This window comes from Sphaerospermopsis sp. FACHB-1094, from assembly GCF_014696195.1.
Classification (GTDB): domain Bacteria; phylum Cyanobacteriota; class Cyanobacteriia; order Cyanobacteriales; family Nostocaceae; genus Sphaerospermopsis; species Sphaerospermopsis kisseleviana.
This window is the reverse complement of the sequence record NZ_JACJPT010000032.1, coordinates 1-49,954: the sequence shown is the minus strand read 5'-3', so window position 1 is coordinate 49,954 and position 49,954 is coordinate 1. Positions and strand designations below refer to the sequence as shown.

Below are 49,954 nucleotides of genomic sequence, written 5' to 3'. Positions count from 1 at the left end.
ACTTTTTCCGGTATACCCTTCAAAACCCTTGCACTAATTTCTGTGTTTATCAGCCTCTAACCTTTGATATATCAAGGTTTTAGGTTTATTCAGCAAACCCTAAATAGAACATATTTTGAATATGAACCTCATACAAATAGTAGTCAAAGAATTCAAAGATACACTGGAGCGCCCGCAACGCTTAGGCAAATTATTTGATTATTCATCTCTCAAAAAATGGCTGAGATTTCAAGAGATTAGAGTTATTGCCAGGAATGACTGGAAAAACACGGGAAACATTTCTCAGAGAAATGTACCATCCTATGACCAGTATATCAAGCTTCAAAAATCTAAGCTTGAATACCTAGACCTATCTAGCCATGAAAAAAAATTTAGGACATCTTTAAGGCAAAGATTATCAGAGTTACATTCACAGGATTATATCAAACCCTCAAACCGTACAGCATTGTGTCTTGGTGCAAGATTAGGTGCTGAAGTTGCGGCCTTTCGAGATTTAGGCTATTTTGCCGTTGGCGTTGATTTAAATCCTGGTAACAACAATCCTTATGTCATGTACGGTGATTTCCACAAATTAGAATTTTCCGATAATTCTGTTGATGTAATCTATTCAAACTCCCTTGACCATTGTTATGAGTTGAAATTAATACTTTCAGAAATAAAAAGATTACTTAAAAATGATGGTTACTTGATCATTGAAGCCGACCCTGGGTCAAATGAAGGAATTAGTCCTGACTTGTGGGCAACAATGAGCTATGAGACTGTCGATTCTCTGAAGACTGAAATTGAAACATCAGGATTGATTCTGGTTCAAGCACTACCCTTTGAATACCCTCGCAACGGAACTCAGTTAGTATTTACGCGCTAATTATTGCATCTCTCATGTTTAAAAACAACCCATTGTTATACTATCTTACTTACTTAGTGGCTATTCAGCCAGCCTTGACACAAACAACTTCTTCTGAGTCAAAATGTTTGATTAAGTATGCCAAAAATAAAACTTGCCTGGTAGAAATCGGCATTTGGCATGGAGTTAATACCAGAAAACTTAGAGAAGTCATGAATACCCAGGGAACCATCTATGCAATTGACCCTTTTGAGACGGGTAAGTTGGGAATTTCTTGGCAAAAGCTGATTGCTCATTCTGAAGCATCTAAAACCCAAAATGGCAATATCATGTGGTTAGAAGAGTTTTCCCATAAAGCAATTGAGAAATTTAAGCAGATAGAGACTCAACCTATAGACTTCATGTTTATTGACGGCGATCATAGCTATGAAGGAATAAAAACCGACTGGATACTCTGGTCACCTTTAGTTAGATGTGGAGGAATAATTGCATTGCATGATAGCCGATCTTATGAAGGAAGAAACATCGATCACGTTGGTGCTGCCCAGTATACACAAAACGTTATTCTCAAAGATGAACGATATAGAGAAGTTGATCATTGTGACTCATTAACAGTCGTCCAGCGAGTTTCTTAGGTCAAAACGTTAATCGTTGAAAATCCCAACTATCAGGGTTCCCTGGGTAGGTATATTTGTTTATCCTGGTGTACTATTTGGCGGCGTTGCTTTAGCTTGGCGATATGTTTCCCATGTGATCTGGATATTACCCATAGGTTCCCTGGTGTTTATGGGATTACCATTTGCAGTAGCCTTACTAGGGGGATGGAGTTTAATTCCTCTAAGTATATTCGGTATTAGCGCCACTATCTTTGTTTACATATTATATTGTTCCCAACAAGACCGACCGGTGATGAAAACCCTACAACTGTCAGGGGCGGGAATGATTCTGGTTGTTGGCAATTCGCATCCTGGATTTCTCTTTGTCCAGTGAATCCTATAATTTTTCCCTTCCTGTATTTATAGTCATGATACCAGTAGGGCAAAGATGGTTGTACAAAGCTAGGGAAAGTAATCGCTGGTTGACAGTTGAACCTTTACCCCTAACATTGGCCGTGGTAGCAGTCCTAGCTTGTAGCGCTGCTAAGATTTCTTCAGGGGTGATACTAGCTTTATTTCTCATCCTCTGTGGGTTTATCCCGAAAATGTGGCCTCTAAATCAACAGAAGTGGCGATATCTAGGACTGTTACTAGCTTTAGGTATCGCTTTTTTTGTGGGATGTTTAGCCTTAGCCTTTAACTTTAGTGCTGGAAATCTGACTAACATCTTTTATCCTTTTCACTTTGCACGCACTTACACAAGTCAATTTATTTGGCAAAATATCGTATTTTTAGGGTTAATCATCCCATTCTACTGGTTGCAGAGGAATCAAGAAAAATTCCTGGGGCGATCGCAAGTGATCATCCTCACAGTGCTATTTTTAGCATCTCAACTACCAGGGGTTTTACTGGAAATCGGCGGGGGTTCAGCAAGTTATTTTGTGCAACCAGCGCTGTTAGTCACATTATTATTTACCTTGGCTGCTGTAGCTGACTATTGGTCAGTCAACCGCCAAACTGGTTTTCTGTTCATTGTAGATCCCCTAGACTATGAAACTAAACCTTTGTCACCTGTTATTAGTTGGGGACTGATAGGGTTAGTTTTAATTTTCTCATTGTGGAGTTCAACACCGGAAATTTCTAGCTACAAGGATAGGGGGTTAGGGTTTGCGAGTCAGTTAGTCATCACTCTAGATCAGTTTTCTCCTCAGTCAGATTCATTGACTGATCTAAGAGGATTAAGCAAACGCCAGCGTCAGTCACGGTTGTTACTCTTTCCTCCCAGTGTGAACTGGGAAATACTCAACACCAAAACCGAGTTAGGTTACATCCAAGGGGAACTTGCTAAATTAACTGAATCCAAGAAATTATCAACAGATGACAACTTAGCCATTCATATTTCACATGACTTTTCAGACTTTTGGCAACCCAGAGGCGCAAGAAATTGTTGGGATAAATCTTTTGTCATTCCGGCAATGACTGGATTACCCTTGGTGAATGGAGTCCGAGGTGAGAATAGTGACTGTGATTTAACTAAAAATTATGGTATGGCTGAATATAGTAAAGAGTCTTGGAATCGTCCACTTTCTCAGGAAGATATCTGTACTAAGTCCACTAAATTAGGGTTTAATCAGGTGTTGAATGTTTCTCAGTCACAAATTCAATTATACTCCTGTAATGGGTTCGACCAGAAGTAAATTATCTGTGGGATAGCTCCAGTCTAGAATTGCATTTACTCCAACCATCATCAAATGTCTCATATATCTGTTGTCATCCCTGTATATAAAGCAGAAAAAAGCCTTGATGTTCTCTATGAGAGGCTCAAGGTTTCTTTGTCTGAGATTACACAGGATTTTGAAATCATTTTAGTTGAGGATTGTGGGGGCGATCGCTCTTGGGATATTATTGTGGAGTTAAGTAAGACCGACCCACGGGTGAAAGGAATTCAATTTAGTCGCAATTTTGGCCAACATTATGGCATCACAGCAGGGTTAGATCATTGTGACGCTGACTGGGTAGTTGTTATGGATTGTGATTTGCAAGACAGACCAGAAGAAATTCCCCGACTGTATGCCAAAGCTCAACAGGGTTATGATGTTGTCTTAGCTCGCAGAGGTAAACGTAAAGATCCCCCCCTGAAGCGACTTACTTCATGGTTGTTTTATCAAATCTTCAATTACTTGACCGATTTACAATATGATGGACAAGTAGGTAATTTCCGCATTATCTCTCGTCAAGTTGTCGAGAATTTTTGTTTAATGCGGGAACAACTGAGATTTTTTGGTGGTTTGGTTGATTGGATGGGATTTCCCACCGCTAGTATTAACATTACCCATGACCAGCGTTTTGAGGGCAAAAGCACTTATACTTTCGCTAAACTCTGGAAACTAGCTAGTGAAACAATTATCGCTTATTCAGACAAGCCTCTACGCCTGTCTATTAAGTTAGGTTTTCTGATTTCCACTTTGTCATTTATCTATGGTATTTATATTGCCCTTAGGTTTGTGTTTTATGGTTCGCCTGTAACTGGTTGGAGTAGCCTGATTGTGTCTTTGTATTTTTTAGGTGGGATTATTATTTCTATTCTGGGAATACTAGGTATTTATTTAGGGAAGACTTTTGATCAGACAAAAAGAAGACCTTTGTATTTAGTCAGGAATAAAACTGATAGTGTAGATAAAACTTTAAATATCAGTTATGAACTAAAAAAATGTGATGAATATGTGTGAGGATATTGTATTTACTCCATGGGACTCTCGCGCTTTTGGAATCAAAACATTTGAAATACCCTATATATCTGAAAATGATCTAAGAAATACGCTAGAGAAAATTAAAAAGCAAAAATCTGAGGGACACTATACTATTAAAATTAACCCATTAGCCCCAAAGAAAACATTACATGAATTCGGTTTTTATTATTGTGATACCTTAATTGAACCTTATTGTACTTCTGAGAGGTTATTAACATATCAAAGAGAGGGTATAGACATTTGTGAACCATTAAATATAGAAGATATCAGTGAGATTGTTTATGGTGCATTTACTTATGATCGCTTTCATAGAGATTTCAATATCAATCAAAATCTTGCCGATCTAAGATATGATTTGTGGTTAAGAGACCTTTGGCAGTCCAAAAAAGTTTTTAGTTTAATGTTTTATGGTTCTGTAGTAGGTTTTTGGGCATATTCAGATAATAAAATTTTACTCCATGCTTTAAGTAAAGAGTATAGAGGAAAAGGACTATCCAAATATTTTTGGAGTGTTGCTTGTAAAAGATTATTAGAAAAAGGTTATCAAGAATTAACAAGTTCAATATCTATATCTAATGTTGCTGTTCTAAATCTCTATTTATCTTTAGGATTTAAGTTTAGAAACTCGGTAGATATATATCATCTACTTGTAGAATAATCAATTACATACAATTTTAAATAATACTCATGAATCATCTTTACATCCTCTTAAGCATCCTATTTACAGTCTACGGACAAATCATCATTAAATGGCAAGTGCAACTGGCGGGAGCATTTCCCCCAGACAACATAGCCAAACTACAATACATCATTAAACTACTACTCAACCCCTGGGTAATTAGTAGCTTTAACTTGTGCATTCCTAGCAGCAATTAGCTGGATGGCCGCCATGACTAAATTTGACCTCAGCTATGCTTACCCATTCATGAGTTTAGCCTTTGTCCTAGTCCTCTTCCTCAGCGCCATCTTCTTTAAAGAACCCGTGACTATTCCCAAATCCCTGGGGTTGGGATTAATTATCTTAGGTATTATCATTGGTAGCAAAGGGTAGTAAAAAATGGGCGTTGCATAATAGAGGGATGAATTGAGGGTTGATACGGTGCATTGTCCATACTGTGGGTCTACTGAGATTAGAAAAAATGGAAAACGCAGAGGTAAACAAAATCACATTTGCGTCAAATGTGGTCGTCAGTTTATAGATGTTTATAGTCCACCAAGAGGATACTCAAATGAAGTGAAACAAGATTGCTTAAAATCCTACGTCAATGGGATGGGATTTAGAGCCATAGAACGTACTCAAGGTGTTCATCATACAACTGTAATTTCTTGGGTTAAACAAATTGGTGAGAAATTGCCAGATGCACCACCAATTGAGGAAATACCAGAAGTAGGTGAATTAGATGAATTAGAGACTTTTATTGGCTCAAAAAAAACAAAATTTGGTTGTGGACAGCAGTAAATCACTTTAGTCAAGGGATTTTAGCTTGGGTTTTGGGAGACCACAGTGCGGAAACTTTTCAGCCTTTGTGGGATATTGTTAAACTCTGGCAATGCTATTTTTATGTCACTGATGGATGGAAAGTTTATCCTAGTTTCATTCAACCAGAAGACCATATTGTGAGTAAAACATATATGACTAGAGTTGAAGGAGAAAATACACGTTTACGTCATTATCTAGCACGTCTACATAGAAAGACATTATGTTATTCTAAATCCGTAGATATGCTTAAATATTCAGTTAGATTATTACTTCATTATTTGAAATATAATCAAATACCCGTGTTCAACTAATTCATCCCACACTTATGCAACGCCGTGACTGTGATTTAACTAAGGATTTTGGTATGAAGCACTATAGTTCAGAGTCTTGGAATCGTCCAATTTCTCAGGAAGATATCTGTACCAAGTCCACTAAATTAGGCTTTAATCAAGTGTTGAATATTACCCAGTCACAAATTCAACTATACTCTTGTAATGGGTTCGACCAGAACTAAATTCTCTGTGGGATAGCTCAAGTCTAGAATTGCATTTACTTCAACCATCATCAAATGAATCAATCAAATCTGATTAGTATAGTTATACCAGTGTATAAGTCTACGCAGAGCTTATATACCATCAGACAACAAGTAACTGATATTTTTAACAGTCTTAATTATCAGGTAGAAATTGTTTTTGTCAATGATAGTCCTTTTTTTAAACCCACCTGTGAAGTTTTGGAGGAACTCACACAACAATACCCTTCACTAGTTAGGGAAATCAGACTGAGAAAAAATAACGGGCAACAATTTGCTGTTTTAATTGGTATTAAGCAGGCACGGGGCAGGTTTATCATCACCATGGATGATGATCTTCAGCATTCAGTGGCAGAAATACCTAATTTAATATACGCCATGGAAAACAACCCTGATATAGATGCCTTTTTTGCAATCGCCCCTTATTCTAAAAAAAAGCATAGTCTGATCAGAAATTTGGGGAGTTGGATGATTTCCAAAATAGATGATATCACCCTAGACCGTCCCCAAGGACTAAGAAAATCTAGTTTTAGAATTTTAAAAGCAGATATTGTTAATTACATCACAAATTACTATACAGCATCCCCCACTGTTTCCAGATTAGTGATTCAAGCCACTAGGAATATTCAAAATATTCAAGTATCCCACCACAGTAGAAAGTTCGGTCGCAGCCATTACTCCTATGCTAAGTTAGTCGAATTAACTTTTAATGATATCGTTTATCATACTTCCTTACCTCTAGCATTTATTGGTGCAGTGGGTTTAATATCATTTATTTTTTCTGCCTTATTTATTGCTTATACCATAGGTATAAAATTGTTGCATGGGGTTTCTATTCCTGGGTATACCACCCAAGTGGTTTTAATCTCCTTTTTTGGTGGTATGACTTTGTTGGGAATTGGCATTATTGGTGAATATCTAGTTAGAATTACCAAAGAAATGTACAAGCCAAAACTAGAAGATTTAGTGCAAAACCATGATACATTGGATGAAAAGGTTGTTTTACCATCAGAACGTAACTAGAAATAACTTCATCAGTAGATGATACACAATTATTGAACAAGTAAACAGCTAACAAAAATTAAATTATAGGATGTATTAACAGTAATGCGCACAAGAGTACCAGATAATAAATTATCCTTATCTCAGTTTTTACCCAGCCAAAGAATTATTAAAGATGGCGATTTTTCCCACCTTAATAAACCCGATGCTGAAGATCAAGGAGCTTTAGTCTATTGTGAAAATGAAAAGTTTTTTCAGCAAGCCATCGAGAATCCTTGTGTCTCCGCCTTGATTACAACCAGGGTGTTTGCCGAAAAATGTCCTATTGGCTGTGTTGTTAGTGACACTCCCAGGTTAGAATATTATCGTCTTTATAATCATCTCCAAAGCCAAGGGCTGTTGTCGCCGGTGATGGAATTTGGTAGGGGGAATTTATGTCAAATACATCCCACTGCCGTTATTTCCCCTAAGTCATTTATTGATGATGGTGTAGTCATTGAACCCCATGTGATTATCGGTGATCATGTGGTTATTGGGGAAAAAACTTATATTGCAGCTGGTACGGTGATTGGTACAGATGGATTAATGGAACTTTGGGACACTGATGGCACTGCTTTGAGAGTACATCATGCGGGCAGTGTTGTCATTGGTAATCATACAAATATTTTAGCTAACTCAGTAGTTGTCCGTTCCGTGTTTCCAGAACCCACAACTATTGGTAATAATACTCATATAGGCATCATGACAAATATTGGACATGGTGCCTATGTTGGTAATCAATGTTTTATTGCTGGTAATTGTGTCATTGCGGGTGTGGCTCGTATTGAAGACGGAGTAAAAATCTGGGCTTCATCTAGCATTACTCATGGTTGCCATGTGGCTAAAAATGCTCAAATCATGATGGGCAGTGTTGTCATTAGTAATGTGAAGGAGGGAGAGGTTATTTCGGGCAACTTTGCCTACAATCACCGCCAACATACTACTAAATATTTAAAGGAAAGCAAAGGATGATCATTATACCGGATTTTGATATAGAAATTCCCTTCAAAGGCACACGCAATTATTTACATAGTTCAGATGTGTATAATGCTCTATGTAATGGGATTATGGAATTTACTGGTATTACTGATTTTCATCTAATGAGTAAAACTAAACTAGTATTTAGAGATTTTGCTCAACACCCCCTGCGCGCCGTGTTTCAGTCACATCATACTAGTGCCAAAGCGGTATTTAGCTTTGAAATTAATGATGTTAAATATAGATGTGAATTGATAGAAAGGGAAGCAGAAGTACAAAATCGGATTGTGTTTAACGAAGAAGCAATTATCACCGAATGTGTCTTTGATTTAGATCACAAAACAGTTGCTTTTGCTTCTATCCCAGATTTTCCCTACTCTCCCATAGAAATAGTTGTTGCCGCCAATAAAAGCTTACATATGCAGTATTTTTCTCAAAATCCTGGGAAATGGTTATTCACGGAAATTTTTACCGAAAAACCTCTAAAAGATATATATTTTGACACCATGAAAATTATGTTAAAAACCTGTTTAAGTACAAGGTTAACCAAAAGTGCTATCATTTTAGATAATACCGAGTGCGGTTATATTTGTTTTTCCCTTAGACCAAGTAACAGCTGATGCAATTAACAAACCTATGATTGGTATAGAAGAAGTTGCTTATTATATTCCGCCAAATAGATATAATAACTATAATTACCTGGAAAAATTTAGTTTAGATTCCTCTTTTATAGAAAATAAATTAGGAGTGAGACAGGTTGCTGTTGCCTCGCCATCAGAAACCACCTTTGATTTATGTACCCAGGCTTACACAGAGCTTTTAAAAAAAGTTACGATTAATAGTAATGAAATTGACTGCATCAGCGTTGTTACTCAAACTCCCGGAGAAAATATTCCTCATATTGCCGGGAAGATACACGGATATATCAACGCCCCTCCCACTTGTGCTTGCTTTGATATATCCTTGGGGTGTTCGGGTTATGTTTATGGGTTAACTATACTTAAAGCCCTGATGGAATCACAAGGATATAATAGGGGATTACTTTTCACCTGTGATCCTTATTCTAAAATCATTAACCCCGATGATAAAAATACATCTCTACTATTTGGTGATGCGGCTACTGTAACCTTATTATCCCACGAGCCAGTTTTGAGCATAGGAGTCAGTACAAATAACACTTTAGGCAAAGGTGCTCAGGAATTAAAAACTGAGAATGGTAATTTAGTCATGAATGGCAGGGCTGTTTATAATTTTTGTGTGCAAAACATTCCTCAAGATGTTAAAAAAGCATTAAGTTTAAATAGGGTTAACATAGAAGATATTGATATGTTTATTCTACACCAGGGGAGTAAATTTATTGTGGATTCCATCCGCCAGCGGTTAGGGATAGTGCCGGAAAAAGTCCCTTTCTTTGCCCATGAGTATGGGAATACAGTTTCTTCTTCCATACCCATCATCTTATCTGATTTGATCGATAAAAATCATGTGAAAAAAATCTTGATTAGTGGGTTTGGTGTAGGTTTGTCATGGGCTGCTAATGTGCTGATGCGTATATAATCTTAATCAAGTGATGTTTGAGGAGAATTTATGAGTTACTGTACTGCTCAGGATATTATCGAGATTGTTAGAGAGTTGGATTTAAGTACCATTAAACCAGAACAAGAAATCCTTACAGATGTGCCACTAAGTCAACAGGGTGTTGATTCTCTAGATAAGATGAATATCTTTATGTTATTGGAGGAAAAATACGAGATTAAAATACCTGATGAGGACTTTGATGATTTGAACACTTTTACAATGATTTCCGATTATATTAATCAAAAAATCCCCAATTCTTGATAGGTTTAAGGGATGAGCTAGCAATTTATGGTAAAAGTCCGTTAAGGCAGTCCAGGTATGGTATTAAGTCGGTAAATGTCTTGAACCATGATAATCTTAATTGTGAGGGCAAATGGCACCAAAGGTATTAAAGTTAAAGTTTTCAGTTGTTACTTTAGCCATTCTCCTCCAGCTGTCAGGAGCAATTACCGGCAAATATCTAGCTATCAGTTTAGCAAATTTACCTGTAGCTGGTTTTTGGGCTGCATTGTTAATTCTCTCATTTGCGGCTAGAATGAGATATTGGACTTGGGCTGGTAGGATTTATCAACTATCCTTTCTCTATCCTTTCATTAGCCTTTCTTATATTTTCTCTTTGATATTTGGTAAGATTTTGTTTCATGAGGAAATTACATGGAATAAGCTGGTGGGTTCAGTAATTATTGTTGCTGGTGTATTGGTGGTGAGCAAGTCTAAAAATCAAATGGAAATCAAGCCATGATAGTTTATTATGTGCTGGCAATTTGTTCTACTTTAATGGCTGCCGTCGGACAGGTTTATTTAAAACAATACAGCATCTGCGAGAAAGGTAAAGGTTTAAGGAAAATATTTCACTTTTATTTGATTTTAAGTGTAGTCTTCTTTTTATGTAGTACATTTTTATCTATTTATATACTCAAAAAGTTGAGTTTTACCATATTTTACACTCTCACAGCTTTAAATTTTGTTTTTATTGCTTTATTATCGGCTATAGTTTTAAAGGAAAAAGTCGATAAAACAAAAGCTATAGGAATAGTAATTATTGTTTTGGGGCTAGTAATTTTTAACTCATGAACCTATCGTACTAATGCCAGATTTATGATTTATGCTTGACTTTTGTCTGATCTAGTACTTACATTAAACACTACAGATAGTTTATTAGCCAGGCTTTTGTTTTATCTGTCTTGCCAAAAATTGATAATAAAAAAAATTGATAATAAATTAATATGCCCCAAATTACTCACGGAATTCGCTCAATTTTATCGCTCCCCTATTTCTACATATTGTTTAAAACAATAATTGGGTCACATCGATGCTCAACAACTATTGTAAAAAATTATATTAGGCCTAATAGTGGCGATCGCATGCTAGATATTGGTTGTGGGCCTGCTGATCTATTATCCTACTTACCCCAAGTGGAGTATATAGGATTTGATGCCAGTCCAAAGTATATTAGTCATGCCAAAAAGCGTTATGGCAATCGGGGAACCTTTATCTGTGAACTAGTCACATCTGACAAACTCACTCACATATAGGGAATATTTTGATATTGTTGTAGTGTTTGGAGTATTACATCATCTTGACGATATAGAAGCAGAAAAACTGTTTAAATTAGCTCACACTGCCTTGAAACCCGGAGGCCGATTAGTAGCTGTTGAGAACTGCTATACTGATAATCAATCCCCCATTGCCAGATGGATTATATCTAAAGACCGGGGACAAAATGTAAGGGATGAAAAAGGTTACTTAAATCTAGGGTATAATTTATTTCCCCCCCCACATACATCCTGTAACATCCGTCATGACTTATTACGGATACCCTATACTCATATCATTATAGAATCTATAAAACCTGATTAAACGGAAAAATCATATATTATTTTTAATAAACAATAATTTTCGATGAAAATCTGCCCCCAATGTCACCATCATTTTAACCAACCTCACTGGGATTGTCCCGCCTGCGGTTACACACCCCCAATATTAGATGGACACCAGAGCTTTGCACCGCAACTCGCAGCGGCCAGCGAAGGATTTGAGGCCTCAGCCTTCCCCATACTAGCAAAACTAGAAGCCAAAAACTTCTGGTTTCGCGCCCGCAACCGCTTAATCATTTACGCCATTAAACATTACTTCCCCCACGCTCAAACCTTCCTAGAAATTGGCTGCGGAACTGGCTTTGTCCTTCAGGGAATTGAAAAACACCTCCCCCACCTCATCACCTGCGGTAGTGAAATATTTACTACCGGCTTACAATTTGCCACAGACCGCCTGTGTAAAACTACACTTTTTCAAATGGATGCTCGTAATATCCCCTTTGCGGAGGAATTTGATATTATTGGAGCTTTCGACGTTCTGGAACACATCGAACAAGATGAGGATGTACTTACACAAATGTATCGAGCTATTCCAAATAGGGGGGGTATAATACTGACTGTTCCCCAACATCCCTGGTTATGGAGTCAAGCTGATACCTACGCTCACCACGTCCGGCGCTATATCAAACAAGATTTAATCACCAAGTTACAGCAAACAGGATTTAAAGTAGTAAAAGTTACCTCTTTTGTTTCTCTTCTCTTACCCTTAATGCTACTTTCTCGACTCAATCAGCGCTCATCAACAAATTATGACCCCACTAGTGAGTTAAAAATTAGTGGCACCTTAAATTACCTCTTAGAGAAAATTTTAGATGTAGAACGGTGGTTGATTAAACTAGGTTTTTCCTTTCCCTGGGGCGGCTCTTTGTTAGTAATTGCCTACAAACAATAACCCATGAATAAAATACCTTTTAACAAACCTTACATGACCGGTAAAGAGCTATGGTATATCAGCCAAGCTCACCACGCCGGGCAACTCGCCGGGGATGGTAATTATACCAAAAAATGCCATCAATGGCTAGAAAACCATACCCACTCCCATAAAGCCCTCCTGACTCACTCCTGCACCGCTGCCCTAGAAATGTCAGCTATTTTAGCTGATTTGGAACCAGGAGACGAGGTAATTATGCCCAGTTATACCTTCGTTTCCACCGCCAACGCTTTTGTTCTCAGGGGAGCTATTCCCGTATTTGTAGATATCCGCCCCGACACCCTCAATTTAGATGAAAACCTAGTAGAAACAGCTATTACACACCGCACCCGCGCCATTGTCCCCGTCCATTATGCCGGGGTTGGTTGTGAAATGGATACCTTGCAACAAATTGCCACCAAACATCAACTATTGTTAATTGAAGATGCAGCCCAGGGACTGATGTCATCCTATAAAGGAAAACCCCTTGGTAGTTTTGGTGACTTAGCTTGCTTTAGTTTCCATGAAACCAAAAATATTATCGCCGGTGAAGGCGGTGCTTTAATTATCAATAATCCCCAATTCACAGAATCAGCGGAAATCATTCGGGAAAAAGGCACTAACCGTAGTCAATTTTTCCGGGGACAGGTAGATAAGTATACCTGGATAGAAAAAGGCTCTAGTTACTTACCAGGAGAATTAATTGCCGCTTTCCTCTATGCACAACTTGAAGAAGCACAACAAATTATTACCAACCGCCTCAAAGTATGGGATTATTATCATCAACTGCTAGAACCTGTAGAAAAATCCGGTAAATTACGCCGTCCTATCATTCCCCCTGACTGTCAGCACAATGGACATATGTATTATATCCTGCTAGAGGATTTACAAACCCGTACCCAGCTAATTAACTACCTCAAAGAACAAGGTATTAATGCAGTATTTCACTATGTTCCCTTACATAGCTCTCCTGCTGGTAAGCATTATGGACGGGTGAACGGGAAGATGGATCATACTAACCTTCTGTCTGATTGTTTATTACGCTTACCCATGTTCCCAGAGTTGACAACTTCACAGATAGAAATAATTGTCGGGGCTGTTAAGAGTTTTTAAGAAGATGAGTTGATAGTTATCCACACGGGGAAGCCAGGGAATAAATTAAGCGTCTAAAAGCTCAAGTCGGTTGAAAACCGACTAGTACAGCTTGGCGCAAGTAAACCCATCATTAAAGTTGGTGAAAAATCTGTGATTTGAAACACTTGTGAAAGGTAGGCGTATTTATGCCGAGAGGTACTAGGAAGAGGGGTCAGGATTTTCGTTTGATTTGTTAATTTAATTTATTAATTTAATTATGGCTTTATGGCACTTATATAATCATACTCTTTTTCAAGAATCAAATAATAGTCCTATACAGAGTAAACAGCATTCTATCTGGAGTTAAATAAGATGTGGGTCAGTAATAAGATAAGTCAATTGAGGAATAACTTTTGGGTACTTTGGTTTGTAATTTTGGTTATAGTATTCTTGATTCATTGTCTGACTTTAACTGTCTCACCAACTATTTGGCAAGACGAAGTACAAATAATTGACTATGGACGTACTTTTTTAAATTCTAATACAGATTGGGGAATGAATTGGGACGTTGCCAATAATAGGCCATATCTCACTCTATTTTACTTAGGTTGCTTAGTGCAAGAGTTAGCTTTTAAAGCCACCCATTTTTCTATAGTCGGACCTAGAATTGTGAGCTTAATAGGAGCCAGTTTAGCAGCTACAACAACTATGGGGTATTTGTCAAGTCGCCAAGTACCTCTCAAGATTGCGGCTTTACTGGGACTTGCTCTTTTACTAGATCCTTTATTTGTTCAAAGTTATCGTGGAGATAGGATTGACTGCTGGGTAATTGCAATATGTTTTGCAGCTTGTTGGCTACTGAGATTATCTATTGACAGTATCCACAATCACCAATCTAACCTTGTTCCAGTTAGTCTAGCGGGAAGTTTATCCGTCATAGCTGTTTTTATTTGGCCAAGTGCATTAATTCTGTATCCACTTATCCTGGTGGAATTATTATCTTTGTTGTATGTCACCACCAAGGGAACAGATAGTTTAACTAGTGGTGTGCAATTAATTGCAATATTTGCTGGAGCAGTAATTATAACAGGTATATTAATCATAATTCCTATCACAGGACAGTTGGGAATTTTAGTTAGTAATTTTCTTGAATTTACTAGCGAGAGAGTTGGGGGTTTTGGTTTGAGTGCTATTATCAATCTTTTTGTAAGTTTTAAAAATAGCCCTTTTCTTCCCATATTAGCTGTAATTAGCTGTATATCTCGTCGAGATAAAGCATTATTAATTGCGAGTTTATTTGCCCTATCTCTGGTTTTGAATAGTGGGGTTTACGTTCATCGAGTAATTTATATGCTGCCTTATTTTATAACTTTATCGAGTGAATTATATCGCCAAGACAAAAAATCTCCTATTCAAAAATTGATTCCCCACAGCAAAAAATACTTATATTTATTACTAATTTGGGCTATTACCCTCTCCTTATTAATCAGACCAGCAATAGGATTGAGGAATTATGATGGGAGAAATCCTAACCTCTTGGTTAATATCGGTACATCTTACATTGGCAAAAATGAGTATAAAGTTTGGGATTCAACTTGGAATTTTTATCAAACCGCCCGATTACTAGGATGGAAAGTTTATCAGCCATTTTTTGGCATTGGCACTAATGATGCTACCAAGAATTTTATTGATAATCTTGACTACGTAATTTTATCACCTGAATCTTATCTTGAAGAAATCATTCAAAAACAAGGATTGCAGATGAAAGAATCCATTAATGTTGATAAATATATTCAAGATAATCCAGGAATTTTATATAAAGTCACAAGAAACATTGGATCAAAAACTGGTTATTGCCCGTATATCTTATACTCAAAATCATAAATATTAATCAAGGGATCCAGGGAATAAATTAAGAGTCTAAAAGCTCAAGTCGATTGAAAACCGACTAGGAAGAGGATTTCTTCGGGACGGGCGATTTTCAATCCCTAGCATAGCGGTAATCGTGGGGTGATCGCCCACAAAGGTAATTAAGTCGCTTTTAGAACAACCTCCACGTCGAAGGGCGGTGTCGAAGGGCGCAGTCGAAGTAAGTCGAAGTGCGGAGTCGAACTATGTCGAAGTATGCCAGCGCTACAAGGGTTTTATCATTAATATCTGTACCTCATCATAACGGAAACTGCTGTAACTTTTTCAGCAAACCCTAACTAGGGGTTGCTGAGAAAGTCTTTCCGTGAGGGCATAGGAGTCAGGAGTCAGGAGTCAGGAGTCAGGAGGAGATTTGAAAATTTCTTTGCTATCTCTTGAAATCCCAAAAAATGCACACTTTTTCCGGTATACCCTTCAAAACCCTTGCACTAATTTCTGTGTTTATCAGCCTCTAACCTTTGATATATCAAGGTTTTAGGTTTATTCAGCAAACCCTAACTAACCTTTTGACTGGGAAAAAACTAATGAAACTTTCAGTGATCATCCCCACCTATGAGCGGGAAGAAGTGCTGCTTGATACCATTGAGTCCTTACAGCGACTAATGACACCAGAATTTGAACTTTTGGTGATTGACCAGACCTTAAATCATGCTGTAACAATTGAGTCGAGATTAAACAGCTTGGCCGAACAAGGCGCTATTCGTTGGGTTCGCCTACCTCAACCATCTATTCCCATGGCCATGAACCGGGGAATCCTGGAAGCTAAAGGTGAGATAGTCCTTTTCCTCGATGATGATATTATCCCCCATGAGGATTTACTACAGGCTCACCAGCAAGCCCATCAACAAGCTGATCTGGTTGCAGGACAGGTACTACAGCCCGGGGAAAAATCTCTGACATTACAACCAGGGGAGCCATTTCGCTTTACCAGTAACATTCCCCGGCAAATTACGGAGTTTATGGGGGGCAATTTTTCCATTAAGCGCACTGTGGCGATCGCCCTGGGGGGATTTGATGAAAACTTCATAGGGGCTGCATACCGCTATGAGGCGGAATTTGCCCATCGCTACTGTCAAAAATACGGTTTGATTACCTACGAACCGAAAGCCCTGATTCACCACCTACGGGTAGAAAGGGGAGGAACACGCAGCTATGGTCACCACCTGAGAACTGCCCAACCCGCCCATGCTGTGGGAGCTTACTATTACCTGTTAAAGTCAAAACCCAATGGCTGGCTATGGCAAATACTTTGGCGACCATTGCGCTCCATTCGCACAAAACACCATATCACTCATCCTTGGTGGATCTTCCCCACCTTAATTGCAGAAGCCAGAGGGCTGAGTTTAGCCATTCATAAGATTAGTCAAGGACCATCCTATCCAATAGTTTTTCGCTAACTAGGGGTTGCTGAGAAAGTCTTTGCGTGAGGGCATAGGAGTCAGGAGTCAGGAGTCAGGAGTCAGGAGTCAGGAGTCAGGAGGAGATTTGAAAATTTCTTTGCCATCTCTTGAAATCCCCAAAAATGCACACTTTTTCCGGTATACCCTTCAAAACCCTTGCACTAATTTCTGTGTTTATCAGCCTCTAACCTTTGATATATCAAGGTTTTAGGTTTATTCAGCAAACCCTAACTAAGAGGATGTTTGTCAAGTTATGATTAGTGTATCAAATATTGTTTGACCCCGACCCGTTCCCCGTGATCCAGTACGGACTACTGACAAAAAGTCCTGTATAAGACCTTCTTTCGGTGTTCCCTATTCCCTGTTCCCTGCGATGCACTGAGCTTGTCGAAGTGTTCCCTGCCTCTACGAAAAATTCATAAATCAAACCGGATTCCTATATATGAATATTGTCATAGATGCTCTGCCCATTAATCATATGTCAGGTAGACACGTCATTTCTGGGCATTTACGAATGTTGGCCAAGTATCATGGCGATCGCCATCAATTTTTTGTTCTACATCACCACAACAATCGGGATCTTTGTTGCGACCTAGGATCGAGTTTTCACTGGATAGAGTGTCCTAATTTTGGTGAAAACTGGCCGGCTCGACTTTGGTGGCAATTTACTCAGTTAGAGTCCCTCCTGACCCAACTAGAAGCTCAACTAATTATTTCAACCTCCGGCGCTCTGGTTCCCGGAACTAAATTACCCCAAGTGGTTATTGCCCAGAATCCCTGGTGTTATGTTAGGGAATTTCACTACACAATTGGCGATCGCCTGAAGGCCTGGCTGCAAAGACAGGGCTACAAACAAGCCCAAAAAAAAGCACAGGCCATGTTTTTTAATTCCACATATCTGGGAAATTTGTATCTGGAACAAACGGGCATTCAGCCCAACCGGAGCTATATTTTATACAATGGAATAGATGATGATTTTTTTGAAAATGCAACAGAGCAATATTTAGCATTTAAAAACCGCGAGTTAACAATTTTAACGGTTTCAGTCATGACACCGCATAAAAAAATTGAAGAAATTATCAGTATGCTAGATATTGTTATAAAACAAGACTTGTCTGTGCAGTTAATTATCGTCGGTCCATGGAGTAACACATCCTATAAACTGCAAATTAAAAAGTTAATTCAAGATTTCAAGTTGCATAATTATGTCACAATAACGGACAAAGTATCGAGGGAGAAACTGCAGGAATTTTATCAAAAATCTCGAGTTTTCTGCTTGTTTAGTCGCTGTGAATCCTTTGGGATTCCGGCAATTGAAGCCCAAACATACGGCACACCAACAATTGTTGCAGATTTTTGCGCTCCCCCAGAAGTTGCTGGACCTGGTGGTATAATCATCAACTCCCTTAATATCATACAAGAAACTAATAAAATTATCAAATTATTAACAGATTCAGCCGAATGGGAATTATATTCAAGAAATGCTTTTAATAATGCAGATAGATTTCGCTGGAATAAGGTGACATTGCCCCTAATTAATTTTATTAGTGAATTTAGTTCCCATGAAAAGTCTAATGGTTGATTTGCACAATAAATTACTATCCACAATCACAAGAGAAACAAGTGGAAGACAATTTTTTCCCGTAATTGACGGATTGCGTTTTGTTGCTATTTTGGGTGTTGTTCTCTATCATATTCAAGACTATTTTTTTACTAAAACTGGAGAACAAAACACATCATTATTTTTAGTCCCCTTACTAAAAGGAGGTTATCTAGGGGTGCAATTATTTTTTGCCATTAGTGGTTTTATGATATCACTGCCATTTTTACAAGGATATTCCCCAAATTTTTTTCAATATATAAAACGGCGTCTCCTGCGTTTAGGACTTCCATATATTATTAACTTGCTGATCATATACACCTTGTTAGTATTGGTTTTAAAGCAAGATTTTTATGAACTGTTGCCTCATTTTTTCGCCAGTGTTGCCTACATGCACAATATTATATACGGCAGCATGAGCAAAATTAATTTTGTTGCTTGGTCTCTTGAGGTGGAATTTCAGTTTTATTTAATAGCACCGATTTTCTTAATTGCGTTAACAAAAATCAACAATAAAATTCGTAAATTTGTCCTATTATTTTTACTGGTTTTAGGAGGTATTTCTGCGTCAGGATACATCAGTTACCCCTGGATAAAGGGAGCAACAATTATCCATAACTTTGGGTTTTTCATAGCTGGAATACTTGCAGCAAATATTTTTGTGTTTGACTGGAAAACCTCAGTTAAACAAAGTTATTTCTGGGATTTGATCTGCATCATATTAGTGAGTTTTCTATTTTTCCCACTTCATAGCCGAACATTATTGATGGGTTTGGATGAAAAACTGTATTTACCCATTTTGACCTATATTATTTTGATCTCAGTTTTAAAATCAAAGTTGATTAACTCAGCACTCAGTCAGCCCTATATTTATTTAATAGGGGGAATGTGTTACTCGATTTACTTGTATCATTTTTACGTCATCTCTTTAGTTGGTCGAGTGCTACTTCCCTTAGTGGAATCACTACCTGTGTGGTTACAATTTACCATTGTAGTGGTAGTAATGTTGCCAACCATTTTATTAGCTAGTGTACTATTTTTTATTTTTTTTGAAAAGCCATTCATGAAACGAAAGACTAATGTTGCAATAACAAAGGATAGAACAGACGAGAAACCTTGCATCTAATTGACTTAATCCCGCCTCACTTTTTCATCAAACCCTACGTAAATTATGCCTATTAAAGTCGGTATTCTCACCACCCACCCAATTCAATATCAAGTACCCTGGTTTCGCCTATTAGCCCAGAACGCCGACATTGATTTGCACGTCTTTTTCTGTATGATTCCCAATGCTATGCAGCAGGGAGATGGATTTGGGGTGGCTTTTGAGTGGGATGTTCCTTTATTGAATGGCTATGAATATCAAGTTTTAACAAATATTGCCCAAACACCATCTGTAACCAACTTTGGGGGCTGTGATACCCCAGAAATTTTTGCCCTCGTCAAAAACGGCAATTGGGATGTTTTTATCGTCAATGGTTGGGTTGTTAAAAGCTGCCTGCAACTCCTGGTAGCTTGCCGATTGTATAGCATTCCCTGTATTGTCCGGGGGGAATCTAATCATCTTGCCCATAGGGCATGGTGGAAAAAACAACTGCAACGGCTATTAATTAGTCAGTATAGTGCCTGTTTGTATATTGGAAAAGCTAACCAACAGTTTTATCTCAACAATGGTGTAGCACCAGAAAAACTATTTTCTACCCCCTATTGTATAGACAACGAAAGATTTACCGCCGATACCAGTCAGATCCTTAGTGAAAAATCCTCTCTTCTAGAAAAATTCCGCTTAGACCCCCACACCGTCACCTTCCTTTACTGTGCTAAGTTTATTCCTAAAAAACATCCCCTAGATTTACTCCAGGCGATCGCCCTATTACAACAAAACCATCAACCCACAGGGCAACTACTGATGGTGGGAGACGGGGAATTACGCCCTATCTGTGAACAATTTGTCCGCGATCACCAACTACCAGTTAGGTTTGCCGGGTTTCTCAACCAGAGTGAAATCATTGCTGCTTACCTGGTGTCCGACTGTCTCGTCCTCCCCTCTGATGCCGGTGAAACCTGGGGGCTAGTGGTCAATGAAGCCATGGCCTGTGGACTACCAGCGATTGTTTCCGATCAAGTAGGATGCCATTTTGACCTGATTGCACCGGAAACTGGTTGGACTTACCCCATGGGACAAATAGACAAGTTAGGCGATCGCCTAGCCACAGCGATCAAACTAGGTCAAGAAAAGCTGGCTGAGATGGGAAGTAACGCCCAGAGAAAAGTGATGATGGAATATAATTACCAAAAAGTAGTCTGTGGTATTACAGAAGCCATGCGTTATGTGCGGAGTTAACTGTTACCAGCAACAATGGAAAGTGATTTATGGCATCTGGTATAGTATTACTGATTTCAGTTTTAGGGGCGATTCTCGCCCTAGGCAATTGGCGGCGGGGGATATACTGGCTAGTATTTCTAACAGCAGTACAAGACCCCCTGAGAAAAATGATCCCCGATGCCCCCGCTAGTGTCCTGTTAGCAAGTGTGCCAATTATATTGGGTATAATCCTGGGGTTGTCGGGACAAAAAGACTGGTTGCATTCATTCTGGCGAATGTATCCCAATGTGAACCGCAGTTTTAACTGGTTTGCGCTGGCCTGCATCCCCCCAGCCTTGATTTCTCTGACCTATAGTGCCAACTCCTGGCTCATGACAGTCTTTGGCATCTTTAACTATGGCGTTTTCTTGGCGGCGATTTTAGTGGGTTTTCACTTTGCCCAATCTCTGGAAGATATCCAAAGACTATTTAGTTTTTATTGTCTCCTCTCCGTGGTCATGCTGAGTGGCACATTTTTAGAATACTTTAACGTCGTACCTGGATGGACTCTTATAGGTACCAGTGCCTTAGACTTTGATTGGGTGCGATATGGTACTGGCTACGTTGTCAAGCTGATAGCAGGTTTTTACCGTTCCCCAGATGTCATGGGCTGGCACGCTTCAGCAACTTCTATACTCAGTTTTTTTCTGTCCACCACCTCGAAACCGAGACAACGCTACCTCTGGTTAGCTATTTGTGTCATAGCGATCGCTGCCCTGTTTTTCTGTGGTCGTCGCAAGATGTTTTATATGTTACCCGTAGCGGCAATAGTTTTTACTTTGATCTATGCCCAAGCCCGTGGAGGGCGGATCTTTTCCGTTTTGCCCGTTCTACTGATTCCACTGCTAATTATGATATATATTGGCAACAATCTGGGAGAAGATTCCACTTACATCAGATATTACCAAGATCATTTTGCTGTTGCGGGTGAAGACTTTCGACGAAATAATTTTGATGCCTTGATTGAAACAGTGCGTCAGTCGGGATTTTTTGGAGCCGGTCTGGGGTCAGCTTCCCCAGGGAGCCAGCATCTTGCCATTTTCAATGTCCAAAGACCGAGAACTTGGCAAGAAAGTGGCACCAGTAGGATGATGGTCGAATTGGGAGTACCGGGTTTTATAGCCTTAGTCCTGCTGCTGCTCAGTTTAGTCCTTTCAGCATGGGTACAAGTGCAGGCCCTATTCAAGTCGCAAATCTACTTAGGGGTTTACACAGGTGGAATTTTAGCCTTTTTCCTGGCAAACATTGGTAGCTTGATGGTATCTGGGCAAATATTGGCAGACCCATTTATTACTTTTTTTATTGCTTTCTCCCTGGGGTTAGTATTGTCCTTCGCCAAGTATTGGCAAGCTTTTTTTTGGCATCAAACCCAGAATATAACCCAAAATATAACAATAGGAAACTCTGAAATTGACCGATAAATTGACAGATAAATTGACCGATAAATTGACCGAAATATCGGCTGGATTTTTACCTTCCCTTAACGATAATCAAGGTGTGTTAGAAGTAGCATTAATCACCACTTGTTCAACTGAGTCTGTAGGCAGTATGCTGATTTATGTGGAAATGGTGACGGAAACCTTAGATTCTTACTCACAAAAAGTCCGACTGACCAGGATTGACTTACTGAACCTTGTCCCTGATCTGTTTTTTCTCCCGGCTAAACTGAAAAAACGGTTTCAACAACTTTGGTTACTATTGATTTCCCCGCTACAGTTGCGTAAATATATACGCAAATACAATGGGGACATATTTCACCTGATGGATGGTAGTACCTGCTATGTTCTCAGGAAAATACCGCCAGAAAAATGTGTGGTCACTCTTCACGATTTAATTCCCGTTTTGCAACAAAAAGGGGAATTTCCCATACCCCCACCTGGTTTTTTCGCCCGCTGGTTAATTAGAGAAAACTTAAAATCCCTCAAATCCCAGAAAAATATATGTGTTGACAGCACCTGCACAGGTCAGGACTTTCAACAGAACGTTAGCAATCAAATTGTTCCCACCGTGATTTTCCCTAGTATTAGGAGTAGCTTATTAGATTTAATCCCGGCAGAAATCCCCGGATGGCAGGAACGAGTGCGGGATGGAAAAAGAATAATTTTGCACATTGGTAACAATGGCTTCTATAAGAACCGAGCAACGGTAATTCGAGTTTTTGCCGAACTGGTCAAGAGTCACCCCCTGTCATTGGTGATGGCTGGGTCTCCCCCAGATATGGATCTGCAAATGATCATTCAAGAACTGCAAGTAGGTGACAAAATTACCTTTGTTTCCCATCCCAATGATCAGGCGGTATCCTCCCTATACCTGAAGGCTTCCATCTTGCTTTTTCCCAGTTACTATGAGGGATTTGGTTGGCCTCCTTTAGAAGCGATGGCTTTTGGCTGTCCAGTTGTTTGCTCTAACAGTGGTTCTCTCCCTGAAATAGTTGGTAATGCTGCTCTGATGGCCAGTCCTGATAATCTATCAGCCATAGTTGCACAGTGTGATTTTTTACTCAACCAATCGGAGGAAGCAACAAAGCTAGTGCAGGCGGGACTGGAGAATATTCAACGTTTTAGTTCCCTGAAAATGGGGGAAGATCTCATTAATTTTTATAACCGCGTACAACGATGTGAGGGAGCCGTTAAGCTTCCCCGGTTTAGAAAACCGGGGATTTCTGAAGAGTCCATAAACGAACTTTCTTAGGCTGACTTAAACAGCCTCTACTGATTCCGCTAAGATCAATTCCTAGCATCACCGCTACTTTTCTCAAAATATTAGCAGCACCATTACAGTCTGCATTAATTTTGAACCCATCAGAAGTTTTATATACTCCACGACTAACTCGTTTCCCACTTGCTTTCCACCTGCTTTTAATCTCTTACATAGTTATTTTTCTTTCTTTTAAGATTATTCATAAGCAAGAAACTAAAGTTGCACTTCTAAATTCCATTCCCTGGCTAGTATTTCCTACAACTGGTGTAATTAGTGGTATGGCGTTGACAGAGCTACCAGCAATCACACTTTTTGTAGGTTCAAGTTTCCTGTTAGGAATTGCCTATAATAATGGAAATTGGAGATCCCAATCATCTTCGCTGCTATACCTGACAATTTCAGGAATTCTGTTAGGATTATCCACTTGGGGTAGGCAAAACTTTATTGTTACTCTTGTGGCTACACTTTTTATTTTCCTCCCAATTAACCGCAAATCTATTATCTTTTCACTAACCTATGCTATTCCAGCATTAGTGATTTTTTTGTATCCTCTTTCAATCTGGCATGGCTTAGTACCACCAAGCGTTAAATTTGTTGAAGAGGGATATAGATTTTCAAACTTTTTTTTATCACTGGGATACTTAGGAATTTATTCCCTGATCATTTTTCCAGAGTTCATTTTATCTAAAAATAGGCAAACTTTTTTATCATTATCGATTATGTCGTTAATCCTCGTCTTAATTTTCCCTGATTTACGCTATGCACCCAGTCAGTTTTTACTGGAACGGCTGTTTGGTACTTTCATTAAAAATGTAATTGCTTACTTTTTTGGAATACTTTTAGTTTTTATATCTTTATTGTTAGTCTATTCAATATACTTACAGATTAGAAAAATTAAGAAAAATAATGATTCTAACTTAACAATGTATATTTATTATTCACTATTTCTGATTGCTATATGCTTCTCTAATATCAAAATAACCCATCAATTTAGTTCTAGATATATTACCTTAGCATTACCATTCCTTGTATATATTGTAGGGGCTAATAATTTTCTCTCCAAGGATAAATTTGTTTTCTATAGATTTACTTTTTCCTTTGTATTGTCAATAATATTTATTCTCAACTACTATGGGTTTTTGTTGCCATAAATGGCTAAAAAAAAGATAAAATCAGCTAAAAGCTATATGCCAAATGTATTTAACATTGTTTTGATTGGTTTGTTGGTATATAAAAATTTCAGGTGTTTTTAGGCATTTTGTGCATTTTCCTTACCCCATAAGGTTTTAAGGCTTGTTTACTACTCAAAAATGTTTAATTAGTGCTGTAATTAGCAATTTTATTACATATTCTAGGAATATAAAGCGATCGCTCTTTTTAACCAATGGTGAGAATCTCAAGTAGAAGACTTGTAAGTTACCTCTTGAAAAGTTATAAAACAACATCTAAAGTTGCTCAGGATTTATCCCCATTGTCTGTAATTTAGCCAGCAATTCCTCCCTTTGTTGGCGCTCCTGTGCCAGTAACAATTCCGCAGCCTCTGCTCTTTGCTGTGCTTGTTGGGCTTCTTGCTGTGCTTGTTGGGCTTCTTGCTGTGCTTGTTGGGCTTCTTGCTGTGCTTGTTGAGCTAATTCACGGGCTGTAGGTAGTAGAACCCCGTCTAAAGTTGCCCACCTTACCCAGACGGCGTTGGCTCCCCCAAATTCTCCTACCCAACGCACTAGGGCTAAACCTAATTTTTGACTGATGAGTCTGTTTTGCTCATCGGGAATGATTGGTTCATATCCATAATCCCTGATGATGAAACCAGCAAACTCATTGGGATTAAAAGGATCATACCAAAAGTATTCTGGTACTCTGAGCCTGTTTTGGTATATTTCTTTTTTGTCTGTCTTGTCTCTGGAAGCAGTGCTAGAGGATAGTAATTCCACTACCACATCTGGCCCTTTACCCTCTTCCCAAGTTACCCAACATTTGCGCTCTCCCTTGGGAACATCCAACACAGCAAACATATCAGGACCACGGAAATCATGGTTTTTCAATTGATGGGGACTAAAGTAAACAAACATATTACCCCCTACAAAGGCATCTTTATCCCCTAACCAAGCAGCTAGGGGATCAACTAGTAAATCCATTTGCAGTTTATGGCGATAGGTTTCCATGGGGATGCCGTCATCATATAGTAATTCATCCTGGGTGGGGGGATTAACAAAATCTGGGGTTGAATCTGCTGTCGATTGATCTAAGTTTAGCAATGTCGATTCACTCATATTTCCTCCGATTGAATCCCGATGCTTACTAATTTAACTAAGATTGATTCAGTTTTGCATATCCAGTACGAGGTTGGGGGGATCAATCAGTGTCATTGATGACAATAAAGAACCACAATTTCATTATTAGAACAAGCAACAGATTTAGACCAACCTCCACCCCACCTCACAGGGGTAGGTTTTTTACATTGTCGTGAGGGCAAGACTTGGAAGACAAGGAGAGAAAGTAGACAAGAAAGTTATGCAAATGCGTGAGAAAACACCCCTTTAAAAGCTATTAAAAGCAATTGATTGAGAAAAAGGAGGTGGGAATGGGAATAAGCCATTTAAACAAATGCCTTTGCCATTAAGCCAGCGATAATGGTGAGTAATCCTTATTACGCCTTTAGCTAGGGAATTTATGCCGTGGATAAATTACAAAAATTATTTAAAGGAGAAATATTTAATGTCTAATAAACACGAATATTACTACGCCAATGCTGACAGCGGACACCATCATAAATATCTGATTAATTCTTTATTAGAAATGGTATATTCTGCTTCCCCCCCCCTAAAAAATCAACCAAAACCACGCATTTTAGATATTGGCTGTGGCAATGGTAGTTTAACTAATTTAATTGCACAACAAGGGTATGAAGTTATCGGAGTGGAAGAGTCTAAATCAGGTGTGCAATTAGCCCAGGAAAAATTTCCTGATTGTCGTTTTATCCAGGGAAGTATATATGATTTACCCTATACAGAAATAGGAGGGCAATTTGATCTTATTATTTCCTGCGAGGTAATTGAACATTTATTTGACCCTAAAGCTATAGTTAGGAATACTAAACAACTACTCAAACCCAATGGGCGGTTAATTTTAACTACACCCTATCATGGTTATTTGAAAAACTTAGCCCTGGCTATCTCTGGAAAAATGGATAAACACTTCACTGCTCTTTGGGATGGTGGACATATCAAGTTTTTCTCTGTGAAAACATTAAAAAATTTATTAACAACAGAGGGGTATACAAATATTGAATTTAAATTTGCAGGTAGAATACCTTACTTGTGGAAATCAATGCTGTGTTCTTCCACACTGGAGGAAGCATATAGCCGCCATGAAACTATAATTTCTCAGTCGGTTTTTAACCGACTTGAGCTTTGAGACTCTTAATTCATTCCCTGGCTCCCGTGTGGATAACTATCAATGGACAGCTTAAATTTAACCCAACTATAGGACTAATATTTGATTTTTGAACAGAACTCCATACATGGTTCGGCTTCGCTCACCATAAATACTGACAGCCTTCTTTCCTGTTCCCTGTTCCCTGTTCCCTGTTCCCTGTTCCCTGTTCCCTGCCTCTACAAAAAATTCATGAATCAAATCAGATCACTATATGCTAGAACAAATTACCCCCCTCATCCTCACTTATAACGAAGCCCCCAACATCGATCGCACCCTAGAAAAACTCACCTGGGCAAAACAAATTATTGTTATTGATAGTTACAGCACAGATCAAACCTTAGAAATTCTCTCAAATTATCCCCAAGTCACAGTAGTTAAACGTAAATTTGATTCCTTTGCAAGTCAATGCAATTATGGCTTAGAGCAAGTTAAATCAGAATGGGTTTTATCTCTGGATGCTGATTATATCTTAACTGATGAACTAATTACGGAGATTAAAAATTTACCTCTAGATACTACCATTGACGGTTATTTTGCTAGATTTAAATATTGTGTGTTTGGTAAACCTTTAAGAGGTACTCTACTTCCACCCCGCCAGATATTATACAGAATAGAAAAAGCAAATTATCAAGATGATGGACACGCTCATCGGGTTTTAGTAGAAGGTAACTCTAGTCAACTGACAGCATACATTTACCACGACGATCGCAAACCATTAAATCGCTGGTTATGGGCGCAACAACGTTACATGGTGATTGAGTCCAAAAAACTCCTAGAAACCCCGAACCATGAACTTAGTTTAGGCGATCGTCTGCGTAAGCGAAAAATCATCGCCCCATTAATTATACTGGTTTATTGCCTGATTGTCAAAGGAGGCATTTTAGATGGTAAATATGGTTTGTATTACGCATTGCAGCGAGTATTAGCAGAAATTCTGCTCAGTATAAATTTAATAGAGGCTAGTTTTAATCAAAGGGATAAATAGGGCTTGCTGAATAAACCCAAAATACTCGTAAATCAAAGGTTTGAGGCTGATCAGGAGGAAAGAAAGTGCAAGATTTTTGAAGGGTATACCTTAAAAACTGTGCATTTTGGGTCTGATAAATTAGAAAATCTGGGGATAACAGATAGCTAAAACTATTCCCTATTCCCTATTCCCTATTCCCTGCCTCAACGAAGGGACTTTTTCAGCAAACCCTAAATAAACAAGTATGTGCTGATTTCCTGGAAATGTCGATAATTATCCACACGGAATACAATAAATAAACAGCCATTGCTTAACACCATGACAGTTATAGAACGCCATCCCTTATACACATTACCCCCTGTGAGATGGGAAAAACTGCCAGCGGATTTCCCCCTACCAGACGAACCAGTGGAAAGTAATCTTCAACCCCTCCTGGCTGCGGCTTTGCGAGAATCTTTAGAACTGGCTGGATTAATCTTAGAATCCATGCTCATTGCTTCCAATTTTGGGCTATGCGCCACAGTGGGCGACAAAACCATCGTCAAAGCCCCCGACTGGGTTTATATACCTGTAGTTCATCCCCTGCCAGAGGGAGAAGTGCGCCGGAGTTATACTCCCCACGCCGAAGGAGAACCTCCCGCCATTGTGATGGAATTTATCTCTGCTACTGAGGGGGGAGAATATTCTATTAATCCCCATTATCCCTATGGTAAATGGTATTTTTATGAACAAATTTTAAAAGTCCCTGTATATGTGATCTTCCATCCTCAAACCGGAACCTTAGATGTTTATCATTTAACAGACGGTAAATACCAGCAACAATCCCCAGATGAACAGGGAAGATTTTACCTAGCAACTTTAAACCTGTTTTTGGGTGTATGGAGAGGTAAAAAAGCAGAAATGGTAACCTTTTGGTTGCGCTGGTGGGATGAATCCGGTAATTTGCTTCTTTGGGGTTCTGAATTATTAGAACAAGAGCGCCAAAGGGCTGAACAAGAACGTCAAAGGGCTGAACAAGAACGCCAAAGGGCTGAACAAGCCGAAGAGAAAGCCGCTAAATTAGCAGCAAAACTGCAAGAAATGGGGATTAATCCCGAAGAAATTTAAGGCGCGGAAATCCTCGTTTTCCTATTAGACCTGCCCGAAAATTACATAAGCATAACCTGAAACCCATTCGTAGGGACAATTCATGAATTGTCCCTACATCTTTTTCGGAGAAGTCTATTACGAATATGCGATTAGATAACTACAGTCTGGGTAACTATACCCCCGGTGCACCCTATTGGAAACAACTGTGCTGGTACTTCCTGGGATCACCTCTAGTTGAAAGTTCTTGGTTACCCATTTCATCGGTCAAAGTGCAGATACTCCGCATTTTTGGAGCTACTATTGGTCAAGGTGTGCGCCTAAAACCAAAAGTGCGGGTAAAATTTCCTTGGCGCTTAACTGTCGGTGATTATGTCTGGATTGGTGAAAATGCTTGGATAGATAACCTAGCTCATGTGACCATAGAAAGTCATGCTTGCATATCTCAAGATGTCTATCTTTGCACAGGTAATCATGACTGGAATCACCCTGATTTTGAATTAAAAATTGCCCCAATTTATATTGAGGAAGGTAGTTGGATTGCTGCTAAGTCAATAATTGGACCTGGGGTGACTGTCGGTAAAGGTGCTGTATTAACTCTGGGTGGAGTAGCTGTTAAATCATTAGCATCAATGACAATTTATGCAGGAAATCCTGCACAAGCCATTAAGCCCAGAAAGTTATAAGAAAATCGAGTGAGTCAAAACCACGCTCGGCAAAGTATCTGAGCGTGGTGGTCAGTGAGCTTGCGGTCACTGAGATTGCCGAAGTGTCGAACTGCGAAGATATTTTGCCGTGCTAAGAAACAGTGGATGTAGGCGAACAGATTGCTCCTTTAGGGGCAGTCATGATATGTTGTTTTTCAACAGGCATCGTAATCAATCGTAATCAACTAATTGAGGCTTGACCATTCCTACCTTTAACAGGTATCCAAACATCCGCAAAGGACGCAAAGTACACAAAGGGAAGAGAGTTTCAGTGGGTTTTTGGTGTGGCTGCGTTTATTTTTTCCTTCATTGGGATGCTCCCAATTTATTTCCAAATGGGGTAGAGTTTCTTATCCTGATATATATATGGATATGGCTTTTTAAAGTGGCATGACCAGTCAGAAAACTCAATCAAAACCTGTGAAAATCGCTGTAGTTGGCGATGTTCACGACCTATGGGAAGTAGAAGATGGTATCGCACTCAAGCATCTGGGTGTTGACTTAGTGCTGTTTGTGGGAGATTTTGGTAATGAGTCAGTGGATGTGGTTAGAGCGATCGCTTCCTTGGATATTCCCAAAGCAGCGGTGATGGGCAACCACGACGCATGGTACACTGCCACTGAATGGGGACGGAAAAAATGTCCTTATGACCGCACTAAGGAAGACCGGGTACAGGAACAATTAGATTTATTAGGATCTGCCCAAGTCGGTTATGGTAAATTGGATTTTCCAGATTGGAATTTAACAGTAGTGGGTAGTCGTCCTTTTACCTGGGGTGGATCAGAGTGGAGATTTGCTGATATCTGTAAACAACGGTATGGTGTCAGCAGTATGGAAGAGTCAGCAGATAAAATCGTGCAAGCGGTGAAAAGTGCAGCTTGTGAGAATATTATTTTTTTGGGTCATAATGGACCGACGGGGTTAGGCGATCGCCCTGAAGACCCCTGTGGTAAAGATTGGCATCCTATTGGTGGTGACTTTGGTGATCCTGACTTAGCAGCAGCGATTTCTCAAAGTATCAATATGAACAAAATGGTTTCTCTAGTGGCTTTTGGTCATATGCACCGAAATCTGCGCCACACTAAGAAGGTGTTAAGAAAAGCTATATTTAGAAGTCCAGAGGGAACTATTTATTTAAATGCGGCGAATGTACCCAGAATTATCTCAGAAAATGGGGGAAAACGGCGGAATTTTTCCCTGGTTGAGTTAGAGGGGGGTGTGGTAACAAAAGCTTCCCTGGTTTGGGTAGATGATGACTTCCAGGTGGTATCGGCAGAAATTTTTTATAATTCTTCTACTTTAGTAGTGCCAACGGCGTAATTATAGGCTATACTGTTATCTGTCGGTTTTTGTGTTTAACAAGTTGACAGATAATTTGGAGAGGTGGCAGAGTGGTCGATTGCGCCTGACTTGAAATCAGGTGAAGTGAAAGCTTCCGGGAGTTCGAATCTCCCCCTCTCCGTTGAAGGATTTTTATCTCACGCAGAGACGCTGAGGCGCAGAGAAGAGCGCAAAATGTCCTACCAAATGGTAAAGATATTGTAGATGTAAAGGCTGGTAAACCAGTACCAACAAATCAGGAATGTTAATTTTAGAGTAAAGCGAGAAATGTTTGATAGTATTTTTGAGGCGTGAAAAATGATTGCTCTCAACACCCAAACTATATTAATAACCGGTGCAAGTAGCGGAATAGGTGCTGCTTGTGCTAAAGTCTTTGGGCGTGAAAATGCAAAATTGATTTTAGCAGCGCGACGCTTAGAAAAGTTGGAAGAAAAAGCACGGGAACTTAATAAATTATATGGTGTAGAAACTCATTTACTTCAGTTGGATGTATGCGATCGCTCGGCCGTTGAATCTGCTATTACTAATTTACCACCCGAATGGTCAGAAATTGACATTTTAATCAACAACGCTGGTTTAAGTCGCGGTTTAGATAAATTATATGAAGGCGACTGCCAAGACTGGGAGGAAATGATAGATACTAATATCAAAGGTTTACTCTACCTTACCCGTTACATAGTCCCCGGAATGGTACAACGGAATAAAGGTCATGTAATTAATATCGGTTCTATTGCGGGACATCAAACTTATCCCGGTGGTAACGTTTATTGTGGCACAAAAGCAGCAGTTAAAGCTATTTCGGAAGGATTAAAATTAGATTTGTTGGGTACTCCTGTACGGGTGACTTCCGTTGATCCAGGAATGGTAGAAACAGAATTTAGTCAAGTGCGGTTTCACGGAGATACGGAACGAGCAAAAAAAGTATATCAAGGAATGCAACCTTTGACTGCTGATGATATCGCTGATGTAGTATTTTTCTGTGCTACCCGACCGGCTCACGTTAATATTAATGAAGTGATATTAATGCCAGTTGATCAAGCTAGTGCAACTTTAGTAAATCGGATTTAGGTATAATGGAATAGGTAGAATTTTCTTACCCATTACCAATTACCCATTACCAATTACCCATTACCAATTACCCATTACCAATTACCCATTACCAATTGTGCTAAGTTCACCATTACCAACTATCAACGCTCTCAAACAACCTACCAGTGATGCTTGGATAGAACAAGCGATCGCTAATTTAGATATTATTTTACTCGATCATTCTCACTGTGAACGCAAAGCCGCAGGTGTAGCGTTAAATTTTATGTTTCGTTATCCTTCAAATACTAAACTGGTGAGAGAATTAACCGCGATCGCCAAAGAAGAACTAGAACATTTTGAACTCGTCAACCAATGGTTAGAACGTCGAAATATTCCCCTTGCACCCCTTTCACCACCTCCCTATGGTGCAGGTTTAAAAACACAAGTCAGAAAAAAAGAACCAGAACAATTTTTAGATAGTTTATTAGTTACTGGTTTAATAGAAGCACGCAGTCATGAACGTTTAGGACTTTTAGCAGCAAACTGTCCAGAACCAGAATTAGCTAAATTTTATCGTGGTTTAATGGCATCAGAAGCGCGACATTTTGGCACATATTGGGTTTTAGCAGATACCTATTTTGACAGACAAATGGTGATGCAAAGACTTGATGAATTAGCAGTTGTGGAAAGTGAAATATTAGCAACCTTGCACCCAGAACCGCGAATTCATAGTTAAAACATGATCCAATTAAAACATCATCAAATTTTAGCTCTTCTCATCTCCTAATTTTAGCTAGATTCTACCATAAGACATACCTTTATCTACCAATAGATAGTTTTATAACCTATCAAATTTGGTAACATTAAAACAGTGAGCTTGCCAAGATACAACACAAAAAAATACAAATTCAGTGCGGTTTTGTAATGTGGGCTAATTTTCGCGTGAAAGACGTACAAAATTAAACGAAAAATTTAACTAACATTTAAATATTTTTTTTAGGAATAACCCTTGGTTTTTAAGAAAGAGAGGAAAGCTATTTTCAGGTAAATAAACCACATTTTGATTTAGGTTTCGCGTCAACAATGTAGGGGCGTTCGCGAAGCGTGCTGGAAGCATCAGCATTCGGATGATAGTTTTAGGTAAAAACCGATAATTAGGGTTTGCTGAATAAACCTAAAACCTTGATATATCAAAGGTTAGAGGCTGATAAACACAGAAATTAGTGCAAGGGTTTTGAAGGGTATACCGGAAAAAGTGTGCATTTTTTGGGATTTCAAGAGATGGCAAAGAAATTTTCAAATCTTCTCCTGACTCCTGACTCCTGACTCCTGACTCCTATGCCCTCACGGAAAGACTTTCTCAGCAACCCCTAATTAATTGTCCGAATGCTTCGCCCTTACTGTGGCCTAAAGACTTGAATGGTAATTCCTAATAATAGATCGCCGACTTCTTTGAGAAGTCGAGGATCTGAGTATTATTTTCACGCGGGTACTACAAATTTTTCACTTCCAGCTAACCCAAACGCTGTATGAATAACTTGCAAAGCCTTCACACCCTCATCTTGTGCCACAACACAACTAATTTTAATTTCTGAAGTGGCAATCATTTGGATATTGATTTTATTTTCCGCTAAAGCTGTAAACATTTTCCCGGCAATACCTGGTTGTCCAACCATTCCCGAACCAACAATACTCACTTTAGCGATCGCCCCATCCAAAACTACCTCACCCCATCCTAACTGATCTGCAACTTGGGTTAATTTCTTTTGGGCGTTTTCTGCATCCATCCTGGCAACGGTAAAAGCAATATCCCGACGCGCAACCCCATCAACCACCCGACAGCGTTGTGATTGAATAATCATATCCACGCTAATATTATATTCTGCCAATAAACCAAACAATTTCGCCGCCATTCCTGGTTGATCGGGAACTTGACGAATAGCTAACCGCGCTTGATTCATGTCTAAAGCAACACCACGCACTGCGGGAGATTCGGGAGTTGGGGAAGATAGAACAGCAGGAGAAGCAGTAATTTCAAAAGCGTTGCAAAGTGCAGCAATAGCGCGATCGCAATCTCCCGCATCTACCAAACAACTCACCTTAACTTCACTGGTAGAAATCATTTGAATATTTACACCCGCTTCCGCCAAGGTTACAAACATTTTAGCAGCTACACCAGGACGGCCAATCATTCCCGCCCCAGAAATACTCACCTTTGCAGTATTATTTTCTACTAAAACTTCTGCTTCATCTGAATTGGGTTGATTTCTCAAAGCTGGAGCAATTGCTGAAGCTACAGCTTCCGCTCGTTTTAGTATTGGTGTATTTACGGTAAAAGCAATATCGTTACTATTACCTTCATGAATTGATTGAATAATTAAATCTACGTCTACTTGTTGACGGGAAATTTCATTAAATAACCTTGCTGCTACCCCTGGTTTATCGGGAACACGCAATAAAGATACCTTAGCCTGATCAATATCAAATTCTACCGCATCCACAGGACGAGCTAATTCTAAATTGACTAACGCCCGTTCTTGCACTTTTGGCGATGTTACCCATGTACCAGGCTGATCCGTCCAACTAGACCTTACCACCAAAGGAACACCATAATTTTTGGCAATTTCCACCGCACGGGGATGTAATACCTTTGCACCCAAACTAGCTAACTCCAGCATTTCATCACAGGTGATTTCTGTCATTAACTGCGCTTCCGGTACAAGGCGCGGATCTGTAGTTAAAATCCCTGGAACATCTGTATAAATTTCACAAAAATTTGCTCCCAAAGCTGCCGCCAAAGCCACTGCGGAAGTATCAGAACCACCACGCCCCAAGGTGGTAATTTCCATTGCTGTAGTGTTAGAAATTCCTTGGAAACCAGCTACAACAACGACTTTACCTAAATTAATCTGCCCCATCAAACGCTCTGTTTCAATATGCAAAATGCGAGCGCGAGTATGTTCAGCTTCAGTAACAATACCTACCTGAGCGCCAGTCATAGAAATAGCAGGTTGTCCAATTTCCTGCAAAGCCATACTTAGTAAAGCAATGGTGACTTGCTCCCCTGTGGAAAGCAGCATATCCATTTCCCGACGGTTAGGACTTTTAGAGATTTCATTAGCTAGTTTAACTAATCCATCGGTGGTTTTACCCATTGCGGAAACGACGACGACAACGGAATTTCCTGCTTGTACAGTTTTATAAACCCGTTGTGCAACCGCTTGGATACGTTCCACCGAACCAACAGATGTACCACCGTATTTTTGAACTATGAGCGCCATAACTGTAGATGTTTGAATATTCAAATTGTGCTGTGATCAATGCCTCCGTCGGGAAGCTTTGAAAATTTACCATTAATTTAGATTACTAAAATATCAGCGATTTGGATTTTCCACTCAGTAATTTAAGTAGGTAGGCGTTAAAATTTATCGTTATGGCAAGGCAAGAGGCAAGAGGCAAGAGGTAAGAGACTTTCAGAGATTTTACTTTTTGTAACATACCTCGGTTTTTTCAAGCCGACTTATTTAACTCTGCAATTTTACGAATTGAGGAAAAATAAGTTTAACAGCATTTTAACCTATTATATGATTGTTCTTAACCTATTTACATACTATATATAGTTATTTTAAGTAGGGGTAGGCATTATTTAGGACAAATAAACGCTGATCCGCGCAAACATGGCACAAATATCAACTAATTTCCTAGCAGGGGTTCTGATAATGACCCTGCTGGGTTTATTTATGGTGAAACACGCAACTTTTACAACTGTGAATATACATTTAATTGCATAAAATCATAAAAATTATGATTCGGCTTTACACAACTTGGTGAACAAAATTACTATCACTACTCCTTTAGGAAGAAATTTAAACATAGTTTAATCTATTCTTTGACGGTTATTAATTTCTAGTTAATCAGCAAGTATGAACTTTATTTAAGGCTGTAATTCCATCAGGTAAAACATCCTTCAAAATGAGGCATTATGAACATTTCAACCACCATTTTTAGCCGTGCATTCACTACTTCTGTAGTAACAGCGGCCGTAGCATTTAGTCCTATTTTCACAGCAGTTGCTCAAGCTCAGACTTTGAACGGTGCAGGAGCAACTTTTCCCGCACCTCTCTATGAACGTTATGCACGGGAAGTAAGAAAGAAACATCCTGAATTAAAAATTAATTACCAAGCAATTGGTAGTGGTGGTGGTATTCGTCAAACTATAGCTGGTACTGTAGATTTTGGTGCTAGTGATGCAGCCATGACAGATGCAGATATGGCCAAGGTCAAAAATGGTGTAATTTTAGTACCTACTGCTGGTGGTGCGGTTTCGGTAGTTTACAATTTACCAGGTGTTAGCCAACTTAGATTGTCTCGTAAAACCCTACCAGCAATTTTTTCTGGACAAATTACTAACTGGAATGATCCACAAATTAAAGCTGATAACCCAGGTGTAAATTTACCAAACCAACCGATTAAATTTGCAGTTCGTGCTGATGGTAGCGGTACAACTTTCATTTTTACCAATCACTTGAGTTCTATTAATCCCTACTTTAAAGGTAGAATTGGCGCTAATACTGCACCAAGATGGAATTTACCCAACGCTTTGAAAGGAAAGGGTAATCCTGGTGTAGCTGCTTTAGTTGCTCGTACTCCTGGAGCTATTGGTTATGTTGAATATGACTACGCTACCAGAAACAAATTAAAATCAGCACAATTACAAAATAAAAAAGGAGAATTTGTTGCACCTTCCTTAGCAACTGCAAATGCAGCTTTATCAGGTGTAACTTTTCCAGCTAACTATCGTGTATTTGTAGGTGATCCTAATCAGGGTTATCCTATTGTGGGTTTAACTTGGATGATGATTTATAAAAATTATCCCACTCCAGCTAAAGCAGATGCGATTAAAAAATGGATTAACTGGGTACTTAAAGATGGTCAACAATTTAATGATGACATGAATTACACAAAAATTCCTAGTGGTGTTGTCAATCGTGTTTTACAAACAGTGAATAGCACTGTTAAATAATCAAAACTAGGCAAGGGGCGAAGCATTCGGAAAATAGCCTGTGAAAAAATTGAAAATTTATCGCCCGAATGCTTCGCCCGTACAGGAGTCAGGAGTCAGAATAATCATAAATGGAAAACTCTCATTGATTCTGAATCCTGTAATCTGTATCCTAAATCCTTTCTCAATTCACTATTTAACTTTGGATAACTAAATATTTCACTTTAATTGTTTTGATTAATTATGCCCAATTCCTTTGAGAAGAATGATTACCATCAATCATCAGACTTAAAAGTAAATGATGAAAATATCAACTTAACTGTTACTGGTGGATTAAATTTTAGATTTGATCAAGGATTTACATTTCTAGTTTATCTATTTGCTGCCATCACTGTAGCAATTTTATTTGTCATGACTTGGGTAATTTTTCAAGAAGCTAAACCAGCGGTTTTTCAATTTGGTTTAGGGTTTATCTGGAGTCAAGAATGGGATACAGGCAATCAAGTTTTTGGGGCATTACCTTATATTTATGGTACTTTAGTGAGTAGTGCGATCGCTATTTTATTGACTGTGCCTATAGGAATATCAGTCGCCCTAGTAACGAGTGAAGACTTTTTACCATTAGTAGTCAGAAATATTATTGCTTTTGTAGTAGAATTAATTGCTGCAATTCCCAGTGTAATTATCGGTTTATGGGGAATTTTTGTATTTATTCCCATTATCGAACCCTTTGAACAATGGTTAGGTAAAACTTTTAATTTTATCCCCTTGTTTAATACTGAATATCCCACAGGTAATAATATGTTAACGGCGGGAATTATTCTTTCGATTATGATTTTACCAACAATGGCGGCTATTTCTCGTGATGTTTTGATGGTTGTTCCTAAAGAATTACGCAGTGCATCTATGGCTTTAGGTAGCACTCGTTGGGAAACCATTTTTCGGGTGTTATTACCAGCAGGTTTTTCAGGAATGGTAAGTGCAGCAATGTTAGCTTTAGGCCGCGCACTTGGTGAAACAATGGCAGTCACAATGGTAATTGGTAACTCGGCTCAAATTAGTCTATCTTTACTTGATCCAGCTTATACAATTCCCGCTGTTCTAGCTAATGAATTTGCCGAAGCTGAACCTGGTTTACATATTGGTTCATTGAGTTATTTAGGTTTGATTTTGTTTGTTTTAACCTTAGCAGTTAATATCGGTGCTGTGCTATTAGTGCAATGGGTACGCAAGAAAAATTCTTAGTAAGCATTAAGTCATCAGTTATCAGCTTTCAAATATAGACAAACAGATTGCTCATAAATTCAGAAACATCTCAAAAAATCCCAAATCTAAAATTCAAAATCCAAAATCCCATGAGTAGCTATATAAATCCAGAAAATATTGAATCTTTACCTAAAGAATTACTCAGCCCGCTACCAACTCAGAGGCGTTTGTTTAGCTATGCCATGAATGGTTTATCATTCATATTGAGTTTGTTGGCATTGTTTCCACTAGCATCAATTTTGTGGGAAATTATATCAAGGGGAATTTCTGGGTTAAAATCAGAAATGTTTTACCTTCCACTGATTGAAAATGGTTTTGCTAATGCCATTATTGGTACTATTATTATGGTTAGTTTTGGGGCATTATTAAGCATTCCCATAGGGATAATGACCGGCATATTTTTAGCAGAATTTGGTAAAACTAATAAAATTACTAATTTTGTGCGGTTTCTAACTTCTATCCTCACAGGTGTACCTTCAATTGTTGTAGGAATGTTTGCCTATGGAGTCGTTGTTTTAATTACTAAAAAATTTAGCGCCTTTGCTGGTGGTTTTGCTTTATCTGTGATTATGTTACCAATAATTGCCTTAACAACAGAGGAAGCATTAAAACTAATTCCCACTCAACAACGTTTAGCTTCTGCTGCATTAGGAGGAACAAGATTTCAAACTACATTTAGGGTTGTTGTCAAATCAGCAATTCCCGGAATTACTACAGGTATTGCATTAGCGATCGCCCGTGCATCAGGTGAAACAGCACCATTACTTTTCACAGCTTTATTTAGTCAAAACTGGTCCGATAGTTTAATGAGTCCGACTGCTTCTTTACCTGTATTAATTTTCAATCTTTACAATAATCCTGACCCAGAAATTAACAAATTAGTTTGGACGACTTCTATCATTTTATTGAGTTTAGTTTTGTTCTTTAGTCTCATCTCTCGTTTATTAAGTAGTAAAAGCAGATTCAAGTAATTATTAATTGTTTCACCAATACTTTTCACCGTTTTTTATCACTAAAATAATCATGAGTAACCTAATTCCAGCAATCAAAATTAAAAACCTAAGTTTTTATTATGGTAATTACAAAGCTATCGAAGGCATATCATTAGATATTTATAAGAACCAAGTTACTGCACTCATTGGTCCTAGTGGTTGCGGAAAATCTACCTTCATTAAAACCTTAAACCGGATTAGTGAATTAGAAGGTAAAGTCAAAGTTGAAGGAAGCATAGAATTTTATGAACAAAATATCTATGACCCCCGCATTAATATTAATCGTTTGCGGCGAGAAATTGGCATGGTATTTCAAAAGCCAAATCCTTTTCCCATGAGTATTTATGAAAATGTTGCTTATGGTGTGAGAATTGCTGGTAAATGTCCCAAATTTAAATTAGATCAAATAGTGGAATCGGCGCTCAAAGGTGCAGCACTTTGGGATGAAGTGAAAGATAAACTTAACACATCTGCATTAGGTCTTTCTGGTGGACAGCAACAACGTTTATGTATTGCGCGTGCTTTAGCAGTGAAACCAAAAGTTTTATTAATGGATGAACCTTGTTCAGCCTTAGATCCTATTGCTACATTGAAAGTTGAAGAATTGATTCATAGCTTGCGATCTGAGTTAACAATAGTGATTGTGACTCATAATATGCAGCAAGCAACCCGCGTTTCTGATTTTACTGCTTTCTTTAGCACCGATGAAAGTAGGATCGGGCAAATGGTAGAATTTGGTGCTACAAGTCAAATCTTTCGTAATCCATTAGATGAGCGTACCCGTGATTATGTTGCAGGACGCTTTGGTTAATGGTATTTGAGATTTTAGATTTTAGATTTTAGATTTGGGATTTGGGATTGTGAAATATTACAGGAGATATAGGTCAGATTTTTATCTGAGTTTTTTGATGATCTATTCTCATCGAACAGAAAACCGCTATCAGAACTGTTGATTTTCGGTTGTTAATTTTGAATTTTGATTTCCCCATTAATTAACGTGACGCACCAAGCTTTAAAATAAAGCAATGTGAGTCAAGGAGTTTTGAGCCTGTCTACCAAAACCAGAATCCTTACTCCAAAATCCAAAATCCAAAATCCAAAATTGTCATGACTCATTCCACTGATATTCTTACCTTAGCCCGTTGGATGGCCGCTGATTTTAGTAATCAAGCTCAAGTGTTTGAAAATCCGGCTTTTTACGCCCATATTCGTGTCTGTATGCGTCCTCTCCCTTATGGGTTGTTATCGGGGGTGAGTTTTTTTGTAGAACAGGCTTATGATTATATGCTCAATGACCCTTATCGGTTGCGGGTATTGAAGTTAGTGACAGAGGGTGAGAAAATCCTGATTGAAAACTACACGGTAAAAGAGGAAAAAGACTTTTTCGGTGCATCCCGTGATTTAGGAAGGTTATATCAGTTAAATAGCGATCGCCTGGAAAAACTTTCTGGTTGTAACATGATTGTAGAGTGGACTGGGAATTGTTTTAGAGGCCACGTTGAACCAGGTAAAGGTTGTATCGTCGTCCGCAAAGGACAAAGAACCTACTTGGATAGTAAATTTGAAATTGATGGAGATAAGTTCATCAGTTGGGACAAAGGACGAGATCCAGACACCGATGAGCATCTTTGGGGTTCTGTCGCAGGTCCATTTCACTTTGTGCGCTGGGGTAACTTTGCAGATGAGGTGAAGTTATCTTGAATAGGTGACAGGTGACAGGTGACAGGTGACAGTTAAGAAGTTAAAAGGGAATAGGGAATAGGGGAGGTAGGGGAAGTTAATAACCCAATCACCAATCACCAATCACCAATCACCAAAAAAATTTTTCCCCAGGGGATGCAATTTGGGAATAAAGGTGATAATATAAGTAGTTGTGAGTGCGGCGACATAGCCAAGTGGTAAGGCAGAGGTCTGCAAAACCTTTATCCCCCAGTTCGAATCTGGGTGTCGCCTTTGAGAGAAAACAGCCAAAACCAAGCAATTCAAGGCTTTTAATAATCATTACAGGGACGGGTTTAATGCTCGTCCTTTGTTGTTTGGGATAAATTTGGGGTAATTTTGGGGTAAGTCTGCCTTTAGCCATAAGACAACTGTCTTTAGTGCTATTTTCTGCTGTACAAATATGTTGGCAATGTTGTATATTTGACGTTGCATAGTCTGAATAGCAACATATATATGTAATATGGCAGAAAAAGTATTAGTTGAGTTTGCTTTAGAAGATGGAACAGCTTTTTTAGTAGAAGTTGAAGAATCAGAAGATACATCTACTGCTATTGAGAAAGTGGCACTACCTTCTGGTAAGGAAATTGCAAAGGCACAAAAAACATTTTCGGAAGCGATAGATAATATTAAGCCTGTGGTGGCTAGTCTGAATAATAAATTTAAAGATTTAGGTCCGAAAGAAATGGAAGTTAAGTTTGGTGTCAAACTCAGTGCTGATGCTGGCGCTATATTAACTTCTGTGGGTGGGGAAGTTACCTTTGAAGTAACTGTTAAGTGGAATAAAGACTAAGATTTACAGCTTCCATGTCAACAGCAAATTATTTTGTAACTTGTAAAAGTGCGATCGCTCGCATTTATAATAAAAACGGTAAAGTTATCGGTGCTGGTTTTTTGGTGAGTCAGTACCATCTGCTTACCTGCGCTCATGTGGTGACAGCCGCTTTGGGTATTATCACTAACATACAAGAATCACCAGATGGCATTATAGAACTTGATTTTCCCCTGATTGCACCTGGACAAAAATTAAAAGCTAAGGTTGTATTTTGGCAACCTGTGAACCCAGGACAAAGTAAGGAAGATATTGCTGGGTTACAGATAGAGGAAACTTTACCAATGGGGGTAAGTCCTGTAAAACTTGTCACTACATCAGATTATTGGCAGCATAAATTCCGCATTTTTGGCTTTCCCCAAGGACATGATACTGGTGTTTGGGCTGATGGTGAACTGCGTGATGTCCAAGCTACTCGCTGGATACAGATAGAAGCAATTAAAGTTACTGGATATCAAATTGAACCGGGTTTTAGTGGTTCTCCTATTTGGGATGAAACATTACAGGGAGTTGTGGGAATGGCCGTGGCCGCAGAGAAAAAGCGAGAGGGTGTGAAAGCGGCATTTATGATACCTACAACTGTGTTAGTTGAAGCTTGGAGTTTTTTAAATCAAGCTGTTCAACAACAATCAATAAATTCTTCTCCCTCTTTGAGTCGAGTCCAAGAAATTAAAGCTAGGGAATTGAACAAAAGATTAGTAATTTTAGAAGGCGATTATGAAGCCGTTTATAACCAATTGAATTATACAGAAAATGCCGAAAGTCGTAATAACTTGCAGCGACAATTAAACAGGATTGAAAAGGATATGAATGATGTCGTTGAACAGTTAAAAATGATCGGGTGATCACCATTTTAAAATGATAAAATGAAAACGATTTACAAATTTTCATCCTATAGCCGTCAGGAGTTAGAAGCAATGTTTGGATTAACAGAATGGCAACAAACTCGATTTTATCAAGAAGTTAAGGAAGAAGTTAGGGAAGAGATCAAGGAAGAGGTGAAGTTAGAAACGATTCCTAAACTGTTACGTGAGGGGTTAACTGTAGAACAAATTGCTCGTATATTGGAGTTAGATATAGAAGTGGTGAGACAAGCAATCAAAAAGGAAAGTAAATAATTTCCTATGACAAATTCTCATCTATTTATAGGGGTTTAGCAATGATAAATCCCTACCCATCTAATCAAATAATTAAACAATTTTGATAATAAATTATGGTATGGAGATTTTTTATAATATGGCAAAACCTGATGATATTAAACTTGAGCAATTAGAAAAGAGATACAAAGAGCTAAAAAAGGATTATGAAGCACTTTGTGAACAACTTAATGCAACGGGAAATGCTCAAGATAAAAATAACTTGCAGCGACGAATAGACATCCTTTACAAAGAAATAAAGGATACTGATCAGAAAATAGAAGAATTAAAATCTGATATAGAAAATTTTGATTCAACATCTGCACATAGTACGGATGAGCCAAACCCAAATATTATACCAGAATCATATATATTAATTAAAATAGAACCATTACAAACAAAATCAAGATCAAAAAATCCAAGATTTAAAATTAGTGGTTGGGTTATTCCTAATATTCAAAATTATATAATAGATAGCTCATACTATCATACAATTGATATTTGTGATTCTCATGATCAAAGTTTTAAAATTCAGGATATCCCCAAAATTTTAAATTCTCTCTTGACCGAAAAAATAAATGTTTCTCTAGAAAAACATATAAATATAGTATTTTTTCTACCTAAAGAATATCTTACTTATCCTGTTGAACAATGGGAAATAAATGATTTTGGTGAAATAAGTCCTATTGGTGAGAAGTACAGAGTAATTGTTCGAGATGTAGAACGATTAGACAAACAATATCTGAGAGTCAAAAAACAACAGTGGATTGACAAATGGGAGAAATTACAGAATATAAACTGTAATAATTTTCAAAAAATACATGAATATGATGCTAACAGTTTTTCTGCTTTTGTAAATCAAGCAATTGGTATTATTTTAAATATATTTGATGACCATATCAAAAATGATACTGATAAAATTTCTAAAATTTTTGGTTCATTACAGAGTAATGTAATTCCTTTAGCTATATGTCATAGAGATAAAATTTCTTTAACAGATTATCAAAATAGAGAAAATCATGATCTAAACTGCTGTATTTATGAATTACTAGAAAATGTGAGAATAAACCGCTTAGAATCACGAATTAATAATAGTGATAATCATCTATTAGGAAATGATATTATTCTCATTTGTGAAAATCCTTATATTTTAACACCTGAATCTAACCCAATCATTATCAACAATTAGGTAATAACTATGACTAACGACTGGCAAATATTTAAAGGCAATAATGAAGTTAATGAAAAGTGGATAAAGGAGGGTTCTAAACTTCCAGCACCACCAAGTTGGCGAGATTTTAATAATAGTGAAAGTGACCCCAAAAAAAGACGCGCTGAGACATTTCAAGCCCGTCCAGAAGAGGTAGAATTAGTCAATGCGGCTTTATATTTACGACGACCTTTATTAGTAACAGGTAAACCAGGAACAGGTAAAACTTCTTTAGCCTATGCTGTCGCTTATGAATTAGGATTAGGAGAAGTGTTACATTGGCCAATTACCACACGCACCACATTAAAAGATGGTCTTTATAATTATGATGCCATAGGCAGATTACAAGATGCAAAAGAAAAGGATAATGTAGATAAACTTGGTAAATATTTGAATCTAGGATTATTAGATGAGGCAATACAACATTTACAAGATGTAAAAGATAAAAAATCTAAAGATAATCTAGCAGACATTGGTAAATATATTAATTTGGGTTCACTAGGAACAGCTTTACTACCATCTGATAAACCCAGAGTTTTATTAATTGATGAAATTGATAAAAGTGATATTGATTTACCTAATGATTTATTGCATATTTTTGAAGAGGGAGAGTTTGAAATACCGGAACTAAGACGCATAGCTGATAAATTAGATCAGGTAGAAGTACAGACAGCAGATAAAGATGGAAAAGCTACTATTAAACAAGGTAGGGTTCGCTGTACATCTTTTCCTTTTGTGATTTTAACCAGTAATGGTGAACGAGATTTTCCTCCTCCTTTTTTAAGACGTTGTATTAGATTGGATATTCAAGAACCTAATCAAGAAGAATTAGAACGGATAGTTAAAGCACATCTACAGTTAGATGATAAACTATCTAAAGAAGCAGATAATTTAATTGATCAATTTATCAAAAAACGTCTAAATGGGGAATTAGCAACAGACCAACTTCTCAATGCTATCTATTTAGTCACTAATGAACAATCCCCCACAGGTACAACTAAAGAAAAGTTGATTGCAGAAATATTAAAATATTTAAATAGCTAATGAGATAGCTAAGAGGACTCATGATTAACAGATTGATTCGACTTTTAGAACAGTTAGAACTGGACATGAGTGCAGAGGATATTGCTGATGCTCTCTGGTTAGCAAATCAGATAAAATTACCATCAGCAATTGCATCTGTTGATAAAGTTCCGCCATCAAATCAGAGTTCTCAGACTACCGCTAATATACTACCTAATCTAAGAGAACCTTCAACATCTACAAAATCTGAAAATTTAGGTTCTTCTACAGAAGAAAAAACAGAAGCACCCACAGCTAAAACTTATACTAAAGATGATATAGATTCTAATTCATCCTCTAATTCTATTGAAAAACCAACCCCTGAAAAACCAACACCTTCATCATCAGGAGTACCTTTTAAAGCTCCTGCTGTTGCTGCTTTACCTAATGCTTTAGAAATTGGTAGGTCATTGCGGCCATTGATGCGAAAAGTTCCATCTCGGATAAAATTTGTTTTAGATGAAGAAAATACTGTTCAACAAATAGCAGAAAATGATGTTTGGATACCAGTTTTAAAACCTGCGCGAGAACGTTGGTTAGATTTGGTGCTAGTTGTTGAAGAAAACCGCGCTACGGTTGTTTGGGAAGAAACTATTAATGAGTTTCGCAAATTAATGGAAAGACATGGAGCTTTTAGAAATGTTTATACTTGGAATTTACGCACAAATGATGGTGAACCGCAATTTTTTCACCAGCAGAAAAAAGCTACAAAAAAACAACGTTCCCGCAGTCGCAAAGAATTATTAGAACCTAATGGTAGACGGTTAATATTATTAATTAGTGACTGTATTTCCTCTTTATGGTGGCAAGGAGAAATACACAAATTATTAGAATTATGGTCTAAACAAGTTCCGGTAACAGTTCTACAATTATTACCCGAACAATTATGGGAACGCACAGTTTTAGATTTGGGTATTTCCGTTTCATTAAGTGCGATTGAACCAGGTTCACGCAATTCTCAATTGACTGTTCATGATTTCCCTATCTGGTTAGAAGAAAAACCCAATCAAGCATTAAAGTTACCTATTGTGATTTTAGAACCTGAATCTTTAAAATATTGGGCAAAAGTGATGGCTGGTACAGGTACTATGGACACTGTGGGTATTGTATTTATGCCGAACTGGCAAGAATTAATACCTACAGATAAATTATCCAGTTCACAAACAATAGAAGAACCAGAATTATTAGTTAATAAATTAGTTAATAAATTAGTTAATAAATTAGTTAATACATTTTATCATAGTGCTTCCCCTCTAGCGAGAAAATTGGCGATTTATATGGCATCTGCTCCGGTAAGTATGCCTGTAATTCATTTAATTCAGGAAAAAATGTTGCCCCAACCAAGGAAGCCAATTATTTTGGCGGAAATTTTTATGAGTGGGTTGTTAGAATTAAAGTTAGTGAGCGAAGAAAATCAACCAGAAATATGGCGATATGAATTTGTAAAAGGAGTGAGAGAAGTTTTACTTCGTTCTATTAGAAAGACAGAAGTTGATGCTGTATTTGAGATTGTTTCTCAATATATAGCTCAGAAAGCTGGCATCCAAATCAAGAATTTTCAAGCTTTGTTATTTGCTAACTCTGACTGGGATGAAAACACCAAAGCAGAAATTCTTCCCTTTGCGGAGATTACTAAGGAAGTATTGCAAAATTTAGGGGGAGATTATGCGCGTTTAGCACAACAGTTAGATTTTCCAGAAATCAAAACCTTTGAATTTGAATGTGCCACTGTTACTATAATTTATAGAAAACTTAGGAAACGACATTGAATTAGAAATGGTAGCCATTCCTGGGGGAACTTTCATCATGGGTTCACCAAAAAATGAAGAGGGAAGTGATAGCAGCGAAAGACCGCAACACAAAGTCACCATCAAGCCCTTTTCAATGGGTAAATATCCCATTACCCAGGCACAATGGCAAGCGGTAGCAAAGTTACCTCAAGTCAACAAAGAACTAAAACCAGACCCATCGAGATTTAAAGGAGCAAACCGCCCTGTAGAAGAGCTTTCTTGGCATGATGCGGTGGAGTTTTGTGCTAGACTATCAAACTACACCAAAAGACCCTACAGACTGCCCAGCGAAGCGGAATGGGAATATGCTTGTCGTGCAGGAACAATCACACCCTTTCATTTTGGCCAGACAATAACAACGGATTTGGCAAATTATAACGGTAACTACACTTATGGTAATGGAGTAAAAGGAGTTTATAGAAAAAAAACCACAGAAGTAGGCAGTTTTCAAGTAGCAAATGAATTTGGTTTATATGATATGCACGGCAATGTGTGGGAGTGGTGTGAAGATGATTGGCATAATAATTATGAAAATGCACCTGCAAATAGTAGCGCGTGAGTACGCGACGAACCTAATAACAACGCGAAAGTGCTGCGCGGTGGTTCTTGGGGCGACGTTCCTGTATATTGCCGTTCGGCGCGTCGCGACTATGTTGATGCGGGCTTCGACGGCAACTACGACGGTTTTCGTGTTGTGTGTGGTGCTGTGTGGACTTTGTAGCCCTTTATACTCTTGCCCTTTTGCCCTTTACCCTTCTTTCCTCTACCCTTAGCGAGTGTCTGAATCAGGATGTCCAGGATTAAAGGATTTACAGGATGGGTTGATAATTTTGAATAATACCAAATGCGGTTGTCAAAATCCACTTATAATAAAGACGAAACATTATCATCATGGGTGAAAATCCAGTATTTTTTTAAGGGGTATGAGAACCGGATTTAGTATAATTCAGATTAATCATGCTTGAAAATCAAGTATTATCCTGTTAATCCTTTAATCCTGGACATCCTGATTCAGACAAAAATAAATATAGTAAAATTAGATAACTAATGACTTTTGTTTACCAAAATCAGGGAATTGAATTTGAATGGGATATAAATAAAGCTGAGAGCAATTTTATTAAACATGGTGTGAGATTTGAAGAAGCAGTAGAAGTATTCTTTGACCCCTTTTATCAAGAAGGAGATGCCAGTGATAATAATGAAAAACGAGATTTCATTTTGGGTTATTCATTATCACAACGATTATTGTTAGTTGTTTATGTAGAACGAAAAACCCGAAACAGAATTATTTCTGCACGTCTAGCCACAAAAAGCGAAAGGAGATTATATGAGCAATCATGAAGAAATAAAATTACAACTACGTCCCCGTGCTACAGAGGTTGTTTCTCTCAAAATACCTGTAGATACTTTAGCTTCTCTTGAAGAAATAGCTGCGGATAAAGATATGTCTATAGAAGCCTTGTTAAAATTTTATATTGGGCAAGGTTTAAGAGAAGATATAGCTAAATTATTCAATGAAAGATTATTAAATACAACTGCACAGGTTTTATCCCGTCATCTGCAATCAGAAGAAGCAGTTTCTCAAATTATGCAGGAAATTCAAGCAGAAACAATTAAATAAAAAATAAGCAAAAATCATGCCCAAAACTATTATTAATCGCCATAAAAAAACCGCCCGATATTTTATAGAAAACTTAGGAAACGACATTGAATTAGAAATGGTGCTAATTCCTGGGGGAACTTTCATCATGGGTTCACCAGAAAATGAAGAGGGAAGTGATAGCAGCGAAAGACCGCAACACAAAGTCACTATCAAGCCCTTTTCAATGGGTAAATATCCCATTACCCAGGCACAATGGCAAGCGGTAGCACAGTTACCTCAAGTCAACAAAGAACTAAAACCAGACCCATCGGAATTTAAAGGAGCAAAACGCCCTGTAGAACAGGTTTCTTGGCATGATGTGGTGGAGTTTTGCGCTAGACTATCAAACTACACCAAAAGACCCTACAGACTGCCCAGCGAAGCGGAATGGGAATATGCTTGTCGTGCAGGAACAACCACACCCTTTCATTTTGGCCAGACAATAACAACGGATTTAGCAAATTATAACGGTAACTACACCTATGGTAATGGAGTAGAAGGAGTTTATAAAAAAAAAACCACAGAAGTAGGCAGTTTTCAAGTAGCAAATGAATTTGGGTTATATGATATGCACGGCAATGTGTGGGAGTGGTGTGAAGATGATTGGCATAAGAATTATGAAAATGCACCTACAGATGGTAGCGCATGGATAAGCGACGAGTCTAATAATGACGAAAAGGTGCTGCGCGGTGGTTCTTGGTGCTACAATCCTGGAAATTGCCGTTCGGCGCGTCGCGACTATAATGATGCGGGCTTCGGCTACGACGACTTCGGTTTTCGTGTTGTGTGTGATACTGCGCGGACTTCGTAGCCCTTTATACTCTTGCCCTTTTGCCCTTTACCCTTCTTTCCTTTATCCTTGCCTTGACAAAGCTGATTCCGCCATGGCGGAGTCAGCTTTTAAAATTTTTTTCAGGTTGTAAGTAGGGGTTGCTGAGAAAGTCTTTCCGTGAGGGCATAGGAGTCAGGAGTCAGGAGTCAGGAGTCAGGAGTCAGGAGTCAGGAGTCAGGAGTCAGGAGTCAGGAGTCAGGAGTCAGGAGTCAGGAGTCAGGAGGAGATTGGAAAATTTCTTTGCCATCTCTT

General features: G+C 38.3%; 50 protein-coding genes, 2 tRNA genes and 1 pseudogene. 51 read left to right on the top strand and 2 right to left on the bottom strand.

Translation table 11 applies throughout. The features are described from left to right. Positions 1-121 precede the first annotated feature (121 nt). From H6F47_RS12350 to H6F47_RS12220, 28 genes are all read left to right on the top strand, one after another. Positions 122-865, top strand: a complete 744-nt coding sequence (locus tag H6F47_RS12350) for a class I SAM-dependent methyltransferase (RefSeq protein ID WP_190649413.1) — start codon at positions 122-124, stop codon at positions 863-865. Between the two features lie 32 nt (positions 866-897). Beyond that, a complete protein-coding gene (locus H6F47_RS12345; RefSeq protein ID WP_190649411.1) occupies positions 898-1,479 on the top strand; it encodes a class I SAM-dependent methyltransferase in 582 nt (193 codons plus the stop codon). Between the two features lie 16 nt (positions 1,480-1,495). Then, positions 1,496-1,834 carry a hypothetical protein gene (locus H6F47_RS12340; RefSeq protein WP_190649409.1) on the top strand — a complete coding sequence of 113 codons (339 nt, stop codon included), beginning with the start codon at positions 1,496-1,498 and terminating at the stop codon, positions 1,832-1,834. Between the two features lie 34 nt (positions 1,835-1,868). After that, positions 1,869-3,137, top strand: a complete 1,269-nt coding sequence (locus H6F47_RS12335) for a hypothetical protein (RefSeq protein ID WP_190649407.1) — start codon at positions 1,869-1,871, stop codon at positions 3,135-3,137. A 54-nt stretch (positions 3,138-3,191) separates the two neighbouring features. Further along, a complete protein-coding gene (locus tag H6F47_RS12330) occupies positions 3,192-4,169 on the top strand; it encodes a glycosyltransferase family 2 protein (RefSeq protein WP_190649405.1) in 978 nt (325 codons plus the stop codon). After that, positions 4,156-4,848, top strand: coding sequence for a GNAT family N-acetyltransferase (locus H6F47_RS12325; protein ID WP_190346225.1), 693 nt, complete (start codon positions 4,156-4,158; stop codon positions 4,846-4,848). The genes H6F47_RS12330 and H6F47_RS12325 overlap by 14 nt, the downstream gene beginning before the upstream one ends. Before the next feature lie 29 nt (positions 4,849-4,877). Then, positions 4,878-5,066, top strand: coding sequence for a hypothetical protein (locus tag H6F47_RS27335; RefSeq protein ID WP_199291154.1), 189 nt, complete (start codon positions 4,878-4,880; stop codon positions 5,064-5,066). 13 nt (positions 5,067-5,079) lie between these two features. Then, positions 5,080-5,241 (top strand): EamA family transporter, encoded by a 162-nt coding sequence (locus tag H6F47_RS27330; RefSeq protein ID WP_242027385.1) that lies wholly within the window; start codon positions 5,080-5,082, stop codon positions 5,239-5,241. 48 nt (positions 5,242-5,289) lie between these two features. Continuing rightward, positions 5,290-5,981, top strand: a protein-coding gene (locus tag H6F47_RS12315) for an IS1 family transposase (protein WP_187041598.1) whose coding sequence is annotated in 2 segments (ribosomal slippage) — positions 5,290-5,625 and positions 5,628-5,981 — 690 coding nt in all. Because the reading frame shifts where the segments join, the coding sequence is not laid out codon by codon here. Between the two features lie 14 nt (positions 5,982-5,995). Further along, positions 5,996-6,184: a hypothetical protein gene (locus H6F47_RS12310; RefSeq protein ID WP_190649401.1), complete on the top strand. Its 189-nt coding sequence runs from the start codon at positions 5,996-5,998 to the stop codon at positions 6,182-6,184. Positions 6,185-6,238: 54 nt separating this feature from the next. Further along, positions 6,239-7,225, top strand: a complete 987-nt coding sequence (locus H6F47_RS12305) for a glycosyltransferase (protein WP_190649399.1) — start codon at positions 6,239-6,241, stop codon at positions 7,223-7,225. An 84-nt stretch (positions 7,226-7,309) separates the two neighbouring features. After that, on the top strand, positions 7,310-8,215 hold the full coding sequence (locus tag H6F47_RS12300; RefSeq protein WP_190649397.1) for a hypothetical protein: 906 nt from the start codon (positions 7,310-7,312) through the stop codon (positions 8,213-8,215). After that, positions 8,212-8,841 (top strand): hypothetical protein, encoded by a 630-nt coding sequence (locus H6F47_RS12295; RefSeq protein ID WP_190649395.1) that lies wholly within the window; start codon positions 8,212-8,214, stop codon positions 8,839-8,841. Before H6F47_RS12300 ends, H6F47_RS12295 begins: the two co-directional genes overlap by 4 nt. 16 nt (positions 8,842-8,857) lie before the next feature. Continuing rightward, on the top strand, positions 8,858-9,778 hold the full coding sequence (locus H6F47_RS12290; protein ID WP_190649393.1) for a ketoacyl-ACP synthase III: 921 nt from the start codon (positions 8,858-8,860) through the stop codon (positions 9,776-9,778). Between the two features lie 30 nt (positions 9,779-9,808). Further along, positions 9,809-10,060 carry a phosphopantetheine-binding protein gene (locus H6F47_RS12285; RefSeq protein WP_190649391.1) on the top strand — a complete coding sequence of 84 codons (252 nt, stop codon included), beginning with the start codon at positions 9,809-9,811 and terminating at the stop codon, positions 10,058-10,060. A gap of 112 nt (positions 10,061-10,172) precedes the next feature. Continuing rightward, positions 10,173-10,541 carry an EamA family transporter gene (locus H6F47_RS12280; RefSeq protein ID WP_190649389.1) on the top strand — a complete coding sequence of 123 codons (369 nt, stop codon included), beginning with the start codon at positions 10,173-10,175 and terminating at the stop codon, positions 10,539-10,541. After that, positions 10,538-10,873: an EamA family transporter gene (locus tag H6F47_RS12275; RefSeq protein ID WP_190649387.1), complete on the top strand. Its 336-nt coding sequence runs from the start codon at positions 10,538-10,540 to the stop codon at positions 10,871-10,873. The genes H6F47_RS12280 and H6F47_RS12275 overlap by 4 nt, the downstream gene beginning before the upstream one ends. A gap of 438 nt (positions 10,874-11,311) precedes the next feature. Further along, the gene (locus H6F47_RS12270) at positions 11,312-11,659 is read left to right on the top strand and encodes a class I SAM-dependent methyltransferase (protein WP_242027386.1); all 348 of its coding nucleotides are present in this window, start codon (positions 11,312-11,314) and stop codon (positions 11,657-11,659) included. Between the two features lie 42 nt (positions 11,660-11,701). Next, entirely contained in the window at positions 11,702-12,568 is an 867-nt protein-coding gene (locus H6F47_RS12265; RefSeq protein WP_190649383.1) for a class I SAM-dependent methyltransferase, read from the top strand. A gap of 3 nt (positions 12,569-12,571) precedes the next feature. Continuing rightward, the gene (gene rffA, locus H6F47_RS12260) at positions 12,572-13,699 is read left to right on the top strand and encodes a dTDP-4-amino-4,6-dideoxygalactose transaminase (RefSeq protein WP_190649381.1); all 1,128 of its coding nucleotides are present in this window, start codon (positions 12,572-12,574) and stop codon (positions 13,697-13,699) included. Between the two features lie 396 nt (positions 13,700-14,095). Next, complete coding sequence (locus H6F47_RS12255; protein ID WP_190649379.1) at positions 14,096-15,544, top strand: hypothetical protein; 1,449 nt, start codon at positions 14,096-14,098, stop codon at positions 15,542-15,544. A gap of 569 nt (positions 15,545-16,113) precedes the next feature. Beyond that, the gene (locus tag H6F47_RS12250; RefSeq protein ID WP_190649377.1) at positions 16,114-16,986 is read left to right on the top strand and encodes a glycosyltransferase; all 873 of its coding nucleotides are present in this window, start codon (positions 16,114-16,116) and stop codon (positions 16,984-16,986) included. Between the two features lie 445 nt (positions 16,987-17,431). Further along, positions 17,432-18,571, top strand: a complete 1,140-nt coding sequence (locus H6F47_RS12245; RefSeq protein WP_190649375.1) for a glycosyltransferase — start codon at positions 17,432-17,434, stop codon at positions 18,569-18,571. Then, entirely contained in the window at positions 18,564-19,715 is a 1,152-nt protein-coding gene (locus tag H6F47_RS12240) for an acyltransferase (protein ID WP_190649373.1), read from the top strand. The genes H6F47_RS12245 and H6F47_RS12240 overlap by 8 nt, the downstream gene beginning before the upstream one ends. Before the next feature lie 45 nt (positions 19,716-19,760). Next, the gene (locus tag H6F47_RS12235; RefSeq protein ID WP_190649371.1) at positions 19,761-20,933 is read left to right on the top strand and encodes a glycosyltransferase family 4 protein; all 1,173 of its coding nucleotides are present in this window, start codon (positions 19,761-19,763) and stop codon (positions 20,931-20,933) included. A 29-nt stretch (positions 20,934-20,962) separates the two neighbouring features. Beyond that, the gene (locus H6F47_RS12230) at positions 20,963-22,375 is read left to right on the top strand and encodes an O-antigen ligase family protein (protein WP_190649368.1); all 1,413 of its coding nucleotides are present in this window, start codon (positions 20,963-20,965) and stop codon (positions 22,373-22,375) included. Continuing rightward, entirely contained in the window at positions 22,365-23,645 is a 1,281-nt protein-coding gene (locus tag H6F47_RS12225; RefSeq protein WP_206755146.1) for a glycosyltransferase family 1 protein, read from the top strand. The genes H6F47_RS12230 and H6F47_RS12225 overlap by 11 nt, the downstream gene beginning before the upstream one ends. A gap of 101 nt (positions 23,646-23,746) precedes the next feature. Beyond that, positions 23,747-24,805: a hypothetical protein gene (locus H6F47_RS12220; RefSeq protein WP_190649365.1), complete on the top strand. Its 1,059-nt coding sequence runs from the start codon at positions 23,747-23,749 to the stop codon at positions 24,803-24,805. A gap of 294 nt (positions 24,806-25,099) precedes the next feature. Here the strand turns inward: H6F47_RS12220 and H6F47_RS12215 are convergent, their stop codons facing one another. Beyond that, positions 25,100-25,924 (bottom strand): Uma2 family endonuclease, encoded by an 825-nt coding sequence (locus H6F47_RS12215; RefSeq protein ID WP_190649363.1) that lies wholly within the window; start codon positions 25,922-25,924, stop codon positions 25,100-25,102. Between the two features lie 445 nt (positions 25,925-26,369). Here H6F47_RS12215 and H6F47_RS12210 point away from each other — a divergent pair, with 445 nt between their 5' ends. The 8 genes from H6F47_RS12210 (at position 26,370) to miaE (ending at position 32,955) form a co-directional block, all read left to right on the top strand. Next, the gene (locus H6F47_RS12210) at positions 26,370-27,068 is read left to right on the top strand and encodes a methyltransferase domain-containing protein (RefSeq protein ID WP_190649361.1); all 699 of its coding nucleotides are present in this window, start codon (positions 26,370-26,372) and stop codon (positions 27,066-27,068) included. A 232-nt stretch (positions 27,069-27,300) separates the two neighbouring features. Then, positions 27,301-28,074 (top strand): glycosyltransferase family 2 protein, encoded by a 774-nt coding sequence (locus tag H6F47_RS12205; protein WP_190346214.1) that lies wholly within the window; start codon positions 27,301-27,303, stop codon positions 28,072-28,074. 300 nt (positions 28,075-28,374) lie between these two features. After that, on the top strand, positions 28,375-29,163 hold the full coding sequence (locus H6F47_RS12200; protein WP_190346213.1) for a Uma2 family endonuclease: 789 nt from the start codon (positions 28,375-28,377) through the stop codon (positions 29,161-29,163). Between the two features lie 125 nt (positions 29,164-29,288). Then, positions 29,289-29,828, top strand: coding sequence for a WcaF family extracellular polysaccharide biosynthesis acetyltransferase (locus H6F47_RS12195; protein ID WP_096571449.1), 540 nt, complete (start codon positions 29,289-29,291; stop codon positions 29,826-29,828). A 411-nt stretch (positions 29,829-30,239) separates the two neighbouring features. Further along, on the top strand, positions 30,240-31,169 hold the full coding sequence (locus H6F47_RS12190; protein ID WP_190649359.1) for a TIGR04168 family protein: 930 nt from the start codon (positions 30,240-30,242) through the stop codon (positions 31,167-31,169). 57 nt (positions 31,170-31,226) lie between these two features. After that, a tRNA-Ser gene (locus H6F47_RS12185) sits at positions 31,227-31,311 on the top strand. Positions 31,312-31,487: 176 nt separating this feature from the next. Beyond that, entirely contained in the window at positions 31,488-32,258 is a 771-nt protein-coding gene (locus H6F47_RS12180) for an SDR family oxidoreductase (protein WP_190649357.1), read from the top strand. A gap of 97 nt (positions 32,259-32,355) precedes the next feature. Further along, positions 32,356-32,955, top strand: a complete 600-nt coding sequence (gene miaE, locus H6F47_RS12175; RefSeq protein WP_190346210.1) for a tRNA isopentenyl-2-thiomethyl-A-37 hydroxylase MiaE — start codon at positions 32,356-32,358, stop codon at positions 32,953-32,955. 745 nt (positions 32,956-33,700) lie between these two features. Here the strand turns inward: miaE and H6F47_RS12170 are convergent. Beyond that, positions 33,701-35,500, bottom strand: coding sequence for an aspartate kinase (locus tag H6F47_RS12170; protein ID WP_190346209.1), 1,800 nt, complete (start codon positions 35,498-35,500; stop codon positions 33,701-33,703). Positions 35,501-36,201: 701 nt separating this feature from the next. On the opposite strand from H6F47_RS12170, the gene pstS reads away from it, so the two are divergent. From pstS to H6F47_RS12090, 15 genes and pseudogenes are all read left to right on the top strand, one after another. After that, the gene (gene pstS / locus H6F47_RS12165) at positions 36,202-37,242 is read left to right on the top strand and encodes a phosphate ABC transporter substrate-binding protein PstS (RefSeq protein WP_190346208.1); all 1,041 of its coding nucleotides are present in this window, start codon (positions 36,202-36,204) and stop codon (positions 37,240-37,242) included. A 222-nt stretch (positions 37,243-37,464) separates the two neighbouring features. Beyond that, complete coding sequence (pstC, locus tag H6F47_RS12160; RefSeq protein WP_137667818.1) at positions 37,465-38,466, top strand: phosphate ABC transporter permease subunit PstC; 1,002 nt, start codon at positions 37,465-37,467, stop codon at positions 38,464-38,466. A 110-nt stretch (positions 38,467-38,576) separates the two neighbouring features. Beyond that, entirely contained in the window at positions 38,577-39,458 is an 882-nt protein-coding gene (pstA, locus tag H6F47_RS12155; RefSeq protein WP_137667817.1) for a phosphate ABC transporter permease PstA, read from the top strand. Between the two features lie 49 nt (positions 39,459-39,507). Then, positions 39,508-40,290, top strand: a complete 783-nt coding sequence (pstB, locus tag H6F47_RS12150; protein WP_190346255.1) for a phosphate ABC transporter ATP-binding protein PstB — start codon at positions 39,508-39,510, stop codon at positions 40,288-40,290. 296 nt (positions 40,291-40,586) lie between these two features. Next, positions 40,587-41,180, top strand: coding sequence for a chromophore lyase CpcT/CpeT (locus tag H6F47_RS12145; protein ID WP_190649355.1), 594 nt, complete (start codon positions 40,587-40,589; stop codon positions 41,178-41,180). A gap of 180 nt (positions 41,181-41,360) precedes the next feature. After that, positions 41,361-41,432 (top strand) — tRNA-Cys (locus H6F47_RS12140). Between the two features lie 229 nt (positions 41,433-41,661). Next, complete coding sequence (locus tag H6F47_RS12135) at positions 41,662-41,991, top strand: CU044_2847 family protein (protein ID WP_137667814.1); 330 nt, start codon at positions 41,662-41,664, stop codon at positions 41,989-41,991. A gap of 14 nt (positions 41,992-42,005) precedes the next feature. Beyond that, complete coding sequence (locus tag H6F47_RS12130) at positions 42,006-42,875, top strand: trypsin-like peptidase domain-containing protein (protein WP_190649353.1); 870 nt, start codon at positions 42,006-42,008, stop codon at positions 42,873-42,875. 21 nt (positions 42,876-42,896) lie between these two features. Next, complete coding sequence (locus H6F47_RS12125; protein ID WP_137667812.1) at positions 42,897-43,148, top strand: hypothetical protein; 252 nt, start codon at positions 42,897-42,899, stop codon at positions 43,146-43,148. A gap of 118 nt (positions 43,149-43,266) precedes the next feature. After that, positions 43,267-44,355, top strand: coding sequence for a hypothetical protein (locus H6F47_RS12120; RefSeq protein ID WP_190649351.1), 1,089 nt, complete (start codon positions 43,267-43,269; stop codon positions 44,353-44,355). A gap of 9 nt (positions 44,356-44,364) precedes the next feature. Continuing rightward, complete coding sequence (locus H6F47_RS12115) at positions 44,365-45,420, top strand: MoxR family ATPase (RefSeq protein ID WP_190649349.1); 1,056 nt, start codon at positions 44,365-44,367, stop codon at positions 45,418-45,420. A 20-nt stretch (positions 45,421-45,440) separates the two neighbouring features. Next, a pseudogene (locus tag H6F47_RS12110) lies at positions 45,441-47,949 on the top strand (formylglycine-generating enzyme family protein). A 326-nt stretch (positions 47,950-48,275) separates the two neighbouring features. Beyond that, positions 48,276-48,569: a BrnT family toxin gene (locus H6F47_RS12100; protein ID WP_190649343.1), complete on the top strand. Its 294-nt coding sequence runs from the start codon at positions 48,276-48,278 to the stop codon at positions 48,567-48,569. Beyond that, the gene (locus H6F47_RS12095; protein ID WP_190649341.1) at positions 48,556-48,849 is read left to right on the top strand and encodes a hypothetical protein; all 294 of its coding nucleotides are present in this window, start codon (positions 48,556-48,558) and stop codon (positions 48,847-48,849) included. Before H6F47_RS12100 ends, H6F47_RS12095 begins: the two co-directional genes overlap by 14 nt. Positions 48,850-48,865: 16 nt before the next feature. After that, positions 48,866-49,681 carry a formylglycine-generating enzyme family protein gene (locus tag H6F47_RS12090; RefSeq protein ID WP_190649338.1) on the top strand — a complete coding sequence of 272 codons (816 nt, stop codon included), beginning with the start codon at positions 48,866-48,868 and terminating at the stop codon, positions 49,679-49,681. Positions 49,682-49,954: the final 273 nt, after the last annotated feature.

Coding starts and splice junctions, on each gene's coding strand:
- H6F47_RS12350 (WP_190649413.1), top strand. CDS start 122: ATGAACCTCATACAAATAGTAGTCAAAGAATTCAAAGATACACTGGAG.
- H6F47_RS12335 (WP_190649407.1), top strand. CDS start 1,869: ATGATACCAGTAGGGCAAAGATGGTTGTACAAAGCTAGGGAAAGTAAT.
- H6F47_RS12330 (WP_190649405.1), top strand. CDS start 3,192: ATGTCTCATATATCTGTTGTCATCCCTGTATATAAAGCAGAAAAAAGC.
- H6F47_RS12325 (WP_190346225.1), top strand. CDS start 4,156: ATGAATATGTGTGAGGATATTGTATTTACTCCATGGGACTCTCGCGCT.
- H6F47_RS27335 (WP_199291154.1), top strand. CDS start 4,878: ATGAATCATCTTTACATCCTCTTAAGCATCCTATTTACAGTCTACGGA.
- H6F47_RS27330 (WP_242027385.1), top strand. CDS start 5,080: ATGACTAAATTTGACCTCAGCTATGCTTACCCATTCATGAGTTTAGCC.
- H6F47_RS12310 (WP_190649401.1), top strand. CDS start 5,996: ATGCAACGCCGTGACTGTGATTTAACTAAGGATTTTGGTATGAAGCAC.
- H6F47_RS12305 (WP_190649399.1), top strand. CDS start 6,239: ATGAATCAATCAAATCTGATTAGTATAGTTATACCAGTGTATAAGTCT.
- H6F47_RS12300 (WP_190649397.1), top strand. CDS start 7,310: ATGCGCACAAGAGTACCAGATAATAAATTATCCTTATCTCAGTTTTTA.
- H6F47_RS12295 (WP_190649395.1), top strand. CDS start 8,212: ATGATCATTATACCGGATTTTGATATAGAAATTCCCTTCAAAGGCACA.
- H6F47_RS12290 (WP_190649393.1), top strand. CDS start 8,858: ATGATTGGTATAGAAGAAGTTGCTTATTATATTCCGCCAAATAGATAT.
- H6F47_RS12285 (WP_190649391.1), top strand. CDS start 9,809: ATGAGTTACTGTACTGCTCAGGATATTATCGAGATTGTTAGAGAGTTG.
- H6F47_RS12280 (WP_190649389.1), top strand. CDS start 10,173: ATGGCACCAAAGGTATTAAAGTTAAAGTTTTCAGTTGTTACTTTAGCC.
- H6F47_RS12275 (WP_190649387.1), top strand. CDS start 10,538: ATGATAGTTTATTATGTGCTGGCAATTTGTTCTACTTTAATGGCTGCC.
- H6F47_RS12265 (WP_190649383.1), top strand. CDS start 11,702: ATGAAAATCTGCCCCCAATGTCACCATCATTTTAACCAACCTCACTGG.
- rffA (WP_190649381.1), top strand. CDS start 12,572: ATGAATAAAATACCTTTTAACAAACCTTACATGACCGGTAAAGAGCTA.
- H6F47_RS12250 (WP_190649377.1), top strand. CDS start 16,114: ATGAAACTTTCAGTGATCATCCCCACCTATGAGCGGGAAGAAGTGCTG.
- H6F47_RS12245 (WP_190649375.1), top strand. CDS start 17,432: ATGAATATTGTCATAGATGCTCTGCCCATTAATCATATGTCAGGTAGA.
- H6F47_RS12240 (WP_190649373.1), top strand. CDS start 18,564: ATGGTTGATTTGCACAATAAATTACTATCCACAATCACAAGAGAAACA.
- H6F47_RS12235 (WP_190649371.1), top strand. CDS start 19,761: ATGCCTATTAAAGTCGGTATTCTCACCACCCACCCAATTCAATATCAA.
- H6F47_RS12230 (WP_190649368.1), top strand. CDS start 20,963: ATGGCATCTGGTATAGTATTACTGATTTCAGTTTTAGGGGCGATTCTC.
- H6F47_RS12215 (WP_190649363.1), bottom strand. CDS start 25,924: ATGAGTGAATCGACATTGCTAAACTTAGATCAATCGACAGCAGATTCA.
- H6F47_RS12210 (WP_190649361.1), top strand. CDS start 26,370: ATGTCTAATAAACACGAATATTACTACGCCAATGCTGACAGCGGACAC.
- H6F47_RS12205 (WP_190346214.1), top strand. CDS start 27,301: ATGCTAGAACAAATTACCCCCCTCATCCTCACTTATAACGAAGCCCCC.
- H6F47_RS12200 (WP_190346213.1), top strand. CDS start 28,375: ATGACAGTTATAGAACGCCATCCCTTATACACATTACCCCCTGTGAGA.
- H6F47_RS12195 (WP_096571449.1), top strand. CDS start 29,289: ATGCGATTAGATAACTACAGTCTGGGTAACTATACCCCCGGTGCACCC.
- H6F47_RS12190 (WP_190649359.1), top strand. CDS start 30,240: ATGACCAGTCAGAAAACTCAATCAAAACCTGTGAAAATCGCTGTAGTT.
- H6F47_RS12180 (WP_190649357.1), top strand. CDS start 31,488: ATGATTGCTCTCAACACCCAAACTATATTAATAACCGGTGCAAGTAGC.
- H6F47_RS12170 (WP_190346209.1), bottom strand. CDS start 35,500: ATGGCGCTCATAGTTCAAAAATACGGTGGTACATCTGTTGGTTCGGTG.
- pstS (WP_190346208.1), top strand. CDS start 36,202: ATGAACATTTCAACCACCATTTTTAGCCGTGCATTCACTACTTCTGTA.
- pstC (WP_137667818.1), top strand. CDS start 37,465: ATGCCCAATTCCTTTGAGAAGAATGATTACCATCAATCATCAGACTTA.
- pstA (WP_137667817.1), top strand. CDS start 38,577: ATGAGTAGCTATATAAATCCAGAAAATATTGAATCTTTACCTAAAGAA.
- H6F47_RS12145 (WP_190649355.1), top strand. CDS start 40,587: ATGACTCATTCCACTGATATTCTTACCTTAGCCCGTTGGATGGCCGCT.
- H6F47_RS12135 (WP_137667814.1), top strand. CDS start 41,662: ATGGCAGAAAAAGTATTAGTTGAGTTTGCTTTAGAAGATGGAACAGCT.
- H6F47_RS12130 (WP_190649353.1), top strand. CDS start 42,006: ATGTCAACAGCAAATTATTTTGTAACTTGTAAAAGTGCGATCGCTCGC.
- H6F47_RS12125 (WP_137667812.1), top strand. CDS start 42,897: ATGAAAACGATTTACAAATTTTCATCCTATAGCCGTCAGGAGTTAGAA.
- H6F47_RS12120 (WP_190649351.1), top strand. CDS start 43,267: ATGGCAAAACCTGATGATATTAAACTTGAGCAATTAGAAAAGAGATAC.
- H6F47_RS12115 (WP_190649349.1), top strand. CDS start 44,365: ATGACTAACGACTGGCAAATATTTAAAGGCAATAATGAAGTTAATGAA.
- H6F47_RS12100 (WP_190649343.1), top strand. CDS start 48,276: ATGACTTTTGTTTACCAAAATCAGGGAATTGAATTTGAATGGGATATA.
- H6F47_RS12095 (WP_190649341.1), top strand. CDS start 48,556: ATGAGCAATCATGAAGAAATAAAATTACAACTACGTCCCCGTGCTACA.
- H6F47_RS12090 (WP_190649338.1), top strand. CDS start 48,866: ATGCCCAAAACTATTATTAATCGCCATAAAAAAACCGCCCGATATTTT.